The organism is Candidatus Photobacterium acropomis, assembly GCF_030685555.1.
GTDB classification, from domain to species: Bacteria; Pseudomonadota; Gammaproteobacteria; order Enterobacterales; family Vibrionaceae; genus Photobacterium; species Photobacterium lucens.
The window spans coordinates 519,043-576,713 of sequence record NZ_CP131608.1 but is presented as its reverse complement, the minus strand read 5'-3'; the positions used below and the strand labels follow the sequence as shown (position 1 = coordinate 576,713).

Here is a 57,671-nt window from a genome sequence, read left to right as displayed (position 1 = left end):
TAACTAAAGACGAATACCTTCGACATTAAATTCCAATTCCACCTGTGTTGATGCAGGTCCTAAATCCGTTTCAATGCCATAATCTTTTAACGCTATGGTTGTTGTACCAACAAAACCACGACGATAGCCACCCCAAGGATCATCGCCAGCCCCAATGTGTTTCACATCAATCGTCACTGGCTGAGTGACACCATTAAGGGTTAATTGCCCTTTCATTGAGGCTTTGCCGTCACCTAATTCCTCAAACGACTCACTTTCAAATGTCGCAACAGGAAACGCTTCAACATTAAGAAAATCTTCACTGCGCAAATGTTTATCACGCTCAGCATGGTTAGAATCGACACTTGATGTATCTATCATTACTTTAACTTTTGATGCTTCTGGTTTCGCTTCATCATAACTAAACTGACCATCAAACGTATTAAAGCGCCCAACCAGCCAACTGTAACCTAAATGTTGCACCCTAAATTGTATCGAAGCATGTGAGCCTTCAGTATCAATCTGATATTTATCTGCAAGTGCAGTTGGCACAAATAATACACAAGCAAATAAAGCGGTTGAAATAAGTGAAGTCAACAAATGTTTGATCATGACATAATCCTCCGTTGAATATTCATATCTCTCGTAATGTCTTTTTTATTAGCGTTATGCTTTGCCTAGCATTCGCTTTAATGTTTCATCTTTATCTAAATAATGGTGTTTTAATGCACCCAATATATGAAGCCCTACAAATACCATTAATGCCCATGCTGCATACCAATGGATCTTCCCTGCAATATCTGCTTGATTAGTGAACGGCGTGATTAGTGCTGGCACTTCAAACAGACCAAATACACTGATCCCACGACCATCTGCAGTAGAGATGAAGTAACCACTCAACACCACTGAAAAAACAATGAGATATAAAATAAAATGTATTTTACTTGCGAGCCATAATTCCCACTTTGCGTGAGTGCTAGCAGTAAGAGGTTGAGTAGTACAAATCCTAATCAATAGACGTAAAATCATCGCTAAAAACAGCATCAACCCAATACTTTTGTGAATAAAGGGCGCTGTTTTATACCACGCATGATAATAGGTTAAATCGACCATCCACCAGCCTAGTGCAAATAACCCTAAAACCGTTATTGCGACTAACCAATGAAGAGTGATTAATACAGGATGCCAGTTCTTATTTTGGATCTCTTCCATGAACCATCACCGAATATGCAACTTATTGTGAGTATAGTTGACATCTCAATAATGCAAACCTTCACGGTTTAGTCTTTAGCGTCACAATATTAAGACATGTCATCACTCAGAACGAAATAACAAATAATGAGAAAACAGCCAGTTAAAACTCTTATCTAACCGTAATAAAGAAAAGAGTTAGCTATCATGCTAACTCTTTCATTGATGGGATAATAACAAGATAAAGTAAATCAACCTTGCTGATCGTGGAAATTGTCAGCTTGATGTTTCAGTGTTTTCTTATGATCAATACTCGAACTCACAAGGCTTGATACCACGACTGCCATATAAAATACTCCTACTATCGCTTCGAGATATACCAACGCCTTCGCAATCGGTGTTGCAGGGCTAATATCGCCATAACCTAACGTAGTTAATGTCACAAAGCTAAAATAAGCAGTATTAGAAAAATTCTCTTCCCATGCGATGGCTTGTATTCCTTTAAACGAATACGGATCAAACTCGAGCAAAATTAAATAGGCTATCGCCCACATCAACCCCAGCAGTAAAAATAATGCAATCGAGCCAACGACCTTGTTGGTATCAATTTCACCTGAAAACAAAATACGTTTCACCAGTGATTTAAAGGTGCCAAAGAAAAACACAAACGTCAGCCCTAACATCACCACACTCATTTCATTAATGTGGAAAAGATATTTAACAGCTATCGCTGCAATCCAAATGACCGCCAAGGCTTTTAAAAAACGAGACCAATGCTGATCAAAATGCAGGCTAACAAAACACACCACAAAGGTAGTAATAATGATCCCTTGCAGCACATATTCCATTAAGCTTTCTTTCAACACTTGCACCAGCGAAGTACTTAACAGCAATACCACCAAAGCTAAAGTCAAATAAATAAAATTATTCTTTTCACTGATATGTCGATGCGAATTAATGTTTTTTATCATTACATGAACCATAATAGGAATCGTTAGACGTTGATTGTATGAATTTTTTTCCAACCACATAGAGTTAATCGGCTTAAATATCTTTCTATTGAGTTTACATCTGTCGAATATGTTTTAACACAGCGCAAACGCCATACAAGCCATCACTAAGAACGAGTACTTGCTTTAGCAGATAGTCGCACCTATTAAGATTGCGACAGCATAAATGAAAGGAATAACAATGCAGGACAATAACACCCCCTCAGAAAACCATAACAACAAGATCAACAAAGCACGTTCTTTTACTTACTGGATCTTTGCAATTGTTTTAGCAGTATGGCTTTATACTCTGTGGGCTGATCGCATGACCCCAATGACAGATCAAGCCCGTATTAATGGGCAAACCATCCGTATTAGCCCTGAAGTTTCAGGAACCATTTCAAATGTTAGCGTCATTAATAACAGTGAAGTGAAAGTTGGCGAGCCACTGATTACTATAGATCCTCGCCCTTTCCAACTAGCAGTCAATGCCGCAAAATTCGATTTACAACAAGCTGCGCAATCTTATGGGGCTGATTCTGCCGCAATAAATGTTGCAAAAGCCAATGAAGTTGCTGCTCGAGTTAAAGTCAGCAATGCGAAAAAAAATCTCGATCGTAATCGAATCTTGTTAGCGCGTGGCACCATTAGCCAAGCGAGCATGGATAATGTGGTTGCCGACTTACAAATTGCAGAAGCAAATCTCGCTCAAGCAACTTCTGCCCTTAAAAAGGCCCAAGAAGAATTTGGCCCTCGCGATGAAAATAACCCTGAAATCCAAGCCGTACTCAATAAACTAGAGCAAGCACAGCTTAATCTTAACCACACCAAAGTTGTTGCTCCTGCTGATGGCGTGATCACCAATATGCACATCGCTATTGGCGACTATGCCAGCACGGGTCAACCTTTACTGACCTTTATCAATAACCACAATTTATGGCTAACTGCGATGGTACGTGAAAACTCACTCGCTCATCTAAAATCAGGTAACCCAGTTAAAATTGTATTTGATGCTTATCCAGGCGAAGTGTTTAAAGGTAAGATCTCATCCATTGGTTGGGGCAGTAGCGGCAATGGTAGCCTTGAAGATAACCAAAGCAGTGGTTTATTAGTCTCACCAACCAGTAATCCAAAAGCACAACGCTTCCCTGTGAATATTGAATTTGAAAAACTACCGGATGATGTACAACTACGATACAGCGGTCGTGCGGTGGTGGGCTTTTACCCGCATGAAAGCTACATTGGTGAAAAGCTATTAGATCTATGGATGTGGGCATGGAGTTACATTAGCTATGTATCATAGTGCCGCTAATCCATTAATAAGGGTGGCATTGTTTCCTATACTATTGCTGTTTTGGCAGTATGTATTCGGAACAGATTTACCCTTACTAGCCCCTGCAATGTGCGCTGTATTCCTAACCACAACCCATGAGCCACCACCCTTTATCATGGTGCTGTTGATGGGAGGCATACTGTTTGTCACGGCTTGGCTCCAAGCTGTAATGAGTGGGTTATTAATCGACTATCCACAAGTCTATTACCTATTCTTATTTGGTGTCTTTTATTGGTGCATGGAGAGAACAAAAAACAACGCACAAGATGTTTTTGCCATTTTGTTGATTGTTTCAACGGCAATGATCGCAGTGTTTACACAACAAAAAGGGATCAGTGTTGAGCAGATCCCAATGGCACTGCTTAAAAACATTTTTATTGCGGGATTTACCGCCTACTTAGCCTATTTTCTCTTTCCTAAAGGAGAACCATTGGCAGAAACAGTGGAAGGTCCCTCTTCAGACATAAAATACCTGTTTGATTGGCAAACCATGATCAAAAGCCTGATCATCATGTTTGTATTGGTATGCGCTATCCAATTAAATCTGGAACAAAGCACTATCATTACTGTGATTGTGGCTCTCATCATCAAAGATCCTGATCCAAGCATCGGTAGAGATTACGGTCTAAGACGACTGCTCACAACATATGCCAGCGTGCTTTATGCTGTGCCACCTTTGGTAATGAGCCTATTACAAGTCAATATCATCGGTACATTAGGAGCAGCATTAGTCAGCGCATTATTTATGGGGATCCATGCGGTTGAGAAAAAAGCCAGTTTAAACTCAATTCAACTGTTGTATACCAGTTACGTCGTACTGGTATTTTATGGCCTTACTTCAACCAGTATTAGTGCCTTAGCGGATGATTTAGTCCGTTTTAGCTCAGTATTTGCGGCTGTACTCATCGGTATAATGAGCCTGATCGTTCTTTATCCGAAAGCAAAAAAGCAGCCTTAACGCTTTAACTCTCCTCAACGCAAAAAGCACTGAGATCATCAGTGCTTTTTTATTGCGTATATTCTGCTTACTGATTTTATTTGTAAGCACCAGCGCTGTAGTGAAGCTCATAACTGTGAGAGTAAATTTCTAAAATATTACCAAATGGGTCTTCCATATAGATCATGCGATATGGCTTTTCACCTGGATAGTAAAAACGTGGTGCTTTCATGCGTTTCTTACCACCTGCAGCCACAATCTTTTCCGCTAATTCTTCCACATTTGGATCTTGAATACAGAAGTGGAAAATACCTGTTTTCCAGTACTCAAAATTATCTTCAGGGTTAGTTTGGTTTTTAAATTCAAACAGCTCAACGCCAATACGATCACCTGTTGATAAATGAGCGATACGAAAACGCTCCCAACCACTTCCGAACACATCGGTACACATCTCACCAATCGCTGAATCATCTTCCACGATCTCAGTGGGCTCCATGATCAAATACCAACCTAATACTTCAGTATAAAATTTTACTGCCGCTTCTAAATCTGGCACTGAAATACCAATATGAGAAAAGCTACGTGGGTAAGTTTGTGTCGTCATCGTTGATCTCTTCTTATTGCTCGTTGTTGATGACTGCTAGGTTACAAACCGAACGTTATTATGTAAAATTATCATATATCATAATTATGAGTACGTTTTGTAATGATAAATCCTGTTTGGTTACGTAGCTTTTGTACTTTGGTTGAAACAGGGCATTTCACCCATACCGCAGAGAAACTCTTTATGACTCAGTCTGGAGTCAGCCAGCATATTCGTAAATTAGAGCAGTATTTAGATCAGCCTCTTATTACGCGCCACGGTAAAAAATTCACCCTCACGAATGCAGGTGAACGCTTATACAGTGAAGCCAATACTATTGTGCAATCGCTGACGGATTTAGATAAACGGATTAGTGAAGATCCTAGCTATGAAGGTGTGGTGAGAATAGCCTCTCCGGGTAGCGTGGGATTAAAGCTTTACCCTCAATTACTGGCTTTTCAGCAACAACATCCTGATCTGATCATTGATTATCGCTTTGCTCCTAACCATGAAATAGAAAAAATGATCGCTGAACAACGGATTGATATTGGCTTAATGACAAGCCTTGCTGGCAAAGGGGACATAACACTTAATCACATTGGTAGTGAAGATTTACTACTGGTAACACCTGCCCATATCACAACTGCTAGTTGGGAAAATTTACTCAAACTTGGCTTTATTAATCACCCTGATGGGATCTATCATGCCAGCCAACTACTCAGCGTTAATTTCCCTGAATTTCAACATATTGAGCAATTCAAACAATCAGGTTTTTCCAACCAAATTAATCTGATTATCGAGCCAGTAAAACTGGGATTGGGCTTTACGGTATTACCTCGTTATGCGGTCGAGGCTTTTCATCAACAAGAGGCAATCAAGACCTTCTCACTAACTCATCAAGTCAGTGAGAAAATCTACCTTGGCACATACGCCAACAAATTTGTGCCTAATCGAGTTAAGACCGTAATCGAAGCAATACAAAAACACTTAGCATGACGGATAACCATACTATTCATAGTGTTATTGACTTTAAAACAATAATAAATAGAAGCTCGCAATGAACAATAACAAGAAAGTCATCATAGATTTCGATGGAACTTTAGCAGCCAGTTTTGATCTTTTTATCGAAGCTATGCGTGCTGCTCATACTAAATACGGTTTTCGTAACGTTGAAGATGATGAAATTGAACCCTTCCGCCACTACAGTGCCTTACAAATTCTTAAGTTTCTTGGCTTGCCACTGTATCGAGTGCCTGCAGTAACACAGTTTATTCGCAGTTATATGTCAAAAAAGATCAAAACCTTACCATTAGCATCTGATTGGCAAGAAACACTCCAAGCTCTCGCACCAGACTGCGAACTGGCTGTTCTGAGTTCAAATTCAAATCAGAATATCCAATCGTTTTTAGACCAGAATGAATTAGCCTATTTCAGTGAAATTGTCTCGGATGTTGGCGTCTTTGGTAAAGTTAAAGCCATTCGCAAACTTATCAAAGACAACGGTTGGCAAAACAAAGACGTGTTCTATATCGGTGATGAGATCCGAGATATCAAAGCCGCAAAAAAAGCGAAAATCAGCAGTATTGCGGTAACTTGGGGATATAACGCAGAGCCCGCATTAATAACCCACCACCCTGATCATTTAATTTCCAATAGCAATGCACTTATTGCGATACTGCAAGTATGGTGAGCCGAAAAGCGCATAAAGACCACTATAGCCAAGCGATTTAATCACATACCAAAAGACATTTTTTAGCATTTCTTCAATAACCAAACTAAGCTTGAATTACATTAACCATCAATGTCTTAGCGTTAAAATTTGTGAAAGAGGTAAAGTAATATGTCGCTGTTGGATAGTTTAGGGAAGAGACTAGAGCCTATCATGCTGTTTATGGGGTTAGTCAGCCCAATAGCTACTCTACCTCAGTTGTATAAGCTTTTTATCTCCCATCCCAATCATGCTCATGGGTTGTCGTTAACGACTTGGTCGATGTATGCACTGATTTCACTATTGTGGTTTATCTATGGGCTCTACCATAAGAACCCAACTATTTGGGTAGGTAACTTTTTAGGCTTCTTAGCCTATTTTGCCATGATGGTAGGGATTGTGATTAAAGCGGGTGTGACCTTTTAACAAGGTAAAAATAATGGCTAGTTATCCGTACTAGCCATTACTTATTATTTCATGTCACAGATAACGATAAAAACTCGCTAATCTCTCAGCATTTAAACCTTTTACCGTGTTTTCTAACAATGATAAACAGGTCTCATAATCTGCTTTATTCACTAAAGTATAAGGGCTGTGACAGTTCTTCACCGGTAAGATAATTGCCATACCCGCAATACCTTCTCCCACCAAAGTTGCCGAGCCATTATCAGTACCACCGCCAGCTAAGAAATCACGCTGCACATCAATATTATTCTCACGAGCCACATCACTAACATAATTGAATAATGGATAATGAGCCAAAGCACATTTATCAGCGACAACTAAACAAGGACCTTTACCGTACACTCTTCGCCCTGACTGCGAACTAGGCGTATGTTTGGTAGAAGCGACATCTAACACAATAACAACATCAGGACGTAGTTTATCTGTTGCGGTTTTACCGCCTTTAGTCCCTACTTCTTCTTGTGCACTGCCGATAAAATACAAATCACAATCTAATGGCTGCTGAGCAAGGCTTTGTAATAATTCCATCCCAAGTAAGCAACCGATACGATCATCAAACGATTTTGAGACAAAATTACCGCTATTATTTAGTTCATGGGTGCGAGTTGCAAAGACTGCGCTATCACCAATTTCAATCCCCATTGCCAATACATCTTGCAGGTTAACAGCGCCAATATCGACAAACAGATCATCCATACTTAAATTCGTTAATGGTTTATCAGTAAAGATGATGCCCTGATACTTATTACCCGAACGGGTTTTGATCTCAATCCTGCTATTTAATGCAATATACGGATCAATGCCACCAAGTTTGAACAATTTTAAGTAGCCATCAGTGGTGATATGTTGGATCAAAAAACCCACCTCATCCATGTGTGCGATCACCGCGACTTTTGGCCCCGTCGCTTGGTTATTTAGCCTTGCGATCACGCTACCTAACCCATCAAATTGAATATCATCAACATAATTTTTTAGCTCATGGTAAATCACACTGCGTACTTCATCTTCACGCCCAGAAGGACCATGAGCGTTAGTGAGCGCTGTCATTAATGCTGTATTCATTAACAATTTCCTTAAGTAAAGGCGATGTAAAGTTACGTGAAATATCACGGAGTTGGCGAGGAAGATGAGTTAAACTTTTTGCACCGTTGGCGGTGATAACTAAGGTGTCTTCAATACGCACACCACCAAATTGAGGAATGTAAATACCCGGCTCTATGGTAACAACCATACCGGGTTGTAAAATTGCGTCATGTTGCTGATTTAGTAATGGAAATTCATGGCCTTGTAATCCCACGCCATGCCCTAAACCATGACTAAAATAATCACCATAACCACAGTGTGAAATATACTCACGAACTGCAGAGTCTATAACACGAGTTGAAACACCAGTCGCTAACATGTTCACGCCAATTTGCTGCGCTTTATACACAATATCAAAGATTTTTTGCTGTTTTTCTGATATTTCACCCACACAAAATGTACGAGTCACATCAGAGTGATACCCTTTGTAAACAATGCCAAAATCAATAGTAACCAGCTCACCATATTCGATAGTTTTAGCACTTGGTCGTCCATGAGGAAATGCCCCACGTTCACCAGACACCACAATAAGAAAATCAATGCTATCTGCACCTAAACGTCGTGCAGCCCATTCAATATGTAGTGCTAGATCCGTTTCAGTTATACCTTGATAAAACGCTTCAAGCCCCTGCTCTATGGCTTTTTCTGTAATGGCACAAGCGTATTCAATTCGTTGAATTTCTGCCGCTGTTTTGGTCTGTCTTAATAGCTCAACACTGTGTTGGAGGGGGACTAAACATGCAGTTAAAGCAGGCTCCCAATTACAAAAGTCACTGTAACTCAGGCTATTTGCCTCAATACCCAAGTATTGAATTTGGTGAAATGCTAAACGTTGCTCTAAACAAGCCAGAAAGCCTAATTCATCACAATTGATCACAGCATAGTCATGGCACTGATGTTTCAGTTGCTCAACGTATTTTCCTGGTACCAACAACTCTTTGGTATTTGCCGTGATCAACACATGTCCACCACTACCAGCGAAGTCAGTTAGGTAACGCTTATTGTGACAATCACTCACTAATAAGGCATCACATTGTTCAGAAAATGGGGTTAAATCAAACGTCTTCATCAGCGCCACTCTCGTTGAGGATTAGAAATCTAATCCCAGTTCATCCAACAGTTCTTCATCTTTCTTGCTAAAGACAGATTTCTTCTCTTTTTCTGCTTTTAGTTGTGCTTCACGTGCCATTTCTTGTTTATCCATGATCCTAAAGAATGGGTAGTAAACACAGAACGAAGCAACAATCTGGATCATTTGTACGAACGGCGTCTTCCAGTCAAAACCTGTTAAGTACCCTTCAAAGAACAAAGGCAGATACGGTGGATCAAAGAACGGTTTTGCTAAGAAGCCATATTTCATTAATGCTAATGGGAATAAACCAATTAATGAGCCACCCAGTACAAACGGAATAAATAAGATTGGGTTTAAGATAATTGGTGCGCCAAATAACACAGGTTCATTAATACCGAATAAACTAGGCACTAATGAGACTTGACCGACTTTTCGATAACGTTGTGTTTTTGCGATCATCATGGCAATAACTAAACCTAGCGTCACACCAGAACCAGTAAAGTTTACAAACGCTGAGAATGTACCACCTGTCACAAAGTGAGGAAGCTCAGCAGCTATTTGTTTCGCTGCAATGTTTTCTGATAAATATTGAACAAAAATAGGAGAAAGGATCGGGCTTAATACCGCAGAGTGAATACCAAAGAACCAGAATAATAGTCTCAGCATGATCACAAACCACACTACAAATAGATTATCTAAACTACCCACAACAGGGGCTAATACATCCATCACTATTTCAGGTAATAATAAACCACCGGTTACATCAGCAATAAAATAACGCAATGTTAAGAATAGAATTGCAATAAAGGCAGTAGGTGTAATGAGTTCAAAAGAGCTTGAAACAAAATCAGGCACACCTTCTGGCATTCTTATTACTAGCTTATGTTTGGTAAAGAAGCGATATATTTCCACACAGGCAATAGAAATAAAGATGGCAGTAAATAAACCTTTTGAGTCAAAGAACTTCACATCTAATGAACCATCAGTATTCACCGAGGTTGTCATGATTAAGAAGGCAAACAGTGACAAGGCTATCGCACCAACTGTGTAGATTTTATAACCCTCACTGAGGAAATAAGCAATCGCGATAACAGTGTATATTGCAATAAAACCAAGGGAGAATTTAATTAGTAAATCAATAAGATAAACGTTATTTGCAAACCATTCTTGAACAGCAACAGAATCTGAAAATACGTTTTTTAGCGCTTTTAATGGGTAAGCCATGGAGCCCAATAATAGGATTGGTGTTAATACCACCATGCCTTTTTTTACCGCACTTAAATGGGGTTGTTTATCTATTTTTTCAGCAATGGGTACGAGAATACGCCCAATGAGGTTTTCAAATTTCGCAAATACACTCATAGCAAAGACCTTTATATTTACTACAAATAGTGAGGGAGTGAACTGTGCTCATTAACAGCTCACTCATATTTCTTCTGTGTAGGGAAAAGAAGATAAATAGCATTAAGCCATGGCGGTTTGATGTTTTTTATGTGCCAATAACGCTTGCTTTAATACGGTTGCACCATCCATTGCGCCGTAAATTTCAGCGGTGAGTAATACTGACGGTTTATTATGTTCTTCTGATACAGCTTGAATTTGAGTATATTTGTGACCAAGTTGTGGACCAACTAAAATAACATCATAGTGATCAACTTTTTCTTTTAAACGGTCAACGGGAATAGCTTCCATTGAAAAATCGTCAATGTTTAACTTTGCGCTGTTATTGATCGTTTTTTTCATCTCTTCCATCATCATGGTTGTAGAGAAGCCACCAGCACACACTAATAAGATATTCATCACACTTTCCTTTATTTTTAAATTTATTAAACAGGAATATTAATAAGCGATTATCTTTTTCCGTCAATGAAACTTCATTTCACAAATAAAGTGAAATGAAGTTTCATAGCTGTTTTTTTTCGCTGTGGTAGTCTGGGCCCATCAAAAATAATAACAACGATTTAAGGACATCCAATGACAACAGAAACAGTAGATATCAGCGAAGATCTAGAACGTATTGTGTTCTCTATTGTGAGCTATTCTGGTGAAGCGAAAGGTTATGCGTACGAAGCGCTACGCTTATCGGAAGATGGCGATTTTGATGGTGCGCACGGTATGATGGATAAATGCAATCAAAGCGTGCTAAAGGCTCATGAAGTGCAAACGGAAATGATCCGCCGTGAATTAGGTGGCGATAAATTTACGGTTAGCATGATCATGGTCCATGCCCAAGATCACTTGATGACAACATTATCTGAACGTGAATTGATCCGCCGTATGATTGAGCAAAACCGACGCTTACATACGCTAGAACAAGCGCTACTGGCTAAATAATTTCAACTATCCGGCTTATTTCCCCCTATGTTAGTTAAGCCAATCAACAACAAAAAACGGGCATGTTAATCAACACGCCCGTTTCATTATTTATCGCTTTTGATGCTAATGATACTTTCGCAATTAGCGTAGGATCATTTGATCACGCTCAGGACCTACAGAGACCATTTTCACTGGCACGCCCATCAGCTCTTCAATGCGAAGGATGTATTCTTGTGCACCTTCTGGTAACTCGTCAAATTCACGGCAACCAGTGATGTCTTCTTCCCAACCTTTCATTTGCTCGTAAACAGGCGTTAATGCTGCTGTTTGAGGCCAGATTGGGTTTTCAGTGTGATCACCATTGTAAGCAACACAGATCTTAAGATCTTTCATGCCTGTTAGACAGTCAATCTTAGTTAGGGCAATTTCAGTTGCCGCTTGTAACTCAACGCCGTTACGTGTTGCTACTGCATCAAAGTAACCCATATCACGTGGACGACCTGTTGTTGCACCGAACTCTTTAGCATCTTCACGGAACTGGTCTTGATCTTCCATTGCTGTGATCAGTGTACCTGTACCTACAGATGAGCTGAAAGATTTAGCAACAGCAATAACACGCTCAGGGTGAAGGGCTGGTAAACCACTACCAATACCTGCGTAAGCTGCTGTTACGTTTGAAGATGTTGTCCAAGGGTATTCGCCGTATACTAGATCACGACCAGCACCAAGTTGTGCTTCAAACAATAGTGTTTTGTCTTCTTTTTGTAACGCTTTTAGTGGCTCAGTGACGTTAGTAATGCTGTCACGCCAAGGTGCAGATACTTCTAGTAACCACTCAGTCATTTCTTCTGCTGTTTGAGTGAACTCAAATGATGGGTATAACGCTTTCATTTGAGGTAGTTTCCAATCCATCATGAATTGGATACGCTCACGTAACACTTCAGGTTGTTTTAACCAACCCACAAGAATACCTTTCTTCATTACACGGTCACCGTATGCAGGCGCAATACCTTGGCGAGTTGAACCGTATGCACCGTCACCTAGACGTTGTTCTTCTAGTGTGTCTTCAAGTGCGTGAAGAGGTAAACATAGTGTTGCGCGATCTGAGATGCAAAGTTTTACTTCAACGCCAGATGTTGCTACTTCTTCGATTTCTAACGACAGTTTCTCAGGGCTGATCACCATGCCAGGGCCTAATACTGCGATACAATCTGGGTTGAATACGCCGCTTGGTAATTGGTGAAGTTTGAATGTACCAAACTCGTTTACTACGGTGTGACCCGCATTGTTACCACCTTGGAAACGAATGCTTGCTGAAGCTTGACCTGCTAAATAATCAACAATACGGCCTTTACCTTCATCACCCCAGTTAGCACCAACAACAACAATAGACGACATAATTTAGATCTCCTCAAAAGCAATGCGATCTATCCTATGCCCATCAATGCAATAAGAATAATTAATAATCGTTATTAACTTGATAAGAATATCATATCTGAAGTATGGTTAATCTTCCCCACTCAATATGTTATGTATGATGAATAGTTTCATCAACAACTAAGGTAATCACGGTTGCTATGATTGATATCCACTGGCTCAATACGTTTGTCGCCTTGGCTAAATACCAACACTTCGGCAAAACGGCAGCTGCACTGCATATGACCCAGCCAAATGTGAGTCTTCACCTTAAACAATTAGAACAAACGACACGGGTAAAACTCATTGAGCGTAATCCTTTTCGCTTAACTCAAGCAGGCAAACGTTTATTACAAAGTGCCGAAAATACCTTAATGGAACTCCAGATCTGCCAAGCAGATCTCAATGCGATCAATGAACTCAACCGTGGCACATTAACCATTGCTGCCAGTGATATTATTTCGCGCCTATTGTTAATCAGCCCTTTTCAATCGTTTAAGAAAGAATATCCGGGCATTGATTTGTCACTGTTTAATACCACCTCATCACAAGCTACCGAGTTGGTAAAAAGTGCTAAAGCAGATTTAGGTTTTGTTATTGCACAGAAAGAAAGCCAGCCATTACACTTTACAGAATTACGCCAAGTAAAATGGTGTGCACTAGGCAATGGGCTTTCCCGTTGGCAGGCATTATCTGCCGATCCTTCACTGACATTACCCACTGAGCCATTGGCGGCTGAAGAACCGACTCTGATTTTGTTAGGCCACGATACCCGTACTCGTGAGCTGATTGATATGGCGTTACCGTTACTGAAATTGAACAAATTTCATGTCATGGAAGTAGGCAGTGTGGATGCGCAAATTGATTGGGCAGAAGCTGGCTTTGGGGTTGCGATTGTACCGAGTTTTTCTTTACATTCTAAACCGCATTTAAAAACCCAAATCACCCCGCTACCTGATTTCCCAACCACCAGTTTGGGTTACATTGTGCGCCAAAACCAAGTGCTATCGCGGGCAATTAAACAGCTATTACGTTGGGTAGATGAAGAGATCCAACGTTCACAATAAATCATAACAAGTGACAATAATTGCTTTATTCAGATAATAAAAAGCCCTGAATTAACAGGGCTTCTCGCATAAAACTGATTGTCATTAATAACAAAAGATTATTTATGCTCTTGCTTCTTCAAAGTGTAAGCATCTGCTAAATCACCTTGAATACGTTGGCCATCTTTATCGAGATGGAAGACGCGTTGTTCACCCACAAAATACTGTGCAGTTTGACCGCCACCAAGATTCAGCGTGATCGTATCGCCTTTATCATTCCAATTAAACTTACCTTCCGTTGTTAACGGTTTAGCTTCTTTACCTTGGTAAGTCTGATCCAAAATGAAAGTTCCGTCGTCTTTTAGCGTCAGGCTTGTTTCAATACCAGAACAATCAGCACACGGCTCAATGCCTGTGTACTCACCCATCCAATCTAGCGAGTTTTTCGCATTATCATGAACTTGAGCAATCTCGGTTGGCTGTCCATTTTCAGCAGTTGTCGTCGATGATGTTTTATCAGCAGTTTGATCACAACCGACAAGTACTAAACCAAGAAGAGCTGTAGCTAAAAGCGTTTTTTTCATTTGTAACTCCTTACATAACACAGAAAAATATGGGCTTTCTACATTCTCTCAGCCCTATTTAGCTGTATTACTTATTTTGATTCTGCTGTTGCATCCTTGACTGCGTCTTTTACATCATCCGCAGCTTTATTAGCATCATCAGCTATCTCTTTGCTGGTTTCAACTGTTTTATCTGCAACATCATTCGCCGCTTTTGCCGCATCATCAGCAACTTGTTTAGTCGCATCTGCCGCAGCTTGTGTTGCCTCATTTGTTACTTTAGATGCATCAACAACAACGACAGTTGCAGGTGCGTCAGCTTTTGGTGCATCAGTCGCTGCTTTGTCAGCACCTTGATCACAACCTACAAGAACCAATCCTAGTACTGCTGTTGCCAATAGTGTTTTTTTCATCTTATATCTCCTTTTAGCGAAAACAAGATACCCTGATACTCTTATAAATTAAGTATCACGGTATCTCGCTATAAAATTCTTACAATGTAAGTATTAGTTAAATAAATCCGATGCTTTTTTCTCTAAGTCATCCGCTGCATTCTTGGTCTTATCAACTGCAGAATCTGTCATATCAGCCGCTTTATCTGCTGCCGCATTTGCTGAATCATCAACTGACTTCATTGTGTCACTTGCTGCATTTTTCATGCTATCAACGGAATCGTTAACTGATTTTGCAGCATCATTAGCTGAACTCTTCATACTGTCTTCAGCAGCCGCTGCTTTATTATCTACAGACTCAATAACGTTTGATGTTTTTTCCGCAGCAGCATCTTTCATTTCTGTTGCTGAATGCTTCATTTCATCCATCGAATCATTCATCGACTTTACTGCACTATCTGCCGCATCGCTGACAGCATCAGAGGCTTCTGCAGCTTTTGTTTTTGCCGAATCCATTACTGCTTTTGATTCATCAGTCACCACATCTTTCGCATCAGACGCAGATTCTTTCATCTTATCCACCGCAGCTGATGTTTCATCAGCTACTGACGATTCTGTTAGCGATGTTTTTAACTCATTCGCTTTATCTTTCACTGCATCGACAGAGTCAGTCACGGCTTGTTTTGATGCATCCATCGCATCTGCCGCTTTTGATTTCACTGTATCCGTCATCTCAGAGGCTTTTTGCACTGCTGAATCACTCATATCAGCGGCCTTATCAACCATTTTATTGGTTTGCTCTTTTACAACGTCTGCTGCGTTAGCCACTGTATCTTTGGTTGCATCAACCGCCGTATTGGTTTGATCTGCAACTTGCTCTTTCATTTCAGTAGTTGAGTGCTGCGCAACCGATGCTGGATCTGTTGTATCTTGTTTTGCTTGATCACAACCAACAAGGAATAAACCAGCGATAGTCATAGCGATAATTGTTTTTTTCATACTCACCTCTGTCATGAATACTGTTTCAATACGCTTCTAGCATATTATCTAAATAACGTATTAACTTTGTCTTATTTAGGTCATATACAAGTCAATAATAGGTCAAATTATTGCTCTTAGGTATTTAATATCTTTAGTTTGAAGAATGAAACAAAAAAAATGGAAAATAACATCGCGTTATTTTCCATTCTTTATTAAAAATTAGAAAAGTTTTACTTTTGAATAATATTTCAGCTTTTAATAATTGTATTATTCCTATAACAGCTTTGCTTATTGTTCAAGATGTTAAGATAGAAAAACTGATAGTTTACTGAAGCATAAAAGATAACGGTATAACCAAGAAGTTCTGTACTTTCCTCTGCAATATTTTTAACAACTCGCATAAAAGCATCACCCATAATTTGATGCCAAAAACTTCCCATTCCTAATAGTCGAGAAAATACAAATAAAATAGCGAGCCCTAAAACAAGAACAGGGAAATGTTTATTTGCCATAAATTGCTTTAAGTTAATTATCGTATTCTTTCGATCACTGAGTGCATAACTTATTGCAGAGAAGGCTGTAACAAGTGCAGGTATCACCCAAAAACCATGATGAACTGTTTTATCAAAAAATGAGTCCAACTCACGTATCAACATACATGTAAAAAAGGTAGAGATAAGATAAAACGTTTTACGGTATTGCTTACTTTGATAACCGATATAGCCGTAACATAACATCGTCGCGAAAAGTAAACACTGCTCCATATATTCGGTAGCAGATTGCTCGGGGATATTATTTTTTAGCTCTAATACATCATATTGAATAACCCAAACAGGCAATGATATTAATAACATTAAAGCAACGACATGTATTAATTTTTGACCTATGTATTTAAGATCTGAAGACATCCAGCACCACATATAACCATAACTTATTAATGTCTTCCGTGATTATTGTTCTCTATCCATTTAATAACGGGGGATAATACGTAAAGATAAATATGGGTGCAATTTTATTCACGAATTAAATAAGTAAAAGACTTTTACCTATTTGAAATAAATCTTATAGATTTAAATGATGTTATTGACATCCACACGAAATAAATTCATATTCAGTTGCGCCAAATAATTTACATTCTTTCTTAAAGACTAAAATATCGGCACCAATTGGACAAAACATACTCGGTTCAACCGAAAGATTAATCTCTGCATCTTCCTCATCAGACACTACTTTAAGTAGCAACTTACGCTGACCTGTTTCATATTTCGATGTTGTTTCGGTTACTTTACCAACGATGGAATCAATGTCGTACGTATCTTCACCAACAAAAACAAGCGCACTCGCCAATCCGATAAAAGATAAGCAGAGAAACAATGTAAACATTTTTACTTTACATAATTTATGGCCAATTCGTTTTAGCAAAATACCTGATCCTGTGTAGAGCTATTACTTAGCGATAACTCTACTCTAGCACTACCATGTCGCTAATTTAAACAGTTTTGTGAATAGGATCTTATAAATTATGAAATAAAATGAGAGTTTTTATTTATCAGCTCATACGACAAATAACATAACATCATGATTTTAAAGATAAAATGTTATTTATAACATTACATTGACATGGCTTTACTTTATTCTCACTTTTGTGCTGGAAAATTAATCAATTCCCCTTCTGCAGTCAAAATATCGATCTTTTTAGGTGCACCATCATCCGTTAAATATAACTCGCCAATCGCACTACGGTTCACTAAACGATGACTCCCTGTAACATCAGGATCACGCTTTTCAATCAGTAACTCTTTGCGTTTGGTGAACCAATTTAATGGGGAATGTGGGCTATACAACGCTCTATCCATTGCATCACAAAAACGCAGTAAACGGTTTGGAAACTCATTTTTAAAACCACTACAAGTGATCTGGTAAATATGGAACTTCCCTTTGTGATTACGCAAAGTAATGTCATAGGCAAACGAGTAATGCACATCACCTGAAAGGATAATGAAGTTCGTCGGGGTTTTAGTATGGGTAAAAATACTGAGCAAAGTATTAGCAGAGCCCGGATGCGCCATCCAGTTTTCCGCATCCACTAATAAAGGTTGTCCTATCCATGTCATCATACGCTGCAAGGTTTCAATGAACTTTACACCAAACATAGGTGCAGCAGAGACAATAATCACCGCTGGTTCATTTAATAGCTCTTGCTGGAACTCTGTCATGGCTTCCCAATCCATTAAGCCTGATGGACGGTTATCATTCGATTCAGAGCGCCAACGACGTGTACGAGTATCTAATACCACCATTTTAGGCGTTGTCGGAATGGTATAATGCCACTGTTCAAACTGATTAAGGCGTGCAATAAAAGTGTCTTGGGTTTCATTGCACGGCATTGCAAAATACCGTCTTGCATCATCAATAAATGCAGACTCAAACTTTTCAGGAGCATTGCCCCACGCTTGGCATAACCAGTAACTGATTAACGCATTACCAATAATCCGGCGTGAAAATAAATTATCAAAAGCGGCCTTTTCCCAGCGTCGATTTAATTGATAATCGTCCGTAATATCGTGATCATCAAAAATCATATAAGTCGGAATATGAGCAAATAAGCGTTGCACTTGTGGCAAACCTTGAATGAAATCATCCATGATCACGCTTTCTTTTTCCCACTGTTGACGCCACTTCAGCGCAACTTGTTCACCACCACAGATAAAGTGCTGTTTAGCAAAACGTTCACGATCAACGTATTGCCATAGTGTTGGCGACCACACCAACAAATACATCGCAAAATATTCGCTAAAGCTGATCAGGTGATTTTCACACTCCCGTGAGCTAAATATCGGTACCGTTCGATTAGGGATTAATTTACCTAACCATGTTTGATCGATATAAGTTGGTAGGAGTTTCTCACGCCCATACAAATGATGAGGATGGCGATAAAGCGCATCAGTATCCGCAATTGAAGCTTGCTCAAATGTCTCTTTAGGCAATCCTAGTAATTGAACAACTTGCTCTATGGCATCCAGTGTGGGCCCTGCCACATGATCAGCATAGATTTGATCGCCACTCATCATTAATAGACTTGGACGTTCTAAAATATCAAGCCCTTCCACCTTATTATCAGCAGCAACAAGGCTGTCTTTACTCGGATAATGCGGATTTCGACACGAGCCATGTAATACATAATCTGCTTTAGTATTAATAACAAAACTAATCGCAGATTCATTTTGATAAGTTAATGATGGGATAAGCTCTGTCAGCAAACCATACTGTGTCACCAACTGATAAGACAGAGGCGTATTAACAGGGAACAGCCCTTCAAACTGCGCTAATACTACCCATGCTTTTTCACCGATTTGAATTTGATGTTCATCGGCAATCACAGCTTGATAGCAAGGTTCGCTCTCGCCTTGTTGATAGAGATAAAACGTTGCATCCAAACGCTCGGTGGTAACAAACCACAAGACCAACTGTGAGGCGGTTGCTTTACGCAAAATAGGCCCTGCAATAACTAGCGGCAAGGCAGATGCTGACGTTTCTTTCATCATTTCACTTCTCAACTACATAGCAATGTGGTCACCGCATTAGACAGTGCTCACCACATCAACATAAAAACTAAATCAATAAGAAACAATAAGGTTACTGAGCAAATATAGATTTCAGCTCTTTCTGAATCCATTGCAAAACAGGTCCAGTTCCACGATCACGCCGCTTCACCACCCCCATTTCAATCCATTGTGATGCTGGAATATTCTCCATTGATAGCTTCACTACCCCTTCAGAAAAGAATTCATTAGTAAAAACATGATCGGGAACAAATGCCCAGCCCATATTGCGCATCACAAAAGAGGTAATGGAATAATAACTGTCAATATGCCAATAATTTGCTGATAACGCTTCACTATGATGGCGACCGCTACGATCACAAATCAAAAATTGTCGATGTTGACTTAATTGCTGCACAGTAGGTGCTGCTGTTTGTGCCAAAGGGTGATTTTTTCCCACAATTAGCGATGAGCTAAATTCACAAATAGGCGTAAATTCTAAGCTACTCGGTAACATTTTATTAAAAAACAGGATACCAATATCAGCTAACTGTTCATCAACACGGGTTGCAATATCATCTTTCGAGCCATTAATAATGGTTAATTTTAATAAGGGAAATGTCTCGGATACATGCTGAAAGAACTCTTCAAATGCTGTGAGCGGTGATGCTTCATCCATCGCAATTGTTAAGGTGACTTCTTCACCTTTGGTTAAGGTTAATGCCCGTGATTGCAAGCGATCGCACTGCGCCAATACAACTTTTGCCTCTTCATACATTTGCTGACCTTCTGGGGTCAGAACAGGTAATCTTGCACTACGATCGAATAATTCAAACCCTAAATCTGCCTCTAGGTTACTAATTGCAGTGCTGATCCGTGACTGTGCTTTACCTAACCGACGAGCAGCAGCCGAAAAAGACCCTTGTTGTACTGAAATAACAAAAGCATTGAGTTGATCTAATGTCCAATCCATAAAATCAATCCATCCGATAATCAGATATTTAATATCTTTGAGCAATCTAATATTCGGAGATAATACATCTATTCCCAGCAACTGAATAGTATGTGGGTAGACCATTTTCACGAGAATATTTATGCAAAGCTCCTCGTTTATTCCTTCATCGAATAATATTTCGAAAAATTTTTGGCGTTACACCATCCCTTCCGTGGCCGCAATGTTGGTAAACGGGCTATATCAGATAGTAGATGGGATCTTTGTTGGTCACTATGTGGGCTATCAAGGGCTTGCCGCCATCAATATGGCATGGCCTATCACATTTGTACTATCAGGGTTAGGCTTGATGATCGGCATAGGTAGTGGCACGTTAATTTCTATTGCTCGTGGTGAGCAAAGCATGACTAACGCCCAACGAGCCTTTAATACAGGTTTGATTCTAACCTTTATTATTAGCTGCCTCTCATTCGCTGCATTTGCGTTTTTCGGTGGCTACTTTTTACAACTGCAAGGTGCGCAGCAGGACATTAAACACCTTGCTTTAGACTATGTATCAACCTTTGGTAATGCGGCGTTTATTACAGTATTAGCAGGTGCGATGCCAATGTTGATCCGCAATGACGATAGCCCGAAAATTGCGACCACTTTGTTGGTGATCGGTGCACTTACTAACATTGTGCTGGATTATGTATTTCTAGGCATTATGGGTTGGGAGTTAAAAGGCGCTGCGATTGCGACCTTAATTGCCCAAGGACTAACTTGTGTAGGCGGTTTAATTTACTTCTGCTCACAATATTCAACCTTAAAGCTTAAGATCTCATTGCCTCAATTTTCATGGTCTGAAAGTCAAAAGATCATGTCATTAGGCTCATCAGCATTGATCATGTACCTCTATGGTAGCTTTGTAGTGGCACTGCATAACTACCAATTCATGGTTTATGGTACAGAGTTAACTGTTGGTGCTTTTGCCATTGTTGGTTATATGATGACGATGTACTACTTGGTTGCAGAAGGGATTGGTGAAGGCTTACAACCACCAGTGAGTTATTACTATGGCGCTAAAAAGCCTCAATATATCCGCCAAACCTTAATTTTAGCGATGAAAACCACCGTGATTGCAGGTATTGCATGGTTCTTGTTATTAACAAGTTTCCCATCAACACTGATTAGTTTGTTCAATAGCAGCAATAGCGCACTGACACTTGAAGCCACTCAAGGTATTCGTTTACACCTGTTTGCTATGTTCTTAGATGGTTTTATTGTATTAGCCACCATGTATTTTATGTCGGTGAATCAAGCATCAAAAGCCTTGGTTATTTCAATCAGCAACATGCTTATCCAATTGCCGTTTTTATATTTCTTACCGAAATTCCTTGGTGTTGCAGGAGTTTGGTTAACAATGCCAATCTCCACCATGGTATTAAGTGTGGTGGTAGGAGCGATGGTATGGAAAGACATTAATCAACGCTGTAGCAGTCATGATGATTCAGACTTAGCATCGGTACAGTTAATCGAAGAATAAACGCTAGATACAACAACGCATCAGCACCTTCTTTCTATAAAGTAAGACGGTACTGATGCGTTTCTTTTATTTCACTGTTAAGTCAATATTTGCTTTAACCAAACGGCAATATCATTAATTTGCGGCATGCATACTTGGTGCTCCATCGGATATGTTCGCCAGTTAGGTTTATAGCCAGCTTTAATTAAATCATCTCTCGCTATTTCACCTAATAGTGGCAGTACAACAGGATCATAACTACCATGCATGATCTCAATTGGGATCTGACGATTGGCATCACTGTATTGAATAATATGCGCTGTGGGGAAATACGTTGATAATGCCAATAAGCCTGCTAATGATTTAGAAAAACATAACGCCGCATGGTAAACCACTGCGCCACCTTGAGAAAAACCAGCCAGCACAATACGTTCCGATGGAATACCTCGGCTAATTTCACGTTCAACTAAATCAATCACACGCTGCGCTGACTGCATTAATTGTTCATCATTAAGCTTACGAGAAACATCTAAAGAGATAATGTCGTACCATGCTGGCATCTCCATCCCACCATTAATGGTGACGGGAATTGATGGTGAATGTGGGAAAATAAATCGGATCGGAGAATCTTGCGCTAATTTTAATTCTGGCAAAATCGCTTCAAAATCATGCCCATTAGAGCCTAACCCATGCAACCAAATCACACTGGCCGTTGCTGGTACGTTTGGCTCGACTTCAACACAAGATAAATATTCCACTTTCGTCTCCTTACTTTCTTTTTATAAGCTTAATGCTCACATGTTGCCTTACTACATCGCTGATTTTACAGCACGAGATAATCGAATAGCAGCCGATGTTGGATCAGCGGTTGGATCATCAAAGAAATGACTGACTACATCAATAATGGCACTTTGCACGTCACTAGAGGTCGCTAAATTATGAGAAAAGCTCGGAACAAGTGCATTATCCTTTGCTGCAATCTTAAATGCTTTCATTGATGCTAACGAACACGCATCGTAATCGGTTAACGGTACATCCTGCCGTACCGGGATAGAGCCTTTGTATAAGCTAAAATCACGTTGGAACGACGGTGTCAGTATGGTTCTTGCTAGATCTTGCTGGGCGATTTTATCTTGCTCATTCCCTTTCAGTTTAAAGAAAGTAATGGTATCGAGGTTATAAGAAAACATCCCCTGCGTGCCCGGCACAGGAACACATAAATAGTCTTTCCCTGCGACTTCATTCTCGCTGGCAAATTCGCCTTTTGCCCAATCTCCCATGATTTGCATGGCCGCTTGATCGTGGATCAGCATTTCTGTTGCTTGGTTCCAGCGACGCCCCGTTGAATCAGGATCAACGTATTGTTTCATACGTTTGAATTGGCGAAAAACCTCTACCATTTTAGCGTCACTAAGTGCTGTTAAATCCAATTCGACAAAGGCTTTCATGTAACCTTGTGCGCCCAATACACTTAACGCTACTGCTTCAAATAAGGTTGCGTCTTGCCATGCTTCACCACCATGAGCTAATGGTACAAACCCTGCCGCCTTTATTTTATCCGCAGCAACGAAAAACTCTGCGAGCGTGGTTGGTACTTTGGCATCGGCTAATTTAAAGATATGTGGATTGATCCAAAGCCAGTTAACACGGTGCAACGTCACTGGCGCTGCAACATAGTGACCATCATATTTCACCAGTTGCAAATCATTCACGATCGCTTCAACTTCAGGTAGCAAAACACTATCCCATTGTTCTTGCTCAGCAATCGTATCTAATGAGGTAAGAAAACCTAATCGTCCCCACTCTTGAATATCTTGCCCTTTTAACTGCGCCGCTGTCGGTGGATTTCCTGAGATCGCCCGCATTTTTAAGACCGTCATGGCACTTTGACCACCGCCACCAGCAATCGCAAAATCTTTCCAGTAATGACCATTGGTTTCCATGCGCTTTTTAAGCACTCCGACAGCATTGGATTCACCTTTAGATGTCCACCAATGCAGTACCTCAATCGTACCTTCCGCCATACTCTGCTGACTTAACAACAGTAAGAATAAACTTGCTCCCCAGTGTTTAATCTTCATTTTCACCTCTGCAGTACAATCAGACATTTTTTAATAAACGAGGCAGTACCACAGTCACTAACAAACCACCTTTAATGGAGTTTTTAATGGTTAACTTGCCGCCATGAGCACGAATAATATTGCGTGAAATCCCCATTCCTAAACCGTGCCCATTACTGTCTGTCGCTAAACGGACATAAGGTTCAAATACCGCTTTGAGTTTGTCTTCAGGAATGCCATTTCCTTGATCGTGAATGGTAATAATTAGCTGCTCACTACTATCGATAGTAGCGATCACCACGCTCTCACCGTATTTCACACCATTATCAATTAAATTACTTAAACAGCGTTTTAGTGCCAGTGGCTTCGCTGTGATAGGTAAAATCGGATCGGTTGGCAAAGTTACTTTAATACCATGATGATTATGCGATTCAGCAATGCTAGTTAGCAGATGTTCAATATCTACATCGGTCAGGTTTTCATGCAAATCGGTTTCTTTCACACATTGCAACGCCCCTTTTACCATCATCTCTAACTCATCAAGATCATGATTAAACTTATCGATTTTCTCATCATCATCAATCAATTCTGCGCGCAAACGTAAGCGGGTGATCGGGGTTTTCAAATCATGGGAAATGGAGGAAAACAACTGTTCTCTGTCTTCGATATATTTCCTCAAACGCAGCTGCATGCGGTTAAAGGCTTGCGTTGCCGTGACTAACTCACTCGCCCCTTGCTCTTTCAGTGGCGGCTGATAAATATCAAGACTTAATGAGTTTGCGGCATCCGCTAACTGCTTTAATGGTCGAGTTTGTTTACGCACCATAATGTAGGTAAACAACAGCAGCAGTAAGGTACTAAAAGTTAAAAAGATAAATTGCTGACGAGTAATGATCTCATCCTTCAACATCATGTATGGTGCAGGTAATAAAGCAGCAATATATAGCCACTGATTTTTATCTAGCTCGATTTGCACCACCAAGATCGGTGGGTTTAACGGCTCTAAACTTAAGGTGTTATGCACCCAAGAGCGCGGTAAGTCAGACAACAAAACATCATTTTTTAAAACGTGAAGGGTTTCTGGACGTGAGAACTCCACTTGAATATTAGGCAGTTTAGGCAATTTCTCATGTAATACGGTTTTAAATACCGATACTGCAGTTTCCTTTTGTTCGGTATTCTTGATTGGCGTGATGTTAATTTCTTCTTCATTAAACGAGACGAAAAAACGCGTTCCGCCCATATTACGTAACTGTTCAAGAACAATATGACGATACTCTAACGGTAACGATTGAAAGAAATTTACCGTCGAGGCAAACATGGTCGCCATACTGGCAGAAGTGGAGCGTAATCCCTCTAGATCACGTTTTTTAGATTGGGTATACCAAATACTGGTTGCAATGATTTGAGCAAGAAAAACAGCCAATAAAGTTAACCATAAGGTGCGAGATACCAAAGATTTTGGCCACAATGACTTCCAATTCATAGTTTGCTATTTACCTAACGCTAGATAAAAAAAGTGTGGCACTAGACACCACACTTTCTTAAATATTCATTTGCCACACAAGATCATATTTGATCTTCATAACGCACTTCTGCGGTAAAAATATAACCGTTACCACGACTGGTTTTAATTAAACGCTGTGTACGTCCTTTATCACCTAAACGCTGACGTAAACGACTTAACGCAACATCAATGCCTCGCTCAGAAGGCTGAGCCTCTCGCCCTCTTGTCGCACACGAGATCGTATCACGATCCAATATTTCATTGGGTCTTGTTACAAACAACATGAGTAGAGAATAATCACCGCTCGTTAACTCAAATTCTTCGTTTGTTTGTACATCAAGCAAACGATGTGCGGTAGTGTCTAAACGCCAGTTGGAAAAATAGATAAACTTAGCAACTGACGGTGATAACTGCACATCAGACGGTTTTATACGACGCAACAATGCTTTAATACGCGCTAACAATTGTCGAGGGCTAAACGGCTTAGCAATATAGTCATCCGCACCAATTTCAAGTCCAATGATCTGATCCATTTCATCAGACACTGCGGTTAGCATGATGATTGGTACATCCGAACTTTTACGAATATGCTGACATAACGTAAAGCCGTCATCCCCAGGCATCATAATATCCAGTAAGATCAAATCAGGATAACCCGCAGCAAGGCAACGTTTCATTTCCTCACCTTCTGCCGCAGTTTGTACCTCAAAACCATTTTTGGTTAGGTACTCCTCCAGTAGTTCACGGATTTCTTTGTCATCATCCACGACAAGAACTTGTTTCGAGATGCTCATGTATTTGTTCACCACACGACAATTGGTACAGTCATCACTGTCATTGGGAAACAGTGAGATACCAAACTAGACTTTATTATTAGAGATATTTTCTCTTTATTTGACCACTTATTTGTAAAAATGTCAGCAATTTGCTCTAGAAGCGAGATCTAATCGATACTTTATTCGCAACAAAAAAGCTACTGTAGAATATTGCAAGATAGAGCATGTTAATAACCGCCACTAATTTGTATCAAAAGCTTTCAGTACTGTATCGATTGTATCGTTAAGCACACATTTAAAAACAAAAGCCCGTACATCAACAGCACATGGCGTGACATACGGGCAATGATCATTTTGAATTCTTTAATTAGGCAGCAACAAGGTTACCTAAGCAACTTTTGACGGTGCTTTTTTAATGACTTCAACACTATTTTCTGACGCTTCATTATTGCTGTGTTCACTTAAGACTTCAGCCAATGTTGAACGTGATAAACGCCCCGTTACTTGTCCTTCAGCATCAACAACTGGTAATGGATGATCACTGTCTAAGGTTTCTGGTATCACCGTTTCAAGTAATGCGTCAGTTGATACAGCTGGCACATCTTCTAGCATCGATGCATCAATCGCATTGTCGTACTCAGACTCTTTCACACTATCTAATGTTTCTTGGGTGATCACGCCTTGATAACCTTGCTGATCAATGTAATAAGCAAAATCATCTTTTGCTTTTCGCATTTGAGTAACAGCTTCACCGATCGTTTCTGCTGAAATACGCACCACTTGTGGCTTCATCACCGTTTCAACGGTTAACGCACGAGCACGATTAACGTCTTTAACGAATGCTTCCACGTAATCATCTGCAGGATTAAGCAAGATATCGACAGGTTTACCCTGTTGCACCAATACTCCATCACGCAAAATAGCGATACGATCACCTAATCGAAGTGCTTCATCTAAATCGTGAGTAATGAAAACAATAGTTTTGTGGAGCTTTTCTTGCAGCTCAATTAACTGATCTTGCATCTCACTACGGATCAGAGGATCAAGCGCAGAAAAGGCTTCATCCATTAACAAGATTTCTGCATCCGTACATAAAGCACGCGCTAGGCCAACACGCTGCTGCTGACCACCAGAAAGATTAGCTGGATAACTACTTTCATAACCGCTTAAACCTACTGTTTCTAGCCACTCTTTCGCTTTACTTTGCCACTCTGATTTACTAACGCCTTGCACTTGTAAACCATAGCCAACATTTTGCAGTACCGTTCTGTGTGGCATTAAGCCAAAACGTTGGAATACCATCGACATTTTATGACGGCGGAAGTCTTGAAGCTCTTTTTCATTAAGGGACATCACATCAGTTCCCTCAATTTCAATAACACCTTCAGTCGGATCAATTAAGCGATTAAAGTGTCGGATCAAGGTGGATTTCCCCGAACCTGATAAGCCCATAATCACAAAAATCTCACCGGGGAAAATATCTAAATTGATATCACTTAAGCCAACTGTGTGACCTGTTTTTGCTAAGATTTCGTCTTTTGATGCACCGTCTTTAACCTGCTGAACCACTTTCTTATCGTTTGGCCCAAATACTTTATAGAGGTTTTTAACTCGGATCAGAGGCGACTGCTTTGATACTGAACTCATGAACGACCTCCAAGATGTTGCTGACTACGCTTGGCATAACTTTGAGAAATACGGTCGAAAATAATTGCCAGCGCAACAATGGCTAAACCATTTAATAGACCTAAGGTAAAGTACTGATTGGTGATGGACTTCAATACTGGCTGTCCTAACCCTTTCACCCCGATCATCGATGCAATCACTACCATGGCTAATGCCATCATGATGGTTTGGTTAATACCCGCCATAATATTTGGCATTGCCAGCGGAATTTGTACCCCAAACAAGCGTTGCATTGGGCTAGCACCGTAAGCGGTTGCCGCCTCTAACACTTCTTCATCAACCAAGCGAATACCAAGGTTGGTTAAGCGGATCACTGGTGGTACCGCATAAATCACCACCGCAATTAAACCTGGGATTTTACCAATGCCTAATAACATAACGACAGGGATCAAATAAACAAATGCAGGCATGGTCTGCATCACATCCAGTAGTGGCGTAACAATTCGCTGAACCCTGTCAGAGCGCGCCATTGCAATACCTATTGGTATACCAATACCGATTGCCACCAGCGTAGAAACTAAAATTATACTCATCGTCCGCATGGTGTTATCCCACATGCCAAAAAATCCGATGAATAAGAAAGAAAGTACAACCCCAAGTGATAGCTTCCACGATCGACTTGCTACATAAGCAATTGCGGCAAGAATGGCGATCACTAACCACCAAGGTGTTGCGAGTAATAATTTTTCAAACCAGATGAGAAAAGAAAGAAGAGGATCGAAAAAAGATTCGATTGTGTCGCCATATTCTCGAGAAAATGAACGGTAAGCACCATCCAATGTTTTACGAATTTCAACTAACTGAGCACGCTCAAGTTGCGGAAAGTCGGTTAACCATGATTTATCTGACATAAATGTTATCCATACATACTACTGCTATTTACCACTTGTGCTATATCCTTAGCAAAGTGGCTACAGTGACAGCTTTCGCCACCACTGTAGACGTATTAATTACAGATCGGCTAAAGCGCCACGTACTTTATCTGCAACTTCAGGAGAGACCCATTTAACCCAAATATCTTCGTGATTTGTTAATACTTCTTCCATTACCGCTTCACCATCAGCTTGATTATCTTCCATCCATGCTAATAGGCTATTCATTTGCGCATTTGTGAAAGAACGCTTACCTAAATATTCCACTGCTGCTGGCGAGCGTTTAGCAAACGACGTTGTGATCACCGTGTCAACATTTGATTGCGGATACATAGAAACTTTTGGATCAACACACTCGGTATTGGTCAAACACTCTTTAAAGTACTTAGCATCAATGCCTGAGCCAAAATCGACTTTCACCATTTTGTACTTACCCAGTACTGCTGTTGGTGCCCAGTAATAACCAAACCATGCTTCGCCACGCTCATAGGCTTTTGCAATAGAGCCCGATAAACCAGCGCCTGAACCTGGATCAATCAGATCAAATCCCGCGTCTTCTAGTTTCAATGCTTCAAACAAGTTACCAGCTGAGATCTGGCAGTTCCAGCCCGCGGGGCAGTTATAAAATGCCGATTTATCATCATCTTCTGGATGTTTGAAAAGCTTGGCATTTTTCTTAATGCCTTCAATGGTTGCTAGGCTTGGATCTTTTTTCACCATGTACTCTGGAACCCAAAAACCTTCTTCACCGCCATCAGAGAAACTTTTACCAGCGTATAAAATGCGCCCTTCTTCCACACCACGATCCAGTGCAGCCTTCATCGAGTTACTCCAAAATTCAGGAGCAATATCAGGTTCACCTTTTTCAACCATGGATGTACCCGTTGGCATCGTATCACCTGGTACTAAATCAGTTTCACAGCCGTAACCATGTTGCAAAATAAAACTATCGACATTGGCAAGAAGTGTTGCTGAGTTCCAATTCATATCAGCAATCGTGACTTTCCCACATTCACTTGCATATGCTTGAGTCGCTGACATCGCTGTTAACAATACTGTTGCAGCTAGGAGCTTTCGCATAAATATTATCCTTATCATTTATATCGAATCGACAAACGCACAATTTCAAAATCGTCATGAATTCAATGTGCGCTTAAAATCACCTAAAGAAGCAATTTATTATGCTAATTTCTTTAGTAGTCTAAACAAAATAAACCATAAAGAGCAAATTAATTAACAATAAATAATCAAACTGACAAACTTATAAACATAAGACATTTTCTTGTTACATTTATAATCACTGTAACGATGCCTTGCTATTCATCATGCTTAATAAAGATAATTCTCTATCGTTTTCATCGCCTAATTTGCTTATGATGGATGCAGTTTTAAATCTGTAATGGAAATGATGATGTACAAATTAGTTGCACTTGATATGGACGGCACTTTGCTTAATTCTGACGGTACGATTTCCGCAGAAAATAAAGCGGCGATTAGCGCAGCACGTGAGCAAGGTGTTTCCATTGTTTTAGCTTCTGGTCGCCCATTAGAGGGAATGACATGGGCACTCAATGAACTTAACATGACTGGCGCCAACGATTATGTGCTTAGCTACAATGCCTCGCTAATCCAACGTGTTGAAAATAAAGAAATCATTCGCAGTGAAACCCTAACAGGTACAGATGCAAAAAATATTGCTTCTCTTGCTCATGACTTAGGTATTCACGTTCACGCCTTTACTCGTCGCCAAGGCTTAATCACGCCTGAAAATAATTACTACACCGATCACGAAGCAAAAATTAACGGCCTTGAAATTACAATTGAAGATTTTGCAACGCTGGATAATGATGAAGAAGTAATGAAAGTGATGATGATTGACGAACCAGAACGTCTTTCAGCTGCCATTGCACAATTACCAACAGAGCTATATGAACGTTACACCATCGTACAAAGCGCCCCTTTCTTCTTGGAGTTTATGAACCCAAAAAGCAATAAAGGTACTGGCGTTGAAGCGCTTGCAAAATACTTAGACATCAAACAAAGTGAAGTGATTTGTATGGGCGATGCAGGTAATGATCACCATATGATTGAATATGCAGGTTTAGGTGTGGCAATGGGTAATGCGACTGACGCTACCAAAGCGCTGGCTAATTACATTACCGATACCAACAACAATGCAGGTGTGGCAAAGGTAATCCAAAAATTCATCTTAGATGCCAAGCACGATAGCTAATCTCAGCAAAATATAACCATAAAAAAACGCTATTTCTATTTAGAAATAGCGTTTTTATTTCAGTCTTATAATTAGCCAGCTAACGCAACTTTGTTTACGTCAATTGTACGCTCTGACCAATCTTTATCGACTTCACCACGGATCACCAGTTTAGTTGTTGGTGTTGCATTCACACCATTCCAATCTTTGTGATCAATTTCTACTTTGATCTCACCAGTGCTGTCTTTGAACATGTAGTCTTCATCACCCAGTGATGTTGTGATGTAACCCGTTAGCTCAACAACCGCATCATCGTTTGCTTCTTTCGCTTGGTTTACTGTTGTAATTGCAGGAATTGCTGAAGGCCCAGTAAAACCACCTTGTGCAGGTTGAGAAGTCGTAGCTGTTGTAGCAGCCATCGCAGACGTTGAAGCAAGAACAAAAGCAGAAACAACTAAGAATTTTTTCATCATCTTTTACCGATTTTATGGGTATCTAACCGTGGCATCGACACAATTGAGTTCAGCTACCATGCTTAAAATACACAGATTATCTACTACTTAATAATTAAGAATAACTTACACCTAATTATCATTGGTAGGAATACTATCATGCCAAATCTCAATTAAATGTGAAATTCGCTTCTAAAATCGTGACAATATATTTCGTTTAATACGCTCTTTTACTGCTGTACGGCAAATGAGGTTAAAAATACATCAACTACCGTATTAATGTTCTCTTCGACTTTTTCACCTTCACATAACGGTGCTAAATCCATCATTTGTGGCCAGAAAAATAACCCTTGAAATAAACTTGTGTAGATATTGGTTAGCAAGCTAACATCTTTATCTACAATAGCATTGGCTTCAATAGCGAGCTTCAACCACTCTGCGATTGCATTGGTACTGTACAGATCTTTGACCAAGTTTTTCGCCAATTCAGGCTGGCGAATAAATTCCATAACAATAATACGAGATAATGACATGCCATACGTGTTATAAAGTACATCCACTTCATGGCGTGTAATTTCAACTAATTGTGCTTTTAATGGTTTTTCTGGATCAAACTGGTATTGCACATTCTCATTCACCGACTCTTGAATGATTCTGAGTACAGAAATAAACAACGTTTCTTTACTGTCAAAATGACGATATAAGGTACGTTTAGACACTTCTGCAACCAGTGAAATTCTATCCATATTGGCAGCAACAAAACCGTGTTCAATAAATTCAGCTTTCGCTGCTTCGATAATCGCTAAATGCTTACGTTCTGTTTGCTTCATAACTTAACTACCCATTTTCACCACTTGTGATCCTAATCTAACATTTTGTCACAAAAAAGTATACTTAGCAGTTTACAAACCACTCACCAAACATAAAATACACTCCAAAGTTTACCTGTTTAATTCTGAACAAATAAACATGCTATCAACAATCCAATACCGTCTATGGTGACAGTGGAGAATCCGGTGAAAACTCAATCAGCTATGTCCAAAGTGACATCATTCTCATTAACTAAACTCGCATTGAGTTTATCAGTCGCGCTTGTCGTACTGTCAGGTTGCGGCAATAAAGAAACAGAAGAACAAGTTAAAAAACCAATGGTGAGCCCTGCCTTAACGTCAGTGGTTAAACAGCAGGCCAATACTAATTTAAGTTTTAATGGTGTGGTTCGCTCTGCACAACGTGCTGATCTGTCGTTCCAAGTATCAGGCCGTGTTGATCATATCTTCGTAAACGAAGGCGATCGTGTAACTAAAGGTCAGTTATTAGCCAAGCTTGATCCTAAAGACGCCCAAACGGTATTTGCAGCAGCACAACTTGAATTAAGTGACGCAAGTAAGGCCTACCAACGTGGTAAAGCGATTTACGAAAGCAGCCAAGCTATCTCTAAAAGTGATTTAGATAAGCTCATTGTACGTTATGATCTTGCGAAAAACCGTGTTAATGAGGCGAAAAACAAGCTGGCTTACACGCAATTAACCGCCCCATTTGACGGCATTATCGGTCGTAAACTGATCGACAGCCACGTACAGGTACAAGCGAATAACCCAGTATTAACACTGCACAATATCGATAACTTGGAAGTGGTCATTAACATTACTGACAATGTAATGCTATCGGGGATGACCTGCCGTGAAGCGGTCGCTGAAGTGAACAATAATCCACAACAATTATTGCCATTAAGCTTACGTACGTTCTCAACCCAAGCAGACCCTATTACCCAAACCTACTCTGTCGTATTAGGTATTAAAGATACTAAAGGCATGAATATTTTGCCGGGTATGGCTGTGAAAGTATCACCAGATCTTAAAGCGTGTCCGCAAGAGAACCGTAATCCAATTATCGTACCACTAACATCAGTCGTGCCTGATAACAAAAGCAAGCAGTTTGTGTGGGTCGTTAACAAAGACAATACGGTTGCTAAGCGCTACATCAGTGTAGGTAAAGTGAATAAAAACTGCATTACCGTCGTTAACGGATTAAGCGTTGGCGAGCGTATTGTGATCGCTGGCGTCTCTAAATTAAAGCCTGGTATGGAAGTACGTCCATACACAGATAACACCCAAAATGGAGCGTAATTAAATGGATATCGCTCGCTATACCATAGCCAAGCGCACCAGTGTTTGGGTGATCATTGCGCTGATCTTGCTTGGCGGATATATCAGCTATTTAAAGCTCGGTCGCTTTGAAGATCCTGAGTTCGTTATTCGTCAAGCTGTTATTGTGACGCCATATTCAGGAGCAACAGCACAAGAAGTCTCCGATGAAGTCACAGATGTAATTGAAGGGGCTGTTCAGTCGCTGCAAGAGCTGAAAGAAGTAAAATCCGTCTCGAAACAAGGGATGTCTGAAGTTACCGTTGAGATCAAACTTGAGTTCTCTAAATCTCAAGATGAACTACAACAGGTATGGGACAAACTGCGTCGTAAAGTGACCGATGTTCAGCGTATGTTACCACCAGGAGCCGGTCCATCGATTGTTAACGATGACTTCTCGGATGTATATGCGCTGTTCTTTGCAGTAACCGGTGAAGGCTTTACTGATAAGCAACTTCAAGATTACGTTGATTCATTGCGTCGTGAACTAGTGCTAGTTCCGGGCGTGGCGAAAACAGCGACCTTGGCTGAACAACAAGAAGCGATTTTTGTTGAGATCACCAGTGAACGTTTAGCGAACTACGGTCTGTCTCTTGATAACGTATTGTCAGTATTACAAAAGCAAAACATTGTTAACGTTGCAGGTAGTGTAACGGCTAACGGTATGCGCTTACCTGTGATCCCAACACCAAACGTTAATTCATTTGAAGATCTCCGTAACCTGCAAGTCGGTATTGGTGACAACCACACCGTACTACGTTTAAAAGACATTGCAGATGTGAAACGTGGCTACCAAGAACCAACTAGCATGTTAATGCGTTACAACGGTGAGCGTGCTATCGGTTTTGGTATCTCAAACGTCACTGGCGGTAACGTGGTTGATATGGGTGATGCGGTTAAAGCACGTATCGCAGAACTAGAAAGCCAACGTCCATTGGGTATGGAACTGCACGTTATCTCAATGCAGTCAGACTCTGTTCGTGATTCGGTAGCAAACTTCATTGATAACCTGATCGCAGCAGTTGTGATCGTATTTATCGTACTGCTGCTATTCATGGGCATTCGCTCTGGTGTGATCATCGGTTTCGTACTGCTACTGACTGTGGCGGGTACTCTGTGCATCATGCTCATTGACGATATAGCCATGCAGCGTATCTCATTAGGTGCACTGATCATTGCACTAGGTATGCTAGTTGATAACGCGATTGTAGTGACCGACGGTATTCTTGTTCGCCTACAGAACAATGAAGATCGTAATATCGTTATTCCTGAAGTGGTTAATGCAACAAAATGGCCACTACTTGGCGGTACGGTTGTTGGTATCTGTGCATTTAGTGCTATCGGCTTATCGCCATCAGATATGGGTGAATATGCAGGCTCACTGTTTTGGGTAATTCTTTACTCCATGCTGTTAAGCTGGGTATTTGCAGTCACAGTGACACCATTACTGTGTCACCAGTTCTTAAAAGTAAAAGTGAAGCAACAAGATAGCCAACCAAGCAAGTTAGTCACGGGCTACAAAGGTTTGCTAACTTGGGTACTAAGCCATCGTAAAACCACAGGCTTGCTACTACTGGCAACCCTAGCGGGTGCGATTTGGGGTGTGAAATTCGTCCCGCCTGGCTTTATGCCTGAATCACAACGCGCACAGTTTGTTGTCGATGTCTACTTACCACAAGGTACGGATATCATGACAACAGAAAAAACAGTGGCAAAAATTGAAGGTGACATTAAACAAAAAGAAGGGATCAGCAATATCTCAAGTTTCATTGGCGGCGGTGGTTTACGTTTCATGTTGACCTATGCGCCAGAAGCACGTAACCCAAGCTACGGTCAGTTACTGATTGATATTGATGACTACCGCAACATTGCGCCACTGTTAGTAGAACTACAAACTGAGTTAGATCAAAAGTACCCTGAAGCATCGATCAAAGTATGGAAATTCATGCTAGGTCGCGGGGGTGGTAAGAAAATTGAAGCTGGTTTCCAAGGTCCTGACAGTAAAGTATTACGTGAACTTGCAGAGCAAGCGAAAGCGATCATGTTGTCTGATCCTAACTTAATTGCAGTACAAGACGATTGGCGTCAACAAGTGCCTGTGATTAAGCCGGTTTACTCAACAGAAAAAGCACAGCGCTTTGGTTTAACAAATCAAGAGATCAGCCAAGCTATCGCACAAACGTTATCGGGTCGTAATGTTGGTGTTTACCGTGAAGGTAATGATTTGATCCCTATCGTGGTACGTGCGCCAGAAGATGAGCGTACTCATGAGCGTGCGATTGAAAATACCGAAGTACATAGCCGCATGGTCAATGGTCCAATTCCAGTCAATCAACTTGTTGAGTCTGTGAATGTGGTTTGGGAAGATGCGATCCTACGTCGTATTAACCGTATTCCAACCATTTTGGTTCAAGCCGATCCTGCACCAGGTGTACTAACAGCAGATGCGTTTAATGAACTACGTGGCAAAATTGAGGCTATCGAACTACCACCAGGTTACGAACTAACATGGTACGGTGAGCACAAAGCCTCTAAAGATGCTAACGAAGGTCTGGCAATTTCAGCTCCATACGGTTTTGCTGCGATGATTTTGTCAGTGATCTTTATGTTTAACGCATTAAAACAGCCACTGATCATTTGGCTAACCGCACCATTGGCAATCATAGGTGTCACCATTGGTCTTGTGATTTTCCAGACACCATTCGAGTTTATGGCAATCCTCGGTTTCCTAAGCTTGATTGGTATGATGGTGAAAAATGCCATTGTATTGGTGGATCAAACCGATGTTGAAATCAGAGAAGGTAAGTCCCCTTACCAAGCGATTATTGATTCAGCATTAAGCCGTGCACGCCCAGTATTACTAGGTGCGTTCACCACCATTCTTGGTGTAGCGCCACTATTGATAGATCCATTCTTCAAGAGTATGGCGGTAACCATCATGTTTGGTCTGTTATTTGCTACAATTTTGACATTGGTGATCATCCCATTACTTTATGCTGTGCTGTTTAAAGTAAACGTTGAACCACAAGCATAATAAACAAGTAACACCTTGATTCATAAAGGGCGTATAGCGATATACGCTCTTTTTTTATACTTATAAATACCTTTCATTCTTACAATCAAACATTGTTTTCATTTGTATTGGTAGACAGAATAGAAATTACTTGTCTATGATCATCATAAATAACTCTTATCTCTTCTATTGATGACATATACCTATGACGCAATACAAATGGCGACCAATTAGACATCCTTTATTTCTTTCATCTTTACTAATTGGCTTTAACTTAGTACCTGTAACAGCACATGCTGGCGAAATTATAAATAACCCCCTTGATTACTCCAGCTCCAACACGCTACTGTTACAACAATACAAAGATAATTACGTATTACCTTTCTACTACACTCAAAAACCTAACTATGCTGAATACCAATCCGTTATTCCTGAAGACGGAAAGCTAAGCAAATATAACGTTAACTTCCAAATCAGTTTGAAATACCGTTTGGCTTCTGGCGTCTTGAACCACAAAGATAAAGTATATGTGGCTTATACCCAGCGTTCTAACTGGCAAGCCTATGCGTCTTCGGCTTTCTTCCGTGATACAGAGTACGAACCATCCATCTTCTGGACATTAGAAGAAGATGCCAACACCAATCCATGGGGCTATGCAGGTACAACTGTCGGTCTGGTTCATGAATCCAATGGTCGAGGTGGCGAGCAAGAAAGAAGCTGGAACCGCGCCTTTGCCGATTTCACCTTCCAACATGACAACTACACCCTAAGTATTAAGCCTTGGGTACGTTTAGACTTTGGTGCTAAGGATTACAACAAAGACATTACGAACTACATGGGCTATGGTCGCATCAGTATGAACTGGGCAATTGATAACAAAAACCTAGTGTCGTTCACCGCACGTAATGTTTTAGAAAGTGGTTTTTCACGTGGCTACGAGCGCATTACATGGAGCTTCCCTATTTATAAGCGCCTACGTGGTTACATGATGTTAGAAAGTGGCTACGGTATTTCGATTTCTGATTACAATCATTACGACAATGCTGGCGGTATTGGTTTTTCTTTCTAATTTATTAACAGAAATAAAGTGTTACTCATAATGTATTATAGTAGCACTTATTTTTTATTTATTAATACATACTCTGTTAACGATTAACTTTTACCAAATCTTTTTAGTGTTTATTTTTATAAAATAATCAGTAATAAATAGAATTGAGATAATGAAAACTTTATAATATTCAGTCTGAATTATTTTTTGATCCTTTAATATGAATGAAGAAACATATTTGTCAGTATTAGCTCATATGTTGGACTCCTCTCCTTATCCTTCCGGACTTAAATCGAAAGAAGGTATTTTTATTTATGCTAATAAAGCTTATTGTGAGCTAGTAAATGTAAAAAATAATATTGCCGGACTCACAGATCGAGATATACCATGCGATACCGCTGCATTTAGTGACGTTTTTTTACAACAGGATCAATATGCGCTATCACATAATAAAACAGTCGTCACTTTTGATGTTCATAATTATGCTCATGGTGTTGATGCCTACAGTTTTGTAAAACAGCCCATTATTATTAATGATCAAGCTTGGGGTATTCTATTTACAGCAAGTAAAATCAAAGATTGGCTTAACATGTCATCACTTACTGAAGTGCTTGCAGTCGATAAAAACCATCTTTGTTTATCAACCATTACGCCAGTATCACCGCAGTTAACACCATCACAAGAAGTGGTTTTATTCTGGTTACTACGTGGGCGACAGATCAAGCAAATAGCAGAGTTAATTTATCGAACGCCAAAAGCTGTAGAAAAACAAGTAGCTAATTTAATAGACAAATTTTCAATTCACGGTGTGACTAATCGTGCTAGCCTCATTGAATATGCACGCTGTAACGGCTGGCTATCTTTAGTGCCAGAGCAAATACTGAAAACGCCAGTCTCCATGATGCTGAACTATAATGAGCAACTATCTCAATCGATTTACTAGATTCGGTAAATGGTGCTTGATTAAACAACTTGAGGACAAACTTACAATTTTATAAACAATAACTAACAAGCCATCTATTCAGCATTATTATTTCGATCTAAAATCCAGTCTTTCTGATTTTTACCCATTTTGTAAGAGATCCTTTTCTAATGGAAAGACTATTCGAGCGAATGATGTATGCTTCGCGCTGGTTGATGGCTCCAATTTACTTTGGCTTAAGCTTTGTTTTACTCGCTCTATCAATCAAATTTTTTCAAGAAATCTTTGAATTAATCCCTGTGATTATTACGATGAAAAGCATGGACTTAGTGCTTATCATTCTATCGCTAGTCGATATTGCACTGGTTGGTGGCCTGGTCGTTATGGTAATGTTTTCTGGCTACGAGAACTTTGTTTCTCGCCTCGACCTTGATGATCATGATGATAAACTTGGCTGGTTAGGTAAATTAGATGCGGGTTCATTAAAGAATAAAGTCGCAGCATCAATTGTTGCAATTTCCTCTATTCACCTACTAAAGATTTTTATGAACATCGAGCATATCGATAATGGTAAATTACTGTGGTATTTACTCGTTCATATTACTTTTGTTCTTTCCGCTTTTGCGATGGGCTATCTCGACAAGATCACTAAACATTAATCTTAAAAGAATACGCAAGGACGCGTTATTCTTTTATTGCATTGCAAAATGAATAAATATCTTTAATGGTAAATAATAAAGCCTGTTCTTCAACGCTAAAGCCAATATAAATTGGCTCAATATTTGCTGTTCCTTATTTATGTACCATGAATAAGAAATAGTAATGAAAATAATTTTATATCTGATGCTAACGTTATTCTCTTATTCTACTTATGCCATCAGCAATACCAATATTACCGCTATAATTAATAATGAATATTATGCCTATCGTTCAATACACTGTAAAACAATTCTAGATTTTAACAATCTACACGCAATGGTATGCAACAATGTACTAACTCATTCAGATAAGGAACCTTATTACTTACAAGAGAGCCAATTAAATAAAAATACTAAATTTGAAATTCAGCTATTAGAAGATAAATCTTTTTATATGAAGCCTTATATAAATAAAAATACCTATGGTATTCAATTATCAGTACCTATTACTTCATTAAAATAACTTATTCCCTTTATTCTACTTAACGTATAACAGTCAACATCACAGCTTACTTACCTTTGAACTGAAATCTACGGTATGATACTCACAATCCCAACTAGTGAGTATTTCAGCATGTATCATCAAACACTTAAAAAATATTTTGGTTTTGATTCACTAAGAACAGGCCAAGAAGAAGTCATCACTCGGGTGCTTGATGGACATTCAGCCGCTGCAATTTTCCCTACAGGCTCAGGTAAGTCACTCTGCTACCAATTGCCAGCTATTGAACTACCTCACCTAACCCTCGTTATTTCTCCATTGCTTGCGCTAATGAAAGATCAGCTCGACTTTCTGGCATCCAAAGGCATTCCTGCCGCTTCAATCGATTCCAGCCAGACTTGGCAACAAACCCAGCAAGTAATGCAAAAGATAAGAAACGGGGAAATTAAAGTCTTAATGATCTCTGTTGAGCGTTTGAAAAACGAACGTTTCCGCCAGTTTATTAGCCAAGTACCAATCTCATTATTAGTGGTTGATGAAGCACACTGTATTTCTGAATGGGGTCATAACTTCCGCCCTGACTATCTGAAACTTCCCCATTACCAACAGTCATTGAATATTCCACAAGTGCTGCTTCTAACTGCAACCGCAACGCCTGCAGTTATCAACGATATGCAGGAAAAGTTTAATATTGCTAAAGACAATATTGTTGTGACCGGTTTTTATCGCCACAACTTAGATCTAACGATTTTAGCAGCCCAAGATGACGAAAAACTCGATGTATTACAGCATCAACTCACAGCACAGCCCAATGTACCTTCCATTGTGTATGTCACCTTACAACATACTGCCGAAGAGATAGCTGAGACGCTGACCCGTAATCATATTCCAGCTCAAGCTTATCACGCAGGTATGGATGCCCAGCGTCGACAAGATATTCAGCAACAATTTATGGCTGGTAGCATTAATTGTATTGTCGCTACCATTGCTTTTGGTATGGGGATCGACAAATCGGATATCCGCCAAGTGATCCACTTTGATCTACCAAAATCAATTGAGAATTACAGTCAAGAGATTGGTCGTGCCGGCCGTGATGGTAACAATTCCACCTGTACCGTTATTGCTAACAAATCTGGATTAAATGTATTACAGAACTTCATTTATGGCGATACGCCAGATCGTAGTGCTATCGCAACAGTATTAGCAGAAATCAAAGCACAGCCACAACATTGGGAAGTAATGAGTAATCGGTTATCAAAAGATGCGAATATCCGTTTATTGCCACTAAAAACGCTATTAGTGTATTTAGAAATTCGCTACATTATTGAACCGTTATATACCTATTTTGCTGACTATCGCTTCAAATTAAATGTAAATCAGCAAGAAATTATCAATCGTTTTAACGGTGAGCGTCGCCAATTTGTTGAGGCTATTTTTGCTTGTTCATCAAAAGCAAAAATCTGGCATACCTTAGATATGGATGCATTATGGCAAGGTTATCAAGCCGATCGTAAGCGTGTTGTGGCTGCAATTGATTACTTTAATGAGCAAGGTTGGATCACCTTAGAAAGTAAACAAATGACCGACGTTTATAAAATAATCAACCATCAGTTTGATATCGAACTGGAAAGTGAGGCGCTATACCAATTGTTCCAACAAAAAGAGAATAGCGAAATTAAGCGTATTGGTAGCATGGTCGATTTCTTTGAAAGTAAAACTTGTCTAAGTCACCAACTTGCGCACTACTTTGCTGATCATCATGCACCTCAGCACTGTGGGCACTGCTCTGTTTGTCGCGGCAAAAGCATTACCCTGCCCCCTCTACCAACATTACCTGAGGTGTCCGATCTCGTTTTAACCCAATGGTGTGATCAATTTATCAATGCTTGTGATACCGCTCCTTCGATTGCTGCTATCACTCGCTTTTTAAATGGCATGACAACACCATTAACAACGAAAATAAAAGCCAAACAGTTTGATGGCTTCGGACAGCTTGAAGCATATCCATTCGAGCAAACCTATGCTCATATCCAACGCTTATATGGCTAAGTTATGTAAATTTTCTGTCTATTAAGCATTATGAAACTCACTTTTCATTATTAATGAATGGCGATCTAAATCACAACGATTTAAAATACACCCTTAACCTATGGGGATTAAAGTTATGACAATTGAAAAAGAAGAATACCAAGTTTGTGAAGCATGTGGCGTGTCTGGTGAGCTAGGTTTTATCATCAAGGAAAACGATGATACTGCAGACGTTCAAATCTTTGCTCACGGTAAAGATGCACTAGAAGTAGAACTAGCAAACTACCTTGCACTAGCAAAAGAAGTAAATGCTAACTACAAAGTTGAAACAACCCCTGTCGACGAAAACAGCACTGAATTAACAGCACGTATTCAATTTGAATGCAGCGCTGAAAAGCTAATTTTCGAACTACGTAGCCGCTCTCTAGCAAAATAATTCATTGCAATTAGCTACGCTTAAGCCAGCATTGGATTCTCTATAAAGTAATCAGTGCTGGCTTTCTTTTATCCTTTTTTCGACGTTGAAGAAATTAACTTTTTCCACATCAATCGCCCATTAGTTTCAATGCTGCTCTCTGCAACACATTCTAATATAACGCCATCAATTACAATAATAGCCCCTAGCGAATACGCTTTATTTTCATAGAAACATAACCGTTGATTGGTTGCTTGCCCATCGAGATTAAACTCAACACTTGGTACTATTTCTGGGCTACTTGTAACGCTGTACGTTTTTGCTTGAACTTGTGAGCTTAATAACACCGCCACTAACCCCATCATCACTCTTAACATCACAGCGTACCTATTCATCATCCAAAACTCCATGTTAGTCCCTTAGTGATATAGGCGACTATATCTTGCAAATAATAAAAAAGCAGCCATATAGGCTGCTTTCTCATTTACTTACTCATTAGTATTCAATTGCACGTGGAAGTTCTTTCGCTTGTGCAATCCAATCCTGAACACTTTTCAGTGCAGGTAGTTGGCGTACTAATGCTTTTTCTTCGTTTACTTCAGTCATTTTAGCATGAAGATTTTCTGCATTACGCTGTGCAAGCTCAGGAACGGTATCAACCCCAGAGAATTCAAGTAAGTCAGCATATTGAGTGCTAATGCCTTTAACACGAGATAGATCTGCTCGGTTAATCCACTTCAATACTAACTTACCACTGATACCTGTCGCTTCAGCAATTGCTTTACGACCAGCAGGTTTCTGACCTTTTTCTAATAACTGTTCCATAGTGTGTACGTCAGCAGCTTCTAGCTTTGCTGCGTATACTTCACCAATACCTTCAATGGTCGCTAATTTAGTCATCATCTGCTCCTAACATTAATAATTTCTGTTCTACACGATAATAGACAACAAAAAATTTAAAAATGCGAAAAAATGGAAAAAATAATTTCATTCCCAATTTAAACAACAATATTAATATGCTGTTTCGCTTACAAAGCCTTTAAAGATCGTTAAGAAAATGATCTTCAGATCTAAAAATAGACTCCAGTTCTGCATGTAACGAATATCATACTGAATACGCTTTTCCATCTTATCAAGCGTATCTGTTTCACCACGGTAGCCACTAATTTGAGCTAAACCAGTAATACCTGGTTTAATTTTGTGTCGAATCATGTAGTTATCAACAAGAATTCGATACTCTTCATTGTGAGCAACGGCATGAGGGCGAGGACCAACAATCGACATTGTTCCCTGCAAAACATTAATAAACTGTGGCAACTCATCTAATGACGTGCGGCGAATAAAAGCACCAAACTTAGTTACACGAGGATCATTTTTAGTTGCTTGTTTAACAACATCACTATTTTCCATCACTTTCATTGATCGGAATTTCCATACTTTGATCTTTTTACCACCGAGACCATAACGGTCTTGCTTGAACAAAATAGGACCTGGTGAGCTCATTTTTACACCGATCGCCACCGCAATTAAAACAGGAGAGATTAATAGCGTAATAATACTACCAATGATGAGATCTTCTACTCGCTTAATAAAATCACCAATACCTTCAAATGGACTCGCAAATACACTAAAGGTATCCACATTGCCCACACGGCAGATCTGAGAGACATTTAAGTTATAAGTATAAAGATCAGGAACAATGAAAGTATCAACAGTGGTATCTGATAATTGATGAAGAAACAATCGAATGCGTTCTTTTGCCACCATAGGTAAAGCAATATAAACGTCATCAACCTCGCCTTTCTTAGCGATATCAATTAAATCACACACTTTGCCACTAAACTTAGACTTAGTTAAATAGCTAAAACGCTCTTCACTACGATCATCGTAGTAATTAATTTCGAAATTTGTATTTTTATATTTTTCTAGTAGGGCTTTTTCAATCGCTAAACCTGCAGTTGTCATACCAAGAATTGCAATACGATGCGTTTTCCTATGACGACCGATATATCTTGTCGTAGAGTAAACAACGACCCGAGAGCCCCAGATGACAAAGAATGAGAGTGCAAACCAAGAGAGTCCAAAGTTATTCGTAAAACCATGCATCTGAACATGATCGATAAAAGCAAAGAATGCACTAATCCCTAGAACTGCAATTTCAACTAATAAATAATTAGCTAACAAGCGTAATGTCATACGCTTAAAATTCGCTCGGTTAACTTTATCGTAGAAACCGACATAGTGGCCACAAGCAATAAAAGTAACACTTACAAAAATACCGTACAGTAAATCAAATGGTGAAGGCTCAAGCTCAAACAAGGCAAACACTAGAGTAAGTGAAAAATTTATAACTAAAAAGTCAACAAATTTAATTATAAATGAATAGCCATCATCAGCTATTTCAAGAGCTTTTCTTTTCATTAATACGCCCGCAAATAATTCCCGTAAAGTATATACATAATATTGAAGATTATGTTTAAAACTCACATTACAATTAACAATGCGCCAATATATTTAATACTTAAGTGACGCAAAGAATTATCACTATTATATACATTAATTCAAAAATAGCTGACTTCTAAGTAAAATTTTATGTCAAAAAAAAGCTCAGCATCTATGATGCTGAGCTTTTAAAAATATACGGTACTTATTTTAAAGGTAGTGTCTCTTTAACATATTCACCTGGTGCAAGATATAGCGGCTTGTTATTTTCACTACCAATATCTCTTGCAGGCACTTTCTCTTTCTTATTAAAGTCACCCAACCAAGTATCCCAATGAGACCACCATGAACCATCCTGACGTTGGGCATTCTCTAGCCAAACTTCAGGATTTTCATCTTGTTTATCACTTAGCCAAAAACCATATTTATTTTTCTTAGGATGGTTAACAATCCCTGCAATATGACCAGACTCACCCAGTACAAAGGTAGATTTACCACCTAATTGTTGTGCACCGCGATAAGTACCTTGCCATAATGCAATATGGTCTTCTTGAGTTGAAATAAAGTAAGTTGGCACCTTGATCTTTGACAAATCAATATAAACACCACCAATCTTTATCCCTTTATTATCGACTAACTTATTATTCAAGTAGAACTCACGTAAAAGAGTACCGTGACATGCAGCTGTCACATTTGTACTATCGCCGTTCCAATATAGTAAATCGAAATCAATTGGACTATTACCTTTTAGGTAATTATTAACATAATAATTCCAATAAAGGCTATTTTCACGTAACAAGCTAAATGTCACGCTTAATGAACGTCCATCCATATAACCATTAATATCATTCTGCGCTTCAATCGCTGATATTAAAGGCTCATTAATATAGGCACCTATTTCACCAGGCTGTGAGAAATCTAACAACGTAGTAAAGAATGTTGCTGATTTAATACGGTTACGCATACGCTTCGCAGCATAGTAAGCCAGCGTAGTCGCTAATAACGTACCACCTATACAGTAGCCTGCGGCATTAATTTGTTTTTCGCCTGTAATGTCTTCAATCACATCAACAGCTGGGATAACGCCATCAAGTACGTAATTAGAAAAATCAATATCGCGCTGAGCAACCCCAGGGTTACGCCAAGACATCATAAATACAGTGTGGCCTTGTTCAACAAGCCAGCGCACCATTGAATTATTTTCACGTAAATCAAGGATGTAATATTTATTGATAAATGGCGGAACAATAAGCAAAGGTGTGCTATTTACTGTTTCAGTTAATGGCTTATATTGAATAAGTTCAAATAGCTCATTTTTGAAAACAACTTCACCATCGGTGTTAGCAATATTGACACCCAGTTGGAATGCATCACTATTAGTCATGCGAATTTTTAACACATCCGCACTGCTCTGCATGTCTTCTTGCAACAACTCCATACCCTTCACTAAGTTTTCACCGTTAGTCGCAACAGTCAGCTTAGCTAGCTCAGGGTTAGTGGTGATAAAGTTCGTTGGTGACAATGCGTTAATAGCTTGACGAGAAAAGAAACTTAAACGCTCTTTTGCTTTTTCGTCAACGCCTTCAATCGAATCAATCGCATTACGCATGGTGTCACTGAAGAGCAAATATGATTGCTTAATATAATTATAAAACGCTTCGTTTTCCCATGCAGGATCACAAAAGCGCTTATCATCTTTCGCTGGCTTAATTAATGATTGCCCACCATCGGCTGATGGCATCGCAATATTTTGCCAAATTTTTACTTGTTTTTCCCACCAGTCCATTTGGACTTTCGCTAATGCTGCTGGTTGTGCTGCTGCTTTTTCAATAAATTCAGCGGTATCTTCCAGATTAATCTCATTAAGCGCTTTGTTTAATGGGGTGTTCATGGCTGCCTTGCCGGAGTCTAACTCCTTCCACCATAGCTGGTTCATATCTTGGAGCTTGGCAAAGTAGTCCGAAAAGAAGTGATTGTTCATAACAAAAACCCTGCACTTGGACTAATTCAATCACACTTCACGACCATTAGGCCCAGCATAATTGAGATAAGCTATAACAAAGATAGTCGTCCCCTAATGAGGACGACTAAAGATAAACCTTAAGCTACTGGTGTTGCTTTTTTTACGTTATCAGCAACAAGCTCTTCTACTTCTGTTTTAAATGATTGAGCAACAGCGTTGAATTTATTGCTATCATCAATAAGTTGCTTAGAAAGCTTAGTTAGCGTTTCAAGCTGCTGGCTGTTAAATGCAGTTAGAGATTGGATATCTTTAACTTCGCTTACCGCTTTAAGTTGAGATAGGCCTAAATCGCTATATGCACGAACTGCAGCAAGTTGAAGCTCAGTTAGCTCTTCAACATTTTTAGTGAATAGCTTGTTGAATTTAACGTATGGTGCTAGTGATTTTTCAGTTTGCTCAGAGAACGACTTAAACATTTCCGTATACATAGATCTTTCCTCATTGATAGTAATAAAGCGCCACACATTCATATGTAGCGCCGATTTTTTAGTAAATTAAACGCGCTTTAGAATGACAGCAGTACCCATACCGCCACCTACACATAAAGTTGCAATACCATATTGATCTTCACGACGACGCATCTCATGCAACAGACTCACTAAGATACGGTTACCTGAGGCACCGAGTGGGTGGCCTAATGCAATCGCACCACCGTTGACGTTTGCACGTTCAACTAAATCTTCTACTTTCGCATTCGTTTCTTTTGCTACTTCATAAAGCACGCCAAGTGCTTGACCAGCAAAAGCTTCGTTGAACTCAAGACGCTCAACTTTATCAATTGATAATTGTGCTTTATCTAACGCTTTTAGTACCGCAGGAACAGGGCCAAGACCCATAATTTCAGGTGCGATACCTGCCTGAGCGTAGCTTTCGATTTCAGCAAGCGGTGTTAGGTTGTACTTATTAACAGCAGCTTCAGAAACAACAATGATGGCACTACCGCCGTCATTGATGCCTGATGCATTACCTGCCGTAACTGAACCATCACGCTTAAATGCTGGGCGTAGTTTTGCTAAGCCTTCGATCGATGCGTTTTGTTTTGGATACTCATCGGTATCAACAACCACAGTTTCACGACGACCAACAACTTCTACTGGTGTAATTTCATCAACAAACTTACCTTGTTCAATAGCAGCAACGGCTTTTTGCTGGCTTGCTAAAGCAAAGTTATCTTGTTGTTCACGAGTAAGACCAACTTTCTCAACTACGTTCTCAGCCGTCACACCCATGTGATAATTATTGAAGGCATCTGTTAAGCCATCAGAAATCAATAGATCACTTAGCTCCAGAGCTCCCATTTTTTGTCCATCACGAATTTTTGATGATGCACAGAAAGGAATTTGAGACATGTTTTCCGCACCAGCAGCAACGACGATATCGGCATCGCCTGCTTTAATGTGCGCAGCTGCATCCATCACAGCTTTCATACCACTACCACACACCATGTTTAGTGTGTATGCAGGTACCTCATTAGGGATCCCTGCTTTTAGTGCCGCTTGACGACCAGGCCCCATACCTTGACCTGCGCCAACAACGTTACCAAAAATGACTTCATCAATTGCTTCTACAGGAATTGATGTTTCCGCCAATGCACCTTTAATTGCAGCAGCACCAAGCTCTGCAGCAGTTACTGATTTCAATGCGCCACCAAAACTTCCGATTGGTGTACGTTTTGCAGCAACGATAAATACCCTAGCCATGTTATTTCGCGTCCTTACTTAATGAGTTCAAATATAAATAATCATTCAATCATTGATTAGTGCATGTACAAGCCGCCATTCACTGACAATGTTTCGCCAGTAATGTATGCCGCTGCATCACTTGCTAAAAATGTCACCGCTGCAGCTACTTCTTGTGGTAGTGCTAAACGACGCATAGGAATTTCAGCTTTGATTGAATCTAGAACTTCTGGTTTGATCGCTTCAACCATAGGTGTACCTGTGTAACCAGGAGCAACTGCATTTACCGTTACACCAGATCGTGCACCTTCAGCAGCCAGTGCTTTAGTAAAACCAATCATGCCAGCTTTTGCAGCAGAGTAATTAGCTTGACCAAATTGCCCCTTCAGACCGTTAACAGATGTGATGTTGATAATGCGTGCATTACCTTTTTTACACATTGAGTCAAATAGTGGCTGAGTTACGTTAAACAGGCTGTTTAAGTTAGTGTTAATTACTGCATTCCATTGATCAGCAGTCATACGCTTAAACGTTGTATCTTTCGTGATACCTGCGTTGTTAACTAGCACATCAATGTGACCTTCTTCTTGAAGCAATGTCGCAAGCGCTTCTTGACAGTAGTTTGTATCAGTCACGTCTAGTGGAAACAGGCGAACAGACTCCGGTGAATAGTTATTTGCAGCAAACCACTCCTGCGCTGCCTTTTCACCTGTTGGGTAGTACGTTGCAACCACACGAAAACCTGCATCAACTAGTGCTTGAGTGATCGATGAACCAATACCACCTTTTGCACCTGTAACTAATGCGACTTTACTCATTTAAGGCTCCTTCCTTACTCTTTATTTATTCAGTCGTACGCTTTATTTACTTAAAGCTTATTTCATTAATTTAACAACTCAGTCTTATGAGCCATCAGTGTCGTTCTATTCAAACTGGTACACATACTGAACTCGATATAATACAGATATATTACAAACCCGTTGCATATTTAATATAACAACACAGATGCATATTAATGGCAAGAAAGGAATTAACAAAAATGGTGATATTTCATATCAGTATTAACAACTTAGTCAATATAGGCTGTTGCACTAGATGATTTTTAACAACAAGAAACCATAAGCACTTGATTGCACTTTATCGGTTGTTTTTTATATGCATTAAAAACAGCTAGTTACCCAACATCACGATCTCACACTTAAAACAATGTTAAGAAATGGTAATAATTGCGTTTCATATCAATAACTATCTATGTGGAAATGATTTTTTATTCAATTAAACATTGTCTGTTTATTTTTTAAGCTTTATTCGCACAAACTATGATTTCGTGACTTTGTAAGGCAAAACAAGATGACTTGCTTGATCCTATTTTTTCCGCCCTGATATATATAAAGAAATAAGGGTTAAGTCAGCTTCAGTACGCACTGAATATGTGGTGTACAAGAAGCAGACACGTGAACTTACACGGCGTTTGATAGTCTCAGCTTATTTGCTCCACGCATCTAGGCGAGCACTTAGAGGAAAGAAATTTATGTTAGCGAGTACTTTTCAACGATTAAATCACTACTTGCAAAGCCAAGTTGTAGGTCAACCTAATTTAGTAAAACAGTTACTTATTGCTTTACTAGCTGATGGACATATCTTAGTAGAAGGCCCTCCAGGGTTGGCAAAAACACGTGCGGTTAAAGTACTTTCAGACTGTATTGAAGGTGATTTCCACCGTATCCAATTTACTCCCGATCTACTACCTGCCGATCTAACAGGTACAGATATTTTCCGCCCGGAAACGGCTGAATTTACCTTTCAACCTGGACCTATTTTCAACTCATTGATCCTTGCCGATGAGATCAACCGTGCGCCTGCAAAAGTACAAGCAGCGATGCTAGAAGCGATGGCGGAAAAGCAGATCACTGCTGGACGTAAAACTTACCCATTACCAGAGTTATTCCTTGTAATGGCAACGCAAAACCCAATTGAGCAAGAAGGTACTTATCCGCTACCTGAAGCGCAGTTAGACCGTTTCTTGCTACAACTGAATGTTGATTACCCAAGTGCAGAAAGTGAGCTTGAGATTTTACGTCTTAACCGTGGTGAAGCACTGGGTATTGAAAAAACAGAGCCTGTACATATTAGCCAAAGCGATATTTTTGCGGCACGTAAAGAGATCCTAAATATTCATATGGCAGAGGATGTTGAGCACTACATCATCCGTCTTGTTATGGCGACACGTCAGCCTGAAAAATTTGGCTCACAATTAGCAAACTGGCTACAAATGGGCGTTAGTCCTCGTGCCACCCTAGCGCTTGATCGCTGTGCTCGTGCCCATGCTTGGTTAAGTGGTCGTGACTTTGTTACACCAGAAGATGTTCAAACCATGGCTTACCCTGTGCTACGTCATCGTCTATTACTGAGTTATGAAGCACAAGCAGAAGGTATTGCAGCAGATCGCGTTGTCGCTGAACTCATTTCACAGGTTGCTAGCGTATGAGCAAATCACACATGACCGTAGCGCTGCCACCCCATAGCGATGGGGTTAATGTGTGCTTGGCAGAGCTACTGCAATACAAAAATCAAGCTGTGCGTTGGCTTCCTCCTGCGCACAGTATTTGGTCACAGCTAAATGGTCTGCACCAAAGCCGTCACAAAGGGCGTGGGATGAATTTTTCGGAAGTTCGCCCCTACCAAGCAGGTGACGATATCCGAGCCATTGATTGGCGTGTAACCGCACGTACAGGTAAAACACATACCAAATTGTTTACCGAAGAGCGTGAGCAACCTGTAATGCTACTGATTGATATAAGTCGCAGCATGCAATTTGGCTCGCAACTCATGCTTAAATCAGTACAAGCGGCCCACTTCGCCAGTTTATTAAGCTGGCTTGCAGTGAATGAACAAGATCGGATTGGAGCGGTGATTTATAACGGCATTAGCGTGACGGAATGTAAACCAACTGCACGTCAGCAAGGGCCATTACATATCATCAATAAGCTTATTGAGGCGCAAAACAATGCGTTATCGCATTTAGGTGAGCCACAAGACGTCAGCTTTGCTGATGCCTTACAACGCCTACACTACTTATGTTCAAAAGGTAGTGAAATTGTCATTATTAGTGATTTTAACCAACTATCACTGAATGATAAGCGACGTTTGACGCAGTTACGCCAACATAACCGTATTCAGTTTGTGCAAGTTCACGATCCGTTAGAGCAAGGACAAACGCAATTTCGTGGTTATGAACATGTGGCAGATAAAGAACAATCAGCATGGCTTAATTTCTCATCAAAAAAGACACGTGATTCATTAAGCCAACAATACCAACAACACCAAAGCTTCGTCGCAGAAATGGCAAAATCATTGGCGATCCCTTTGCATTATTTGTCCGCTGCAGAGCCACTATTACAACAGCTAAGAGCAAGAGGAGTGAAGTAATGGCAACACCAAGCCCACAACAACTGCCTCTCGCAGATATTCACCTACCAGCCGCCCCTAGCTATTGGCCGCTGGCTTGGGGATGGTGGTTAACGCTAGCGATTGTGATCATCGCAATCATTGCGTTACTCATGATGTTCAAACGTAAAAAACAGTCCAATGCAGCACAAAAAGAAGCATTACACCAACTGGCGTTGATCACTCCAGAACAAGGGCTTTCTGCTTTAAATACGCTATTAAAACAAGCCGCATTGAGTTACTACTCACGTTCAGTGGTCGCACCATTAACAGGAGAAGCATGGTTAACGTTTTTAGATCAACAACTTCCCGTAAAACATAGCGGATTTGTAGAGCTAAAAACACTATGGTTGAGCGGTACATTTTCAAATACTCCTTTAACAAATGAGGAATTTGAACAATGTAAGCAAATGACAAAAACATGGCTTAAACACGCATTACCACCGAAACATGCGGTAACAATGGCTCAAAAGGAGTCTTTAAATGTTTGAATTTGTATGGCTATGGGCCTGGGCATTACTGCCTTTAGCATGGCTGGTTTACCGCTTTAGTAAACCTGTTGTGCAGCCTGCAGCAATTCAATTACCTAAATTACCCAGCGGTGTTGGACAAAAACAGCCTCGCTCGATTATCCGTAAAGTACTAATGGCACTGGTATGGATCTGTTTAGTATGTGCTGCAGCAAGACCAGTTTGGTACGGTAACCCGATAGAGATCAAACCTGAACACCGCGATATGTTATTGGCGGTAGACTTATCTGGCTCAATGTCGATCCCTGATATGGTGACAAAAAATGGCCAAAGCATTGATCGTCTAACGGCAGTAAAGCATGTGCTTTCTGAGTTTATTGAAAAACGTAAAGGCGACCGTTTAGGTTTAGTGCTGTTTGCCGATCATGCTTACTTACAAACGCCATTAACGTTCGACCGTAACACCGTTGAGCAACAGCTTGATCGCACCGTACTGGGCTTAATTGGTCAAAGTACTGCGATTGGTGAAGGCTTAGGCATTGCAACCAAAACCTTCATTAATAGTAAAGCACCGCAGCGTGTGATCATTTTACTCAGTGATGGTGCGAATACATCTGGTGTTATCGATCCATTAGAAGCAGCAAAACTTGCTAAAGAAAGCGGTGTGAAAATCTATACCGTGGGCGTTGGTGCTGATCAAATGGTACAAAAAGGCTTCTTTGGTGATCGTCTAGTCAATCCATCACAAGATCTGGATGAGAAAACACTCACTGAAATTGCCAAAATGACTGGCGGTGAATACTTCCGAGCGCGTAACCCGCAACAACTTGAGAAGATCTACGACATCATTAATAAATTACAACCTATCAATAACGCCCAACAAACATGGCGTCCACGTGATGAGTTGTTCCGATATCCTTTAGCCATCGCATTGCTACTATCTGTCGTCATTGCTGTTATGAGGAGACGTCATGGCTAACTTTACCTTTATGCACCCAATGTGGTTTCTTGCACTTGTGCCATTGCTACTTATCTTGCCTTGGCTAAAAAGTAAAAAGCAAACCACAGGCTTAATTGCTTCTCACCTTGCACAAAAGCTAGGTATTGCTCAGCCAAAATCAGCATCATGGCCAATCGCTATCCTTGCTTTAGGCTGGCTAATCGCTGTTGTAGCCATGGCAGGTCCTAGCTGGCAGAAAGTGAAACTGCCAGCTTATAACTTAAGTGGCGCACGAGTACTGGTAATGGATATGTCACGCTCAATGTATGCGACTGACATTAAGCCAAACCGCTTAACCCAAGCTCGTTTTAAAGCGCTTGATATGTTACCGGGCTGGAAAGAAGGTACCACAGGCTTAGTCACCTATGCTGGTGATGGTTATGAAGTGAGTCCATTAACAGAAGATAGCCATACCTTAGCGAACTTGATCCCTAGCCTATCGCCGAAAATCATGCCGATCCCAGGTAGTAACGCAGCCGCTGGTATTGCTGAAGCGATCAAGCTATTAAAGCAAGCTGGCAACAGCACTGGTGATATTGTTTTGATCACCGACGGTATGACGAAACAGGAATCAGCCCAAAGCCTAGCAGAGTTAAAAGGCACACAATACCGTGTGTCCATTTTAGCGATGGGTACAATCGATGGTGCTCCTATTCCACTGCCAGATGGTCGCTTATTAATGGATAACGGCTCACCTGTTATTTCAAAAATAAACCTGAGCACTCTTGAGCCTATCGTGAAGCAAACTGGCGGTATCTTGCAGATGGCACAGCCAACAGATCAAGATGTCAATGCAATCGTTCACTTCACAGCTAAACCACTTGATAACGGTAAGAAAGATCAACAAAAAGAACTACAAGAGCGCCTAAATGGTGGTTTCTGGCTAGTACTACCACTGCTATTACTGGCGTTATTAGGTTTTCGTCGTGGTGTGGTTATTGCCACTATGTTCTTCTTTTTACCTATCGATCATGCGCAAGCAAGCCCTTGGGTGAATGCAGAGCAACAAGCTTACCAAACTTATCAAGACGGTAAATTCAAACAAGCAGCGCAAGATTTTGAATCGCCACAATGGAAAGGTATTGCGGAATACAAAGCGAAAAACTACGCTCAAGCGATTAATACATTGAAGCCGTTAACGGATCCAATGTCGCAATACAACTTGGGTAATGCTTATGCGCAAAGCGGTCAGTTAAAGCAAGCAGTAGAGACCTATGAAAAACTACTAAAAGCAGATCCTAACTACCCCGATGCGAAGAAAAACCTCGATATTGTGAAAAAAGCGCTAGAGCAGCAAGAGAAACAACAGCAACAACAAAATCAGCAGAATCAGCAGAATCAGCAGAATCAGCAGAATCAGCAGAATCAGCAGAATCAGCAGAATCAGCAGAATCAGCAGAATCAGCAGAATCAGCAGAAGAGTGACAAGCAACAGCAGCAATCACAAGGCTCTAACGATAAAAAACAGAGCCAAGATAACAGCCAGCAGTCACAGCAAAAACAAGATAAACAGCAATCATCAGAGAATAAACAATCTGACGATAAGCAGTCTTCACAATCGAAGCAGAACAACCAACAGCAGGATCAAAAAAACGCAAATCAGCAGCAACAATCCCAGAGTCAGCAACAACAAAATCAGTCTGATAAGCAACAAGGGAAAGATCAGCAGCAATCTCAACAATCAAACAGTGATAAATCACAGCAAGATAAAGAGAAAACTACTGAACAAAAAGCTGCTGAACAACAACGTGCTGATGAAAATGCTAAACAAGCTGCAAAGCAACAGCAACAGCAACAGCAACAGCAACAGCAACAGCAACAGCAACAGCAACAGCAACAGCAACAGCAACAGCAAGCAGAGAAGAAAGCAGCGGCTAAGTCTGAACAAGATAAAAATAAGGAAACCAATAATATTAGTCAGGTACAAATGAGTGACCAACCAGCGAAAGACGGTGATGTGCTATCAGCCAGTAACCCTATTTTGAAGAAATTGGAACAAGTACCAGATGACACCAGTGGTTTGATCCGTGCTCAGTTGATTTTGCAGGCGCAACAAAAAGAAGCGCAGCAAAAAACCGAAAAATCATGGTAATAAAGACAATGAAAAGGTTTATGAATAGATTATCTTTCGGCAAGAGAATTGCCTCTTCATGGCTCTATATCGCCCTTATCTTAAGCGCATTAGTGTCAACACAAGCCATGGCGGCACAAGCAGAAGCGACGGTTTCTAAAAATGTGGTTGGAGTAAACGAAGTATTCCAATTAACCGTATCGGTTGATGACAGCGTGAATACTAACTCGCTAGATTTAACACCATTAAGCCCTGATTTTGCCTATGGTCGTCCAAGCGTTAGCAGTGGTACCTCAATGATCAATGGTGTTATTTCACGTAACACCAGTTGGACTGTTGCGCTAGCAGCAACCAAAGTAGGAACACTTACGATCCCAGCTTTTCAAATTGGTAGCTCAAAAACAGATCCTATTACCATTACAGTGCTAAAAAGTGCAAAACAGTCACAATTAGCACAAGCGAACCACTCCTCAATTTCAATTGAGGGAACTAACGATAAATCGACCATTTATGTTGGTGAATCAATTAATTACCGTGTTCGCATCTTAATTGGTGAGCAAATGGATCAAGCAAGCCTTGCACCTCCATACGGGGATGGCTTAACTGCAACGCAAGTGGGCCAAGATGCGCAAAATGAGGTAGTACAAAATGGTCGTCGCTATATTGTGATCACCCGTAACTACCAAATCACCGCAAATAAGCCAGGAAACATCACCTTACATGGTGCGAAGTTCAGCGGTAATGTGATCAAAGGTAGTCAAGGTTTTGGTTCAACATTGACCATGCCTGTTGACAGAACAGCGAAAAACATTGAGCTAACGGTTAAAGCTAAACCAGCGAATTACCAAGGCTTATGGCTACCAACACCGAATTTGCAGTTACAGCAAATATGGCAGCCGACATTTAATGGTAAAACTGAAGTGAATGCGAAAGTCGGCGAGCCAATCACACGTACCTTAACATTAAGCATTAAAAATATTGCGCAAAGCAGTATGCCAAACATTAGCTTAACTTACCCAAATACGGTACGTAGCTATAATGAAAAGCCTGAATACTCAGAAAATAATGGCTACACAGTGATGACGCTTAAACAGGTCATTATTCCTCGTGAAACAGGCAAAGTAGAACTCCCTGAGATCACGATTAATTGGTGGAATACCCAAACAGAAAAAGAGCAAGTGACTAAAGTTTCAGGGCTGACTCTTAATGTCACCGCAGATCCAAACGCGAGTGCGACTATTGTACCACCAGCACTAACAACACCAGAGGGTGCGCAAACATCACCAAAGGCAGATAGTCATCTTCCTACGATTCAAAACGGTGTGATGCATAACGGTTACTGGCCTTGGGCGACAGCGGTTTTCGCATTACTTTGGTTAATCACTCTTGCCCTGTTAATCAAAGCACGAAAAGCACAATCCAATACTAGCACAATGCCTGTTCAAACAACGCTGAACACTGATATTGATAAAGCATTACAACAAGCATTAGCTGAACGTGATGCAATTAAAGTACAGACCTATTTCAAACAGTGGAAGCAGCAACAACAAGCAAAACTAGCAACAAACCCTGAACTTGCAAGTGAACTAGAGAAAGCATTAGCTGACATCATGGCCTCAACTTATAGCCAAGATCGCCAACAATGGGATGACAAGCACTTTCAACAACTACTTAAACAAGTGGCACAATTAAAAGTAACATCATCACAATATTCAGCGCTATCAGGGTTAGATCCGAAATAATCAAATACGAGTTTTCTGAGTCACTCTAAAACTAACACCTCTGTTGTTATTCATTTACAGCAGGGGTGTTTTTTATTTTCTTACATTTTATTCTGTTTTCCCTGCCCGACATCTGTACATAAAACCTCCTAATATTGATTAATTTATAAATTACATTAACAGCGAATATACAATTTTTATCATTCGTTATTATCAAATAGATGCATTGTATGCTGCTTAGCCATTATTTGATAACAAAATGTTAAATATAACGTTAAATAGTTGTAACTTAAACGCTTGTAAAAAGATAGCTGGCTATTTCAAACAGATCCTGTTAAAAAATGTTTCAGATGCAAAATAAAAAGCTATTCACAAAATATAAAATGCAGGGTGTAATATGAGTCAATCACAACCTTTTTTAGCCAGAGTGGCTAATGGTAGTTTAGTTATACAGATCATGGTGGGTATTGTTGCGGGTATCGTCCTCG

Annotated in this window: 56 protein-coding genes (1 of these 56 running past the window's edge); 24 read left to right on the top strand and 32 right to left on the bottom strand. The window is 40.1% G+C overall.

Features of this window, described 5'->3' with window-relative positions:
• Positions 1 to 3: 3 nt before the first annotated feature.
• The 3 genes from Q7657_RS02615 to Q7657_RS02605 form a co-directional block, all read right to left on the bottom strand.
• The gene (locus tag Q7657_RS02615) at positions 4 to 591 is read right to left on the bottom strand and encodes a YceI family protein (RefSeq protein ID WP_053988742.1); all 588 of its coding nucleotides are present in this window, start codon (positions 589 to 591) and stop codon (positions 4 to 6) included.
• A 54-nt stretch (positions 592 to 645) separates the two neighbouring features.
• Positions 646 to 1,191, bottom strand: coding sequence for a cytochrome b (locus Q7657_RS02610; protein ID WP_107166034.1), 546 nt, complete (start codon positions 1,189 to 1,191; stop codon positions 646 to 648).
• A gap of 230 nt (positions 1,192 to 1,421) precedes the next feature.
• On the bottom strand, positions 1,422 to 2,141 hold the full coding sequence (locus Q7657_RS02605; protein WP_107166175.1) for a potassium channel family protein: 720 nt from the start codon (positions 2,139 to 2,141) through the stop codon (positions 1,422 to 1,424).
• A gap of 220 nt (positions 2,142 to 2,361) precedes the next feature.
• On the opposite strand from Q7657_RS02605, the gene Q7657_RS02600 reads away from it, so the two are divergent.
• On the top strand, positions 2,362 to 3,462 hold the full coding sequence (locus Q7657_RS02600; RefSeq protein WP_107166035.1) for an HlyD family secretion protein: 1,101 nt from the start codon (positions 2,362 to 2,364) through the stop codon (positions 3,460 to 3,462).
• Positions 3,452 to 4,450: a DUF2955 domain-containing protein gene (locus Q7657_RS02595; protein ID WP_107166036.1), complete on the top strand. Its 999-nt coding sequence runs from the start codon at positions 3,452 to 3,454 to the stop codon at positions 4,448 to 4,450. The genes Q7657_RS02600 and Q7657_RS02595 overlap by 11 nt, the downstream gene beginning before the upstream one ends.
• A gap of 76 nt (positions 4,451 to 4,526) precedes the next feature.
• Here the strand turns inward: Q7657_RS02595 and Q7657_RS02590 are convergent, their stop codons facing one another.
• Complete coding sequence (locus Q7657_RS02590; RefSeq protein WP_053988739.1) at positions 4,527 to 5,033, bottom strand: lactoylglutathione lyase family protein; 507 nt, start codon at positions 5,031 to 5,033, stop codon at positions 4,527 to 4,529.
• Positions 5,034 to 5,135: 102 nt separating this feature from the next.
• Between Q7657_RS02590 and Q7657_RS02585 the strand changes: the two genes are divergently transcribed.
• The 3 genes from Q7657_RS02585 (at position 5,136) to Q7657_RS02575 (ending at position 7,146) form a co-directional block, all read left to right on the top strand.
• Positions 5,136 to 6,008 (top strand): LysR family transcriptional regulator, encoded by an 873-nt coding sequence (locus Q7657_RS02585; RefSeq protein WP_107166037.1) that lies wholly within the window; start codon positions 5,136 to 5,138, stop codon positions 6,006 to 6,008.
• 61 nt (positions 6,009 to 6,069) lie between these two features.
• Positions 6,070 to 6,702 carry an HAD-IA family hydrolase gene (locus Q7657_RS02580; protein ID WP_107166038.1) on the top strand — a complete coding sequence of 211 codons (633 nt, stop codon included), beginning with the start codon at positions 6,070 to 6,072 and terminating at the stop codon, positions 6,700 to 6,702.
• 150 nt (positions 6,703 to 6,852) lie between these two features.
• Entirely contained in the window at positions 6,853 to 7,146 is a 294-nt protein-coding gene (locus tag Q7657_RS02575) for a SemiSWEET transporter (protein ID WP_053988736.1), read from the top strand.
• 54 nt (positions 7,147 to 7,200) lie between these two features.
• Here the strand turns inward: Q7657_RS02575 and Q7657_RS02570 are convergent, their stop codons facing one another.
• From Q7657_RS02570 to Q7657_RS02555, 4 genes are all read right to left on the bottom strand, one after another.
• Positions 7,201 to 8,247, bottom strand: coding sequence for a M42 family metallopeptidase (locus tag Q7657_RS02570; RefSeq protein WP_107166039.1), 1,047 nt, complete (start codon positions 8,245 to 8,247; stop codon positions 7,201 to 7,203).
• Positions 8,216 to 9,337: a M24 family metallopeptidase gene (locus tag Q7657_RS02565; RefSeq protein ID WP_107166040.1), complete on the bottom strand. Its 1,122-nt coding sequence runs from the start codon at positions 9,335 to 9,337 to the stop codon at positions 8,216 to 8,218. The genes Q7657_RS02570 and Q7657_RS02565 overlap by 32 nt, the downstream gene beginning before the upstream one ends.
• A gap of 21 nt (positions 9,338 to 9,358) precedes the next feature.
• A complete protein-coding gene (locus Q7657_RS02560; RefSeq protein WP_053988734.1) occupies positions 9,359 to 10,702 on the bottom strand; it encodes a PTS sugar transporter subunit IIC in 1,344 nt (447 codons plus the stop codon).
• Positions 10,703 to 10,804: 102 nt separating this feature from the next.
• The gene (locus Q7657_RS02555) at positions 10,805 to 11,140 is read right to left on the bottom strand and encodes a PTS sugar transporter subunit IIB (RefSeq protein ID WP_107166041.1); all 336 of its coding nucleotides are present in this window, start codon (positions 11,138 to 11,140) and stop codon (positions 10,805 to 10,807) included.
• A gap of 174 nt (positions 11,141 to 11,314) precedes the next feature.
• On the opposite strand from Q7657_RS02555, the gene Q7657_RS02550 reads away from it, so the two are divergent.
• Positions 11,315 to 11,674: a PTS lactose/cellobiose transporter subunit IIA gene (locus Q7657_RS02550; RefSeq protein ID WP_107166042.1), complete on the top strand. Its 360-nt coding sequence runs from the start codon at positions 11,315 to 11,317 to the stop codon at positions 11,672 to 11,674.
• Positions 11,675 to 11,797: 123 nt separating this feature from the next.
• Here Q7657_RS02550 and Q7657_RS02545 read toward each other — a convergent pair whose 3' ends face one another.
• On the bottom strand, positions 11,798 to 13,054 hold the full coding sequence (locus Q7657_RS02545; protein ID WP_107166043.1) for an adenylosuccinate synthase: 1,257 nt from the start codon (positions 13,052 to 13,054) through the stop codon (positions 11,798 to 11,800).
• Between the two features lie 179 nt (positions 13,055 to 13,233).
• On the opposite strand from Q7657_RS02545, the gene Q7657_RS02540 reads away from it, so the two are divergent.
• Positions 13,234 to 14,139 (top strand): LysR family transcriptional regulator, encoded by a 906-nt coding sequence (locus Q7657_RS02540; RefSeq protein ID WP_053988730.1) that lies wholly within the window; start codon positions 13,234 to 13,236, stop codon positions 14,137 to 14,139.
• Between the two features lie 98 nt (positions 14,140 to 14,237).
• Here Q7657_RS02540 and Q7657_RS02535 read toward each other — a convergent pair whose 3' ends face one another.
• The 7 genes from Q7657_RS02535 to Q7657_RS02505 all read right to left on the bottom strand — a co-directional run bounded on the left by Q7657_RS02535 (position 14,238) and on the right by Q7657_RS02505 (position 20,569).
• Positions 14,238 to 14,702: a copper resistance protein NlpE gene (locus Q7657_RS02535; protein ID WP_023935215.1), complete on the bottom strand. Its 465-nt coding sequence runs from the start codon at positions 14,700 to 14,702 to the stop codon at positions 14,238 to 14,240.
• 71 nt (positions 14,703 to 14,773) lie between these two features.
• The gene (locus Q7657_RS02530; protein ID WP_053988729.1) at positions 14,774 to 15,094 is read right to left on the bottom strand and encodes a hypothetical protein; all 321 of its coding nucleotides are present in this window, start codon (positions 15,092 to 15,094) and stop codon (positions 14,774 to 14,776) included.
• A 93-nt stretch (positions 15,095 to 15,187) separates the two neighbouring features.
• Entirely contained in the window at positions 15,188 to 16,072 is an 885-nt protein-coding gene (locus Q7657_RS02525; RefSeq protein WP_107166044.1) for a hypothetical protein, read from the bottom strand.
• Positions 16,073 to 16,302: 230 nt separating this feature from the next.
• A complete protein-coding gene (locus tag Q7657_RS02520; protein WP_107166045.1) occupies positions 16,303 to 16,962 on the bottom strand; it encodes a hypothetical protein in 660 nt (219 codons plus the stop codon).
• 172 nt (positions 16,963 to 17,134) lie between these two features.
• Positions 17,135 to 17,476: a hypothetical protein gene (locus Q7657_RS02515; protein ID WP_237458765.1), complete on the bottom strand. Its 342-nt coding sequence runs from the start codon at positions 17,474 to 17,476 to the stop codon at positions 17,135 to 17,137.
• A 215-nt stretch (positions 17,477 to 17,691) separates the two neighbouring features.
• Positions 17,692 to 19,599 carry an alkaline phosphatase D family protein gene (locus tag Q7657_RS02510; protein WP_107166046.1) on the bottom strand — a complete coding sequence of 636 codons (1,908 nt, stop codon included), beginning with the start codon at positions 19,597 to 19,599 and terminating at the stop codon, positions 17,692 to 17,694.
• Positions 19,600 to 19,690: 91 nt separating this feature from the next.
• The gene (locus Q7657_RS02505; RefSeq protein WP_053988725.1) at positions 19,691 to 20,569 is read right to left on the bottom strand and encodes a LysR family transcriptional regulator; all 879 of its coding nucleotides are present in this window, start codon (positions 20,567 to 20,569) and stop codon (positions 19,691 to 19,693) included.
• A gap of 121 nt (positions 20,570 to 20,690) precedes the next feature.
• On the opposite strand from Q7657_RS02505, the gene Q7657_RS02500 reads away from it, so the two are divergent.
• Entirely contained in the window at positions 20,691 to 22,073 is a 1,383-nt protein-coding gene (locus Q7657_RS02500) for an MATE family efflux transporter (protein WP_107166047.1), read from the top strand.
• 77 nt (positions 22,074 to 22,150) lie between these two features.
• On the opposite strand, the gene Q7657_RS02495 is transcribed toward Q7657_RS02500, so the two are convergent.
• From Q7657_RS02495 to Q7657_RS02465, 7 genes are all read right to left on the bottom strand, one after another.
• Positions 22,151 to 22,810, bottom strand: coding sequence for an alpha/beta hydrolase (locus tag Q7657_RS02495; RefSeq protein ID WP_107166048.1), 660 nt, complete (start codon positions 22,808 to 22,810; stop codon positions 22,151 to 22,153).
• Positions 22,811 to 22,861: 51 nt separating this feature from the next.
• Positions 22,862 to 24,133, bottom strand: a complete 1,272-nt coding sequence (locus Q7657_RS02490; protein ID WP_107166176.1) for an ABC transporter substrate-binding protein — start codon at positions 24,131 to 24,133, stop codon at positions 22,862 to 22,864.
• 19 nt (positions 24,134 to 24,152) lie between these two features.
• A complete protein-coding gene (locus Q7657_RS02485; protein ID WP_107166049.1) occupies positions 24,153 to 25,598 on the bottom strand; it encodes an ATP-binding protein in 1,446 nt (481 codons plus the stop codon).
• Positions 25,599 to 25,681: 83 nt separating this feature from the next.
• Entirely contained in the window at positions 25,682 to 26,413 is a 732-nt protein-coding gene (locus Q7657_RS02480) for a response regulator (protein WP_107166050.1), read from the bottom strand.
• A 369-nt stretch (positions 26,414 to 26,782) separates the two neighbouring features.
• A complete protein-coding gene (locus Q7657_RS02475; RefSeq protein WP_107166051.1) occupies positions 26,783 to 28,042 on the bottom strand; it encodes a quaternary amine ABC transporter ATP-binding protein in 1,260 nt (419 codons plus the stop codon).
• Positions 28,039 to 28,932 carry an ABC transporter permease gene (locus Q7657_RS02470; protein WP_053988719.1) on the bottom strand — a complete coding sequence of 298 codons (894 nt, stop codon included), beginning with the start codon at positions 28,930 to 28,932 and terminating at the stop codon, positions 28,039 to 28,041. Before Q7657_RS02470 ends, Q7657_RS02475 begins: the two co-directional genes overlap by 4 nt.
• Positions 28,933 to 29,031: 99 nt before the next feature.
• Positions 29,032 to 30,033: an ABC transporter substrate-binding protein gene (locus Q7657_RS02465; RefSeq protein ID WP_008988902.1), complete on the bottom strand. Its 1,002-nt coding sequence runs from the start codon at positions 30,031 to 30,033 to the stop codon at positions 29,032 to 29,034.
• A 331-nt stretch (positions 30,034 to 30,364) separates the two neighbouring features.
• Here Q7657_RS02465 and yidA point away from each other — a divergent pair, with 331 nt between their 5' ends.
• Positions 30,365 to 31,186, top strand: coding sequence for a sugar-phosphatase (gene yidA, locus Q7657_RS02460; RefSeq protein WP_107166052.1), 822 nt, complete (start codon positions 30,365 to 30,367; stop codon positions 31,184 to 31,186).
• A 71-nt stretch (positions 31,187 to 31,257) separates the two neighbouring features.
• Here the strand turns inward: yidA and Q7657_RS02455 are convergent, their stop codons facing one another.
• A complete protein-coding gene (locus tag Q7657_RS02455; protein WP_107166053.1) occupies positions 31,258 to 31,635 on the bottom strand; it encodes a YgiW/YdeI family stress tolerance OB fold protein in 378 nt (125 codons plus the stop codon).
• 212 nt (positions 31,636 to 31,847) lie between these two features.
• Positions 31,848 to 32,447 carry a TetR/AcrR family transcriptional regulator gene (locus tag Q7657_RS02450; protein WP_107166054.1) on the bottom strand — a complete coding sequence of 200 codons (600 nt, stop codon included), beginning with the start codon at positions 32,445 to 32,447 and terminating at the stop codon, positions 31,848 to 31,850.
• 165 nt (positions 32,448 to 32,612) lie between these two features.
• Between Q7657_RS02450 and Q7657_RS02445 the strand changes: the two genes are divergently transcribed.
• From Q7657_RS02445 to Q7657_RS02410, 8 genes are all read left to right on the top strand, one after another.
• Positions 32,613 to 33,746: an efflux RND transporter periplasmic adaptor subunit gene (locus tag Q7657_RS02445; RefSeq protein ID WP_498827255.1), complete on the top strand. Its 1,134-nt coding sequence runs from the start codon at positions 32,613 to 32,615 to the stop codon at positions 33,744 to 33,746.
• 4 nt (positions 33,747 to 33,750) lie between these two features.
• Entirely contained in the window at positions 33,751 to 36,798 is a 3,048-nt protein-coding gene (locus Q7657_RS02440) for an efflux RND transporter permease subunit (protein ID WP_053988714.1), read from the top strand.
• A 184-nt stretch (positions 36,799 to 36,982) separates the two neighbouring features.
• Positions 36,983 to 37,846, top strand: a complete 864-nt coding sequence (locus tag Q7657_RS02435; RefSeq protein WP_053988713.1) for a phospholipase A — start codon at positions 36,983 to 36,985, stop codon at positions 37,844 to 37,846.
• 199 nt (positions 37,847 to 38,045) lie between these two features.
• A complete protein-coding gene (locus Q7657_RS02430; protein ID WP_258178249.1) occupies positions 38,046 to 38,768 on the top strand; it encodes a PAS and helix-turn-helix domain-containing protein in 723 nt (240 codons plus the stop codon).
• A 149-nt stretch (positions 38,769 to 38,917) separates the two neighbouring features.
• On the top strand, positions 38,918 to 39,406 hold the full coding sequence (locus Q7657_RS02425; protein ID WP_008988894.1) for a TIGR00645 family protein: 489 nt from the start codon (positions 38,918 to 38,920) through the stop codon (positions 39,404 to 39,406).
• A 163-nt stretch (positions 39,407 to 39,569) separates the two neighbouring features.
• A complete protein-coding gene (locus Q7657_RS02420) occupies positions 39,570 to 39,908 on the top strand; it encodes a hypothetical protein (protein ID WP_107166056.1) in 339 nt (112 codons plus the stop codon).
• 111 nt (positions 39,909 to 40,019) lie between these two features.
• Entirely contained in the window at positions 40,020 to 41,936 is a 1,917-nt protein-coding gene (locus tag Q7657_RS02415; RefSeq protein ID WP_107166057.1) for a RecQ family ATP-dependent DNA helicase, read from the top strand.
• Positions 41,937 to 42,051: 115 nt separating this feature from the next.
• Entirely contained in the window at positions 42,052 to 42,351 is a 300-nt protein-coding gene (locus tag Q7657_RS02410; protein ID WP_053988710.1) for a DUF406 family protein, read from the top strand.
• A gap of 68 nt (positions 42,352 to 42,419) precedes the next feature.
• On the opposite strand, the gene Q7657_RS02405 is transcribed toward Q7657_RS02410, so the two are convergent.
• From Q7657_RS02405 to Q7657_RS02375, 7 genes are all read right to left on the bottom strand, one after another.
• Positions 42,420 to 42,728 (bottom strand): DUF1496 domain-containing protein, encoded by a 309-nt coding sequence (locus Q7657_RS02405; protein WP_258178250.1) that lies wholly within the window; start codon positions 42,726 to 42,728, stop codon positions 42,420 to 42,422.
• Positions 42,729 to 42,825: 97 nt separating this feature from the next.
• Positions 42,826 to 43,233 (bottom strand): DUF4332 domain-containing protein, encoded by a 408-nt coding sequence (locus tag Q7657_RS02400; RefSeq protein ID WP_498827251.1) that lies wholly within the window; start codon positions 43,231 to 43,233, stop codon positions 42,826 to 42,828.
• A 108-nt stretch (positions 43,234 to 43,341) separates the two neighbouring features.
• Positions 43,342 to 44,751 carry an undecaprenyl-phosphate glucose phosphotransferase gene (locus tag Q7657_RS02395; protein WP_053988707.1) on the bottom strand — a complete coding sequence of 470 codons (1,410 nt, stop codon included), beginning with the start codon at positions 44,749 to 44,751 and terminating at the stop codon, positions 43,342 to 43,344.
• 226 nt (positions 44,752 to 44,977) lie between these two features.
• Positions 44,978 to 46,753: a class I poly(R)-hydroxyalkanoic acid synthase gene (phaC, locus tag Q7657_RS02390; protein ID WP_107166060.1), complete on the bottom strand. Its 1,776-nt coding sequence runs from the start codon at positions 46,751 to 46,753 to the stop codon at positions 44,978 to 44,980.
• A 119-nt stretch (positions 46,754 to 46,872) separates the two neighbouring features.
• Positions 46,873 to 47,223 (bottom strand): phasin family protein, encoded by a 351-nt coding sequence (locus Q7657_RS02385; RefSeq protein ID WP_005364186.1) that lies wholly within the window; start codon positions 47,221 to 47,223, stop codon positions 46,873 to 46,875.
• Positions 47,224 to 47,289: 66 nt separating this feature from the next.
• A complete protein-coding gene (locus tag Q7657_RS02380) occupies positions 47,290 to 48,495 on the bottom strand; it encodes an acetyl-CoA C-acetyltransferase (protein ID WP_053988705.1) in 1,206 nt (401 codons plus the stop codon).
• Positions 48,496 to 48,551: 56 nt separating this feature from the next.
• Positions 48,552 to 49,292, bottom strand: coding sequence for an SDR family oxidoreductase (locus tag Q7657_RS02375; RefSeq protein WP_053988704.1), 741 nt, complete (start codon positions 49,290 to 49,292; stop codon positions 48,552 to 48,554).
• A gap of 713 nt (positions 49,293 to 50,005) precedes the next feature.
• Here Q7657_RS02375 and Q7657_RS02370 point away from each other — a divergent pair.
• The 7 genes from Q7657_RS02370 to sstT form a co-directional block, all read left to right on the top strand.
• Positions 50,006 to 50,962, top strand: coding sequence for an AAA family ATPase (locus tag Q7657_RS02370; RefSeq protein WP_053988703.1), 957 nt, complete (start codon positions 50,006 to 50,008; stop codon positions 50,960 to 50,962).
• Complete coding sequence (locus Q7657_RS02365) at positions 50,959 to 51,903, top strand: DUF58 domain-containing protein (protein ID WP_107166061.1); 945 nt, start codon at positions 50,959 to 50,961, stop codon at positions 51,901 to 51,903. The genes Q7657_RS02370 and Q7657_RS02365 overlap by 4 nt, the downstream gene beginning before the upstream one ends.
• Positions 51,903 to 52,412 (top strand): DUF4381 domain-containing protein, encoded by a 510-nt coding sequence (locus Q7657_RS02360; RefSeq protein ID WP_107166062.1) that lies wholly within the window; start codon positions 51,903 to 51,905, stop codon positions 52,410 to 52,412. The genes Q7657_RS02365 and Q7657_RS02360 overlap by 1 nt, the downstream gene beginning before the upstream one ends.
• The gene (locus Q7657_RS02355) at positions 52,405 to 53,370 is read left to right on the top strand and encodes a vWA domain-containing protein (protein ID WP_053988700.1); all 966 of its coding nucleotides are present in this window, start codon (positions 52,405 to 52,407) and stop codon (positions 53,368 to 53,370) included. The genes Q7657_RS02360 and Q7657_RS02355 overlap by 8 nt, the downstream gene beginning before the upstream one ends.
• Positions 53,363 to 55,483: a VWA domain-containing protein gene (locus tag Q7657_RS02350; RefSeq protein WP_498827247.1), complete on the top strand. Its 2,121-nt coding sequence runs from the start codon at positions 53,363 to 53,365 to the stop codon at positions 55,481 to 55,483. The genes Q7657_RS02355 and Q7657_RS02350 overlap by 8 nt, the downstream gene beginning before the upstream one ends.
• Before the next feature lie 20 nt (positions 55,484 to 55,503).
• Entirely contained in the window at positions 55,504 to 57,204 is a 1,701-nt protein-coding gene (locus tag Q7657_RS02345) for a BatD family protein (protein ID WP_107166064.1), read from the top strand.
• 376 nt (positions 57,205 to 57,580) lie between these two features.
• On the top strand, positions 57,581 to 57,671 hold the 5' end (the start) of the coding sequence (gene sstT, locus Q7657_RS02340) for a serine/threonine transporter SstT (RefSeq protein WP_053988697.1). It continues 1,151 nt past the right edge of the window; 91 of the gene's 1,242 nt are visible here — the first part of the coding sequence; its start codon is at positions 57,581 to 57,583; its stop codon lies beyond the right edge, outside the window.

Bases quoted from the DNA above. Each gene is read 5' to 3' on its own strand.
- Q7657_RS02615 (WP_053988742.1), bottom strand. From the start codon at position 591: ATGATCAAACATTTGTTGACTTCACTTATTTCAACCGCTTTATTTGCT.
- Q7657_RS02610 (WP_107166034.1), bottom strand. From the start codon at position 1,191: ATGGAAGAGATCCAAAATAAGAACTGGCATCCTGTATTAATCACTCTT.
- Q7657_RS02605 (WP_107166175.1), bottom strand. From the start codon at position 2,141: ATGATAAAAAACATTAATTCGCATCGACATATCAGTGAAAAGAATAAT.
- Q7657_RS02600 (WP_107166035.1), top strand. From the start codon at position 2,362: ATGCAGGACAATAACACCCCCTCAGAAAACCATAACAACAAGATCAAC.
- Q7657_RS02595 (WP_107166036.1), top strand. From the start codon at position 3,452: ATGTATCATAGTGCCGCTAATCCATTAATAAGGGTGGCATTGTTTCCT.
- Q7657_RS02590 (WP_053988739.1), bottom strand. From the start codon at position 5,033: ATGACGACACAAACTTACCCACGTAGCTTTTCTCATATTGGTATTTCA.
- Q7657_RS02585 (WP_107166037.1), top strand. From the start codon at position 5,136: ATGATAAATCCTGTTTGGTTACGTAGCTTTTGTACTTTGGTTGAAACA.
- Q7657_RS02580 (WP_107166038.1), top strand. From the start codon at position 6,070: ATGAACAATAACAAGAAAGTCATCATAGATTTCGATGGAACTTTAGCA.
- Q7657_RS02575 (WP_053988736.1), top strand. From the start codon at position 6,853: ATGTCGCTGTTGGATAGTTTAGGGAAGAGACTAGAGCCTATCATGCTG.
- Q7657_RS02570 (WP_107166039.1), bottom strand. From the start codon at position 8,247: ATGAATACAGCATTAATGACAGCGCTCACTAACGCTCATGGTCCTTCT.
- Q7657_RS02565 (WP_107166040.1), bottom strand. From the start codon at position 9,337: ATGAAGACGTTTGATTTAACCCCATTTTCTGAACAATGTGATGCCTTA.
- Q7657_RS02560 (WP_053988734.1), bottom strand. From the start codon at position 10,702: ATGAGTGTATTTGCGAAATTTGAAAACCTCATTGGGCGTATTCTCGTA.
- Q7657_RS02555 (WP_107166041.1), bottom strand. From the start codon at position 11,140: ATGAATATCTTATTAGTGTGTGCTGGTGGCTTCTCTACAACCATGATG.
- Q7657_RS02550 (WP_107166042.1), top strand. From the start codon at position 11,315: ATGACAACAGAAACAGTAGATATCAGCGAAGATCTAGAACGTATTGTG.
- Q7657_RS02545 (WP_107166043.1), bottom strand. From the start codon at position 13,054: ATGTCGTCTATTGTTGTTGTTGGTGCTAACTGGGGTGATGAAGGTAAA.
- Q7657_RS02540 (WP_053988730.1), top strand. From the start codon at position 13,234: ATGATTGATATCCACTGGCTCAATACGTTTGTCGCCTTGGCTAAATAC.
- Q7657_RS02535 (WP_023935215.1), bottom strand. From the start codon at position 14,702: ATGAAAAAAACGCTTTTAGCTACAGCTCTTCTTGGTTTAGTACTTGTC.
- Q7657_RS02530 (WP_053988729.1), bottom strand. From the start codon at position 15,094: ATGAAAAAAACACTATTGGCAACAGCAGTACTAGGATTGGTTCTTGTA.
- Q7657_RS02525 (WP_107166044.1), bottom strand. From the start codon at position 16,072: ATGAAAAAAACAATTATCGCTATGACTATCGCTGGTTTATTCCTTGTT.
- Q7657_RS02520 (WP_107166045.1), bottom strand. From the start codon at position 16,962: ATGTCTTCAGATCTTAAATACATAGGTCAAAAATTAATACATGTCGTT.
- Q7657_RS02510 (WP_107166046.1), bottom strand. From the start codon at position 19,599: ATGATGAAAGAAACGTCAGCATCTGCCTTGCCGCTAGTTATTGCAGGG.
- Q7657_RS02505 (WP_053988725.1), bottom strand. From the start codon at position 20,569: ATGGATTGGACATTAGATCAACTCAATGCTTTTGTTATTTCAGTACAA.
- Q7657_RS02500 (WP_107166047.1), top strand. From the start codon at position 20,691: ATGCAAAGCTCCTCGTTTATTCCTTCATCGAATAATATTTCGAAAAAT.
- Q7657_RS02490 (WP_107166176.1), bottom strand. From the start codon at position 24,133: ATGAAGATTAAACACTGGGGAGCAAGTTTATTCTTACTGTTGTTAAGT.
- Q7657_RS02485 (WP_107166049.1), bottom strand. From the start codon at position 25,598: ATGAATTGGAAGTCATTGTGGCCAAAATCTTTGGTATCTCGCACCTTA.
- Q7657_RS02480 (WP_107166050.1), bottom strand. From the start codon at position 26,413: ATGAGCATCTCGAAACAAGTTCTTGTCGTGGATGATGACAAAGAAATC.
- Q7657_RS02475 (WP_107166051.1), bottom strand. From the start codon at position 28,042: ATGAGTTCAGTATCAAAGCAGTCGCCTCTGATCCGAGTTAAAAACCTC.
- Q7657_RS02470 (WP_053988719.1), bottom strand. From the start codon at position 28,932: ATGTCAGATAAATCATGGTTAACCGACTTTCCGCAACTTGAGCGTGCT.
- Q7657_RS02465 (WP_008988902.1), bottom strand. From the start codon at position 30,033: ATGCGAAAGCTCCTAGCTGCAACAGTATTGTTAACAGCGATGTCAGCG.
- yidA (WP_107166052.1), top strand. From the start codon at position 30,365: ATGTACAAATTAGTTGCACTTGATATGGACGGCACTTTGCTTAATTCT.
- Q7657_RS02455 (WP_107166053.1), bottom strand. From the start codon at position 31,635: ATGAAAAAATTCTTAGTTGTTTCTGCTTTTGTTCTTGCTTCAACGTCT.
- Q7657_RS02450 (WP_107166054.1), bottom strand. From the start codon at position 32,447: ATGAAGCAAACAGAACGTAAGCATTTAGCGATTATCGAAGCAGCGAAA.
- Q7657_RS02445 (WP_498827255.1), top strand. From the start codon at position 32,613: ATGGTGACAGTGGAGAATCCGGTGAAAACTCAATCAGCTATGTCCAAA.
- Q7657_RS02440 (WP_053988714.1), top strand. From the start codon at position 33,751: ATGGATATCGCTCGCTATACCATAGCCAAGCGCACCAGTGTTTGGGTG.
- Q7657_RS02435 (WP_053988713.1), top strand. From the start codon at position 36,983: ATGACGCAATACAAATGGCGACCAATTAGACATCCTTTATTTCTTTCA.
- Q7657_RS02430 (WP_258178249.1), top strand. From the start codon at position 38,046: ATGAATGAAGAAACATATTTGTCAGTATTAGCTCATATGTTGGACTCC.
- Q7657_RS02425 (WP_008988894.1), top strand. From the start codon at position 38,918: ATGGAAAGACTATTCGAGCGAATGATGTATGCTTCGCGCTGGTTGATG.
- Q7657_RS02420 (WP_107166056.1), top strand. From the start codon at position 39,570: ATGAAAATAATTTTATATCTGATGCTAACGTTATTCTCTTATTCTACT.
- Q7657_RS02415 (WP_107166057.1), top strand. From the start codon at position 40,020: ATGTATCATCAAACACTTAAAAAATATTTTGGTTTTGATTCACTAAGA.
- Q7657_RS02410 (WP_053988710.1), top strand. From the start codon at position 42,052: ATGACAATTGAAAAAGAAGAATACCAAGTTTGTGAAGCATGTGGCGTG.
- Q7657_RS02405 (WP_258178250.1), bottom strand. From the start codon at position 42,728: ATGATGAATAGGTACGCTGTGATGTTAAGAGTGATGATGGGGTTAGTG.
- Q7657_RS02400 (WP_498827251.1), bottom strand. From the start codon at position 43,233: ATGATGACTAAATTAGCGACCATTGAAGGTATTGGTGAAGTATACGCA.
- Q7657_RS02395 (WP_053988707.1), bottom strand. From the start codon at position 44,751: ATGAAAAGAAAAGCTCTTGAAATAGCTGATGATGGCTATTCATTTATA.
- phaC (WP_107166060.1), bottom strand. From the start codon at position 46,753: ATGAACAATCACTTCTTTTCGGACTACTTTGCCAAGCTCCAAGATATG.
- Q7657_RS02385 (WP_005364186.1), bottom strand. From the start codon at position 47,223: ATGTATACGGAAATGTTTAAGTCGTTCTCTGAGCAAACTGAAAAATCA.
- Q7657_RS02380 (WP_053988705.1), bottom strand. From the start codon at position 48,495: ATGGCTAGGGTATTTATCGTTGCTGCAAAACGTACACCAATCGGAAGT.
- Q7657_RS02375 (WP_053988704.1), bottom strand. From the start codon at position 49,292: ATGAGTAAAGTCGCATTAGTTACAGGTGCAAAAGGTGGTATTGGTTCA.
- Q7657_RS02370 (WP_053988703.1), top strand. From the start codon at position 50,006: ATGTTAGCGAGTACTTTTCAACGATTAAATCACTACTTGCAAAGCCAA.
- Q7657_RS02365 (WP_107166061.1), top strand. From the start codon at position 50,959: ATGAGCAAATCACACATGACCGTAGCGCTGCCACCCCATAGCGATGGG.
- Q7657_RS02360 (WP_107166062.1), top strand. From the start codon at position 51,903: ATGGCAACACCAAGCCCACAACAACTGCCTCTCGCAGATATTCACCTA.
- Q7657_RS02355 (WP_053988700.1), top strand. From the start codon at position 52,405: ATGTTTGAATTTGTATGGCTATGGGCCTGGGCATTACTGCCTTTAGCA.
- Q7657_RS02350 (WP_498827247.1), top strand. From the start codon at position 53,363: ATGGCTAACTTTACCTTTATGCACCCAATGTGGTTTCTTGCACTTGTG.
- Q7657_RS02345 (WP_107166064.1), top strand. From the start codon at position 55,504: ATGAATAGATTATCTTTCGGCAAGAGAATTGCCTCTTCATGGCTCTAT.